At 71.0% G+C, this 56,021-nt stretch carries 54 protein-coding genes (2 of these 54 running past the window's edge); 21 read left to right on the forward strand and 33 right to left on the reverse strand.

The window, feature by feature from the left end:
* Both fdhD and L3Q67_RS28755 read right to left on the reverse strand, forming a co-directional pair.
* Positions 1-509: the 5' portion of a formate dehydrogenase accessory sulfurtransferase FdhD gene (gene fdhD, locus L3Q67_RS28750; RefSeq protein ID WP_499184554.1), read on the reverse strand. Its footprint begins 331 nt before the window's first position; only the first 509 of its 840 coding nucleotides appear in the window; the start codon lies at positions 507-509; its stop codon lies beyond the left edge, outside the window.
* The gene (locus L3Q67_RS28755; RefSeq protein WP_499184555.1) at positions 509-1,483 is read right to left on the reverse strand and encodes a ketopantoate reductase family protein; all 975 of its coding nucleotides are present in this window, start codon (positions 1,481-1,483) and stop codon (positions 509-511) included. The genes fdhD and L3Q67_RS28755 overlap by 1 nt, the downstream gene beginning before the upstream one ends.
* Before the next feature lie 105 nt (positions 1,484-1,588).
* Here L3Q67_RS28755 and L3Q67_RS28760 point away from each other — a divergent pair, with 105 nt between their 5' ends.
* The 7 genes from L3Q67_RS28760 (at position 1,589) to L3Q67_RS28790 (ending at position 10,261) form a co-directional block, all read left to right on the forward strand.
* A complete protein-coding gene (locus tag L3Q67_RS28760) occupies positions 1,589-1,834 on the forward strand; it encodes a DUF6457 domain-containing protein (RefSeq protein ID WP_499184556.1) in 246 nt (81 codons plus the stop codon).
* 136 nt (positions 1,835-1,970) lie between these two features.
* Positions 1,971-3,707, forward strand: coding sequence for a thiamine pyrophosphate-binding protein (locus L3Q67_RS28765; protein ID WP_499184557.1), 1,737 nt, complete (start codon positions 1,971-1,973; stop codon positions 3,705-3,707).
* Between the two features lie 12 nt (positions 3,708-3,719).
* Positions 3,720-4,949 (forward strand): formyl-CoA transferase, encoded by a 1,230-nt coding sequence (frc, locus tag L3Q67_RS28770; RefSeq protein WP_499184558.1) that lies wholly within the window; start codon positions 3,720-3,722, stop codon positions 4,947-4,949.
* 1 nt (position 4,950) lies between these two features.
* Complete coding sequence (locus L3Q67_RS28775) at positions 4,951-7,098, forward strand: acetate--CoA ligase family protein (RefSeq protein ID WP_499184559.1); 2,148 nt, start codon at positions 4,951-4,953, stop codon at positions 7,096-7,098.
* An 83-nt stretch (positions 7,099-7,181) separates the two neighbouring features.
* Positions 7,182-8,696, forward strand: coding sequence for an Nramp family divalent metal transporter (locus L3Q67_RS28780; protein WP_499184560.1), 1,515 nt, complete (start codon positions 7,182-7,184; stop codon positions 8,694-8,696).
* Complete coding sequence (locus L3Q67_RS28785; protein WP_499184561.1) at positions 8,696-9,253, forward strand: hypothetical protein; 558 nt, start codon at positions 8,696-8,698, stop codon at positions 9,251-9,253. Before L3Q67_RS28780 ends, L3Q67_RS28785 begins: the two co-directional genes overlap by 1 nt.
* A gap of 15 nt (positions 9,254-9,268) precedes the next feature.
* Positions 9,269-10,261, forward strand: a complete 993-nt coding sequence (locus tag L3Q67_RS28790) for a TerC family protein (RefSeq protein ID WP_499184562.1) — start codon at positions 9,269-9,271, stop codon at positions 10,259-10,261.
* Positions 10,262-10,268: 7 nt separating this feature from the next.
* On the opposite strand, the gene L3Q67_RS28795 is transcribed toward L3Q67_RS28790, so the two are convergent.
* From L3Q67_RS28795 to L3Q67_RS28805, 3 genes are all read right to left on the reverse strand, one after another.
* Positions 10,269-10,463: a hypothetical protein gene (locus L3Q67_RS28795; protein WP_499184563.1), complete on the reverse strand. Its 195-nt coding sequence runs from the start codon at positions 10,461-10,463 to the stop codon at positions 10,269-10,271.
* Positions 10,464-10,577: 114 nt separating this feature from the next.
* The gene (locus L3Q67_RS28800) at positions 10,578-11,330 is read right to left on the reverse strand and encodes a GntR family transcriptional regulator (protein ID WP_499184564.1); all 753 of its coding nucleotides are present in this window, start codon (positions 11,328-11,330) and stop codon (positions 10,578-10,580) included.
* A 236-nt stretch (positions 11,331-11,566) separates the two neighbouring features.
* Positions 11,567-12,907, reverse strand: coding sequence for an MFS transporter (locus L3Q67_RS28805; protein ID WP_499184565.1), 1,341 nt, complete (start codon positions 12,905-12,907; stop codon positions 11,567-11,569).
* Positions 12,908-13,022: 115 nt separating this feature from the next.
* Between L3Q67_RS28805 and L3Q67_RS28810 the strand changes: the two genes are divergently transcribed.
* Complete coding sequence (locus L3Q67_RS28810) at positions 13,023-14,561, forward strand: aldehyde dehydrogenase family protein (RefSeq protein ID WP_499184566.1); 1,539 nt, start codon at positions 13,023-13,025, stop codon at positions 14,559-14,561.
* On the opposite strand, the gene L3Q67_RS28815 is transcribed toward L3Q67_RS28810, so the two are convergent.
* Positions 14,558-15,274, reverse strand: coding sequence for a VOC family protein (locus tag L3Q67_RS28815; RefSeq protein ID WP_499184567.1), 717 nt, complete (start codon positions 15,272-15,274; stop codon positions 14,558-14,560). The two genes, L3Q67_RS28810 and L3Q67_RS28815, sit on opposite strands and share 4 nt — an antisense overlap.
* A 157-nt stretch (positions 15,275-15,431) precedes the next feature.
* Between L3Q67_RS28815 and L3Q67_RS28820 the strand changes: the two genes are divergently transcribed.
* The gene (locus tag L3Q67_RS28820; protein WP_499184568.1) at positions 15,432-16,307 is read left to right on the forward strand and encodes a DUF4394 domain-containing protein; all 876 of its coding nucleotides are present in this window, start codon (positions 15,432-15,434) and stop codon (positions 16,305-16,307) included.
* An 81-nt stretch (positions 16,308-16,388) separates the two neighbouring features.
* Here L3Q67_RS28820 and L3Q67_RS28825 read toward each other — a convergent pair whose 3' ends face one another.
* The 5 genes from L3Q67_RS28825 to L3Q67_RS28845 form a co-directional block, all read right to left on the reverse strand.
* Complete coding sequence (locus L3Q67_RS28825; RefSeq protein ID WP_499184569.1) at positions 16,389-16,595, reverse strand: formate dehydrogenase subunit delta; 207 nt, start codon at positions 16,593-16,595, stop codon at positions 16,389-16,391.
* Between the two features lie 4 nt (positions 16,596-16,599).
* Complete coding sequence (fdhF, locus tag L3Q67_RS28830) at positions 16,600-19,416, reverse strand: molybdopterin oxidoreductase family protein (protein WP_499184570.1); 2,817 nt, start codon at positions 19,414-19,416, stop codon at positions 16,600-16,602.
* Positions 19,413-20,960, reverse strand: coding sequence for a formate dehydrogenase beta subunit (locus L3Q67_RS28835; protein WP_499184571.1), 1,548 nt, complete (start codon positions 20,958-20,960; stop codon positions 19,413-19,415). The genes fdhF and L3Q67_RS28835 overlap by 4 nt, the downstream gene beginning before the upstream one ends.
* On the reverse strand, positions 20,957-21,427 hold the full coding sequence (locus tag L3Q67_RS28840) for a thioredoxin domain-containing protein (protein WP_499184572.1): 471 nt from the start codon (positions 21,425-21,427) through the stop codon (positions 20,957-20,959). Before L3Q67_RS28840 ends, L3Q67_RS28835 begins: the two co-directional genes overlap by 4 nt.
* Positions 21,428-21,510: 83 nt before the next feature.
* A complete protein-coding gene (locus L3Q67_RS28845) occupies positions 21,511-22,134 on the reverse strand; it encodes a LysE family translocator (RefSeq protein WP_499184573.1) in 624 nt (207 codons plus the stop codon).
* A 278-nt stretch (positions 22,135-22,412) separates the two neighbouring features.
* Between L3Q67_RS28845 and L3Q67_RS28850 the strand changes: the two genes are divergently transcribed.
* From L3Q67_RS28850 to L3Q67_RS28875, 6 genes are all read left to right on the forward strand, one after another.
* Positions 22,413-23,471 carry a WXG100 family type VII secretion target gene (locus tag L3Q67_RS28850; RefSeq protein ID WP_499184574.1) on the forward strand — a complete coding sequence of 353 codons (1,059 nt, stop codon included), beginning with the start codon at positions 22,413-22,415 and terminating at the stop codon, positions 23,469-23,471.
* Positions 23,472-23,499: 28 nt separating this feature from the next.
* Positions 23,500-23,877 carry a hypothetical protein gene (locus L3Q67_RS28855; protein WP_499184575.1) on the forward strand — a complete coding sequence of 126 codons (378 nt, stop codon included), beginning with the start codon at positions 23,500-23,502 and terminating at the stop codon, positions 23,875-23,877.
* Between the two features lie 118 nt (positions 23,878-23,995).
* Positions 23,996-24,238: a DUF485 domain-containing protein gene (locus L3Q67_RS28860; protein ID WP_499184576.1), complete on the forward strand. Its 243-nt coding sequence runs from the start codon at positions 23,996-23,998 to the stop codon at positions 24,236-24,238.
* On the forward strand, positions 24,235-25,758 hold the full coding sequence (locus tag L3Q67_RS28865; RefSeq protein WP_499184577.1) for a solute symporter family protein: 1,524 nt from the start codon (positions 24,235-24,237) through the stop codon (positions 25,756-25,758). Before L3Q67_RS28860 ends, L3Q67_RS28865 begins: the two co-directional genes overlap by 4 nt.
* On the forward strand, positions 25,755-27,464 hold the full coding sequence (locus tag L3Q67_RS28870; RefSeq protein WP_499184578.1) for a thiamine pyrophosphate-requiring protein: 1,710 nt from the start codon (positions 25,755-25,757) through the stop codon (positions 27,462-27,464). Before L3Q67_RS28865 ends, L3Q67_RS28870 begins: the two co-directional genes overlap by 4 nt.
* A gap of 49 nt (positions 27,465-27,513) precedes the next feature.
* Positions 27,514-28,296 carry an IclR family transcriptional regulator gene (locus tag L3Q67_RS28875; RefSeq protein ID WP_499184579.1) on the forward strand — a complete coding sequence of 261 codons (783 nt, stop codon included), beginning with the start codon at positions 27,514-27,516 and terminating at the stop codon, positions 28,294-28,296.
* Here the strand turns inward: L3Q67_RS28875 and L3Q67_RS28880 are convergent.
* Positions 28,259-29,716 carry a benzaldehyde dehydrogenase gene (locus tag L3Q67_RS28880; protein WP_499184580.1) on the reverse strand — a complete coding sequence of 486 codons (1,458 nt, stop codon included), beginning with the start codon at positions 29,714-29,716 and terminating at the stop codon, positions 28,259-28,261. The two genes, L3Q67_RS28875 and L3Q67_RS28880, sit on opposite strands and share 38 nt — an antisense overlap.
* Before the next feature lie 92 nt (positions 29,717-29,808).
* Between L3Q67_RS28880 and L3Q67_RS28885 the strand changes: the two genes are divergently transcribed.
* The gene (locus L3Q67_RS28885; protein WP_499184581.1) at positions 29,809-30,753 is read left to right on the forward strand and encodes a glutathione S-transferase family protein; all 945 of its coding nucleotides are present in this window, start codon (positions 29,809-29,811) and stop codon (positions 30,751-30,753) included.
* Here the strand turns inward: L3Q67_RS28885 and L3Q67_RS28890 are convergent.
* The 5 genes from L3Q67_RS28890 to L3Q67_RS28910 all read right to left on the reverse strand — a co-directional run bounded on the left by L3Q67_RS28890 (position 30,750) and on the right by L3Q67_RS28910 (position 34,488).
* Positions 30,750-31,235 carry a nucleotidyltransferase domain-containing protein gene (locus L3Q67_RS28890; RefSeq protein WP_499184582.1) on the reverse strand — a complete coding sequence of 162 codons (486 nt, stop codon included), beginning with the start codon at positions 31,233-31,235 and terminating at the stop codon, positions 30,750-30,752. The genes L3Q67_RS28885 and L3Q67_RS28890 overlap by 4 nt on opposite strands.
* A gap of 55 nt (positions 31,236-31,290) precedes the next feature.
* Positions 31,291-31,806, reverse strand: a complete 516-nt coding sequence (locus tag L3Q67_RS28895; RefSeq protein WP_499184583.1) for a lytic polysaccharide monooxygenase auxiliary activity family 9 protein — start codon at positions 31,804-31,806, stop codon at positions 31,291-31,293.
* Between the two features lie 231 nt (positions 31,807-32,037).
* Positions 32,038-32,601: a GNAT family N-acetyltransferase gene (locus L3Q67_RS28900; protein WP_499184584.1), complete on the reverse strand. Its 564-nt coding sequence runs from the start codon at positions 32,599-32,601 to the stop codon at positions 32,038-32,040.
* Positions 32,574-33,527: a CdaR family protein gene (locus L3Q67_RS28905; RefSeq protein ID WP_499184585.1), complete on the reverse strand. Its 954-nt coding sequence runs from the start codon at positions 33,525-33,527 to the stop codon at positions 32,574-32,576. Before L3Q67_RS28905 ends, L3Q67_RS28900 begins: the two co-directional genes overlap by 28 nt.
* A gap of 7 nt (positions 33,528-33,534) precedes the next feature.
* On the reverse strand, positions 33,535-34,488 hold the full coding sequence (locus tag L3Q67_RS28910) for an alpha/beta hydrolase (RefSeq protein ID WP_499184586.1): 954 nt from the start codon (positions 34,486-34,488) through the stop codon (positions 33,535-33,537).
* Positions 34,489-34,675: 187 nt separating this feature from the next.
* On the opposite strand from L3Q67_RS28910, the gene L3Q67_RS28915 reads away from it, so the two are divergent.
* Complete coding sequence (locus L3Q67_RS28915) at positions 34,676-35,542, forward strand: hypothetical protein (RefSeq protein WP_499184587.1); 867 nt, start codon at positions 34,676-34,678, stop codon at positions 35,540-35,542.
* Between the two features lie 415 nt (positions 35,543-35,957).
* On the opposite strand, the gene L3Q67_RS28920 is transcribed toward L3Q67_RS28915, so the two are convergent.
* The 3 genes from L3Q67_RS28920 to L3Q67_RS28930 are packed head-to-tail and all read right to left on the reverse strand — an operon-like array spanning position 35,958 to position 38,936.
* The gene (locus L3Q67_RS28920) at positions 35,958-36,524 is read right to left on the reverse strand and encodes an ester cyclase (RefSeq protein WP_499184588.1); all 567 of its coding nucleotides are present in this window, start codon (positions 36,522-36,524) and stop codon (positions 35,958-35,960) included.
* Between the two features lie 48 nt (positions 36,525-36,572).
* A complete protein-coding gene (locus tag L3Q67_RS28925) occupies positions 36,573-37,541 on the reverse strand; it encodes an LLM class oxidoreductase (RefSeq protein WP_499184589.1) in 969 nt (322 codons plus the stop codon).
* 39 nt (positions 37,542-37,580) lie between these two features.
* The gene (locus L3Q67_RS28930; RefSeq protein WP_499184590.1) at positions 37,581-38,936 is read right to left on the reverse strand and encodes an FAD-binding oxidoreductase; all 1,356 of its coding nucleotides are present in this window, start codon (positions 38,934-38,936) and stop codon (positions 37,581-37,583) included.
* Between the two features lie 140 nt (positions 38,937-39,076).
* On the opposite strand from L3Q67_RS28930, the gene L3Q67_RS28935 reads away from it, so the two are divergent.
* On the forward strand, positions 39,077-39,772 hold the full coding sequence (locus L3Q67_RS28935; RefSeq protein WP_499184591.1) for a TetR/AcrR family transcriptional regulator: 696 nt from the start codon (positions 39,077-39,079) through the stop codon (positions 39,770-39,772).
* Between the two features lie 31 nt (positions 39,773-39,803).
* Positions 39,804-41,000 (forward strand): cytochrome P450 family protein, encoded by a 1,197-nt coding sequence (locus L3Q67_RS28940; protein WP_499184592.1) that lies wholly within the window; start codon positions 39,804-39,806, stop codon positions 40,998-41,000.
* On the opposite strand, the gene L3Q67_RS28945 is transcribed toward L3Q67_RS28940, so the two are convergent.
* Entirely contained in the window at positions 40,993-41,355 is a 363-nt protein-coding gene (locus L3Q67_RS28945; RefSeq protein ID WP_499184593.1) for a hypothetical protein, read from the reverse strand. The two genes, L3Q67_RS28940 and L3Q67_RS28945, sit on opposite strands and share 8 nt — an antisense overlap.
* 69 nt (positions 41,356-41,424) lie before the next feature.
* Positions 41,425-41,772 carry a DoxX family protein gene (locus L3Q67_RS28950; RefSeq protein ID WP_423576147.1) on the reverse strand — a complete coding sequence of 116 codons (348 nt, stop codon included), beginning with the start codon at positions 41,770-41,772 and terminating at the stop codon, positions 41,425-41,427.
* Positions 41,773-41,913: 141 nt separating this feature from the next.
* On the opposite strand from L3Q67_RS28950, the gene L3Q67_RS28955 reads away from it, so the two are divergent.
* Complete coding sequence (locus L3Q67_RS28955) at positions 41,914-43,308, forward strand: neutral zinc metallopeptidase (protein ID WP_499184594.1); 1,395 nt, start codon at positions 41,914-41,916, stop codon at positions 43,306-43,308.
* Here the strand turns inward: L3Q67_RS28955 and L3Q67_RS28960 are convergent.
* From L3Q67_RS28960 to pucL, 10 genes are all read right to left on the reverse strand, one after another.
* A complete protein-coding gene (locus L3Q67_RS28960) occupies positions 43,299-44,450 on the reverse strand; it encodes a glycerate kinase (protein ID WP_499184595.1) in 1,152 nt (383 codons plus the stop codon). The two genes, L3Q67_RS28955 and L3Q67_RS28960, sit on opposite strands and share 10 nt — an antisense overlap.
* Positions 44,447-46,126 carry a glyoxylate carboligase gene (gcl, locus tag L3Q67_RS28965; RefSeq protein ID WP_499191671.1) on the reverse strand — a complete coding sequence of 560 codons (1,680 nt, stop codon included), beginning with the start codon at positions 46,124-46,126 and terminating at the stop codon, positions 44,447-44,449. The genes L3Q67_RS28960 and gcl overlap by 4 nt, the downstream gene beginning before the upstream one ends.
* A gap of 19 nt (positions 46,127-46,145) precedes the next feature.
* Positions 46,146-47,030, reverse strand: a complete 885-nt coding sequence (locus L3Q67_RS28970; protein WP_499184596.1) for an NAD(P)-dependent oxidoreductase — start codon at positions 47,028-47,030, stop codon at positions 46,146-46,148.
* Complete coding sequence (locus L3Q67_RS28975) at positions 47,027-47,443, reverse strand: allophanate hydrolase-related protein (protein ID WP_499184597.1); 417 nt, start codon at positions 47,441-47,443, stop codon at positions 47,027-47,029. Before L3Q67_RS28975 ends, L3Q67_RS28970 begins: the two co-directional genes overlap by 4 nt.
* Before the next feature lie 11 nt (positions 47,444-47,454).
* Positions 47,455-48,900, reverse strand: coding sequence for an NCS2 family permease (locus L3Q67_RS28980; RefSeq protein WP_499184598.1), 1,446 nt, complete (start codon positions 48,898-48,900; stop codon positions 47,455-47,457).
* A gap of 76 nt (positions 48,901-48,976) precedes the next feature.
* Complete coding sequence (locus L3Q67_RS28985) at positions 48,977-49,459, reverse strand: nucleoside deaminase (protein WP_499184599.1); 483 nt, start codon at positions 49,457-49,459, stop codon at positions 48,977-48,979.
* A gap of 13 nt (positions 49,460-49,472) precedes the next feature.
* Positions 49,473-51,785, reverse strand: coding sequence for a xanthine dehydrogenase family protein molybdopterin-binding subunit (pucD, locus tag L3Q67_RS28990; protein ID WP_499184600.1), 2,313 nt, complete (start codon positions 51,783-51,785; stop codon positions 49,473-49,475).
* A complete protein-coding gene (locus L3Q67_RS28995; RefSeq protein WP_499184601.1) occupies positions 51,782-52,258 on the reverse strand; it encodes a (2Fe-2S)-binding protein in 477 nt (158 codons plus the stop codon). Before L3Q67_RS28995 ends, pucD begins: the two co-directional genes overlap by 4 nt.
* Positions 52,249-53,133, reverse strand: a complete 885-nt coding sequence (locus L3Q67_RS29000; RefSeq protein ID WP_499184602.1) for an FAD binding domain-containing protein — start codon at positions 53,131-53,133, stop codon at positions 52,249-52,251. The genes L3Q67_RS28995 and L3Q67_RS29000 overlap by 10 nt, the downstream gene beginning before the upstream one ends.
* 13 nt (positions 53,134-53,146) lie before the next feature.
* Positions 53,147-53,998 (reverse strand): urate oxidase, encoded by an 852-nt coding sequence (gene pucL / locus L3Q67_RS29005; RefSeq protein WP_499184603.1) that lies wholly within the window; start codon positions 53,996-53,998, stop codon positions 53,147-53,149.
* Between the two features lie 187 nt (positions 53,999-54,185).
* On the opposite strand from pucL, the gene L3Q67_RS29010 reads away from it, so the two are divergent.
* Positions 54,186-55,730 (forward strand): PucR family transcriptional regulator, encoded by a 1,545-nt coding sequence (locus L3Q67_RS29010; protein WP_499184604.1) that lies wholly within the window; start codon positions 54,186-54,188, stop codon positions 55,728-55,730.
* On the opposite strand, the gene L3Q67_RS29015 is transcribed toward L3Q67_RS29010, so the two are convergent.
* On the reverse strand, positions 55,711-56,021 hold the 3' end of the coding sequence (locus L3Q67_RS29015; RefSeq protein ID WP_499184605.1) for a serine hydrolase domain-containing protein. It continues 1,084 nt past the right edge of the window; only the last 311 of its 1,395 coding nucleotides appear in the window; the start codon falls outside the window, past its right edge; the stop codon is at positions 55,711-55,713. The genes L3Q67_RS29010 and L3Q67_RS29015 overlap by 20 nt on opposite strands.

Consider the following 56,021-nt stretch of genomic DNA (forward strand, 5'->3'; position numbering starts at 1 on the left):
CCGGCGGCGTGCAAGCCGCCGGTGCGGTCGAAGACGCGTTGCGCGGCGCGCAGGGTGTCCGGCAGGACGGACAGGACGGCCGGGTCCAGTTCGAGCGGGTCGTCCCGGACCGACCAGCGTGCTTCGGTGCGGACCGTGTCCAGGCTCGCCTTGCCGCACACGCCGCACGACGACGACATGTACACGTTGCGGTCCAGCGAGAATTCCGGCAACCGGACCGAAGGCGCCAGCCGGACGTCCAGCACGTTGTAGGTGTTCGACCCGTCCGAAGTCGCGCCCGCGCAGTAGGCGATGCCGGTGATCTCACCCGCCGCGCCCACCACACCCTCGCTCACCAGGAAACCGGCCGCGAGGTCGAAGTCGTGGCCCGGGGTGCGCATGGTCACCGACAGCGGACGGCCGCCGACCCGCACTTCGAGCGGTTCCTCGGCGGCCAGGGTGTCCGCGCGGTGCGCGTGCCCGGCGGGGGAAACCCGCAGGACCCGGCGCCGCGCGGTCACCCGGCCCATCAGGCCGACACCAGCTGGTGGTTGAGCAGGTCCGCCAGGGCGCACACCGCGCGCACCGTCGGCACCTCGACCCCGGTCAGCTCGGCCAGTTCCACCACCGCCTGCAACAGCACGTCCAGCTCCAGCGGCTTCCCCTTCTCCAGGTCCTGGAGGGTGGAGGTCTTGTGCTCACCGGCGCGTTCGGCACCGGCCAGCCGTCGTTCGATGGAGATGTCCGGGTTCGCCCCGAGCGCGGTGGCCACCGCGAGGGTCTCCCGCATCATCTGCACCACCAGCTCACGCGTGCCGAGGTGGCGGCAGATGCCCGCCATGGTCGCCCGCGCCAGCGCGCTGATCGGGTTGAAGGCGATGTTGCCCATCAGCTTGAGCCAGATGTCGCGACGCAGATCCGCCTCCACCGGGCACTTCAGCCCGCCGGCGATCATCGCCGCGGAGAACTCCGAGCACCGGTCCGAGATCGAGCCGTCGGGTTCGCCGATGGAGAACCGGGTGCCTTCGAGGTGGGTGATCACCCCGGGCGCGGTGATCTCGGTGGCCGCGTAGACCACGCAGCCGATGGCGCGCTCGACCGGCAGCGCGGCGGTGACCGCGCCGTCCGGGTCGACGCTGCGGATGCGGTAACCCTCGTACGCGCCGGGCAGTTTGTGGAAGTACCACCACGGGATGCCGTTCTGCGCGGCGATCAGGGTCGTCTCCGGGTGCAGCAGGGGCTTCACCATCGGCCCAGCCGCGGCGTAACCGTTGGCCTTGAGGCCGAGGAACACGTGGTCGACCGGGCCGATGCTGCCCGGATCGTCGGTGACCCGTGGCCGCGCCACGAAGTCTCCGCGTGCGCTGAGCACGCGGACGCCTGCGTTCTTCATTGCTTCGAGGTGGGGGCCCCGGGCCACGAGGTGGACCTCGGCCCCCGCCCGGCTGAGATGGGCACCGACATACGCGCCGATGGCGCCGGCGCCGAGAACTGCGACTTTCACGGCGTCACTCCTTGTGTGAGGATTGTATGCAGTATACGGTATGGGTACATCTCGTCAATGTGTTCGCCGCCGATGGAGCAGGTCCGGAAAACGGGGTGCGCGCGAATGAACATGCTCAGCGAATGGACCGCGGCGGTGTGCGCCGAACTCGGCCTGGATGCCCGGGACTGCGAACGCGCGGTGGTGCTGAAGGTGGCCAGGGAGTCCGCCGCGGCGGTCGCCCGGCCCGCGGCACCGATCACCGCTTTCCTGCTCGGCGTGGCGGTCGGGCGGGGCGTTCCGGCGGGCGAGGCGGTGGCGCGCGTGCACCGCCTGGCCGATCACTGGCCACGGATCGATTGGCGCGACTGAAGATCAGCGTCCGCCCGGCGATTGGGGGTGGACACGATCAACGCCGGGGTCCACGATATGGATTCATACGGTATGCAGTATGCGGAACACCGCGAGCGGGTAAGGCAGTACGACCGAGTGAGGAGTGACGAGGCAGATGGCGCAGACGGTCCAGACAGTGCCGGAGAGCGCCGCAGGGGTCAGTGAGCCGGCGCGCACGGAAACGCCCGAGCTGATCTCCGGCGGCCACCTCGTGGCGAAGGCACTCAAGGCCGAGGGCGTGGACGTGGTCTTCACCCTCTGCGGCGGGCACATCATCGACATCTACGACGGGTGCGTGGACGAGGGCATCGACGTGGTCGACGTCCGGCACGAGCAGGTCGCGGCCCACGCGGCCGACGGGTACGCCCGGATCACCGGCAAGCCGGGCTGCGCGGTGGTCACCGCCGGGCCGGGCACCACCGACGCGGTCACCGGCGTGGCGAACGCGCTGCGCGCGGAGAGCCCGATGCTGCTGATCGGCGGCCAGGGTGCGTTGTCCCAGCACAAGATGGGGTCCCTGCAGGACCTCCCGCACGTGGACATGATGACGCCGATCACCAAGTTCGCCGCCACGGTACCGGCGACCGAACGCGTGGCGGACATCGTCTCGATGGCCTTCCGCGAATGCTTCCACGGCGCGCCGGGGCCCGCCTTCCTGGAGATCCCGCGCGACGTGCTCGACGCGAAGGTCCCGGTGGAGAAGGCCCGTGTGCCCGAAGCCGGGCACTACCGCGCCTCCACCCGGTCCGCCGGTGACCCGGTGGCCATCGAGAAACTCGCGGACCTGCTGGCGCACGCCGAAAAACCGTGTGTGCTGCTGGGCAGCCAGGTGTGGACCTGCCGGGCCACCGAGGCGGCCACCGAGTTCGCGCGGCGGCTCAACGTGCCCGCCTACATGAACGGCTCCGGGCGCGGCACGCTACCGCCCGGCGACCCCCACCACTTCCAGCTCTCGCGGCGCTACGCGTTCAACAACGCCGACCTGATCATCATCGTCGGCACCCCGTTCGACTTCCGGATGGGTTACGGGCGCAGGCTTTCCCACGAGGCGACCGTGGTGCAGGTCGACCTGGACTACCGCACCGTCGGCAAGAACCGCGACGTGGACCTCGGCATCGTCGGTGACGCCGGGCTGGTGCTGACCGCGGTCACCGCGGCCTCCTCGGGACGGATCAGCAACGGCGCGGTCAAGCGCAAGGCGTGGCTGGAGGAACTGCGCGCGGTGGAGAACGAGGCGTACCAGAAGCGCCTGCCGCGCCAGCTCTCCGAGCGCGACCCGATCGACCCGTACCGCCTGGTGCACGAGATCAACGAGTTCCTCACCGAGGACTCCATCTACATCGGTGACGGCGGCGACATCGTCACCTTCTCCGGGCAGGTGGTGCAGCCCAAGTCGCCGGGCCACTGGATGGACCCCGGTCCACTAGGGACACTCGGGGTCGGTGTGCCGTTCGCGATGGCGGCGAAGTACGCCCGACCGGAGTCCGAAGTGGTCTGCCTCTTCGGCGACGGCGCGTTCAGCCTGACCGGCTGGGACTTCGAGACGATGGTCCGGTTCGACCTGCCGTTCGTCGGCATCGTCGGCAACAACTCGTCGATGAACCAGATCCGCTACGGCCAGATCCAGAAGTACGGCGAACCACGCGGGCGCATCGGCAACACCCTCGGCGACGTCCGCTACGACGAGTTCGCCCGGATGCTCGGCGGCTACGGCGAAGAGGTCCGCGACCCCGCGGACATCCGGCCGGCGCTCGAGCGCGCCAGGGAGTCCGGCAAGCCGTCGCTGATCAACGTCTGGGTCGACCCCGACGTCTACGCGCCGGGAACGATGAACCAGACCATGTACAAGTAGGGGAGTGCGGAGATGACCAAGGCGTTGGCGGGCATTCGCGTGCTCGACATGACCCACGTGCAGTCCGGGCCGTCGTGCACCCAGATCCTGGCGTGGCTCGGCGCGGACGTGGTGAAGCTGGAGGCGCCCTCCGGTGACATCACCCGCAAGCAGCTGCGTGATCTGCCCGATGTGGACAGTCTCTACTTCACCATGCTGAACAGCAACAAGCGCAGCATCACGCTCAACATGAAGAGCGAACGGGGCAAGGAACTGTTCACCGAGATGGTGCCCCGCTTCGACATCCTGGTGGAGAACTTCGGCCCGGGCACCATCGAGCGGATGGGCTACGGCTGGGACCGGCTGCAGGAACTGAACCCGCGGCTGGTCTACGCCTCGATCAAGGGTTTCGGGGAAGGACCGTACAAGCACTTCAAGGCCTACGAAGTGGTCGCGCAGGCGATGGGCGGCTCGATGAGCACCACCGGTTTCGAGGACGGCTCGCCGCTGGCGACCGGCGCGCAGATCGGCGACTCGGGCACCGGCATCCACACCGTGGCCGGCATCCTCGCCGCGCTCTACCAGCGTGAGCACACCGGGCGCGGGCAGCGGGTCACCGTGGCCATGCAGCACGCCGTGCTGAACCTGTGCCGCGTCAAGCTGCGCGACCAGCAGCGCCTGAGCCACGGGCCGCTGGCGGAGTACCCGAACGAGAACTTCGGCGACGAGGTGCCGCGGTCGGGCAACGCCTCCGGCGGCGGGCAGCCGGGCTGGGCGGTGCGGTGCGCGCCCGGCGGGCCGAACGACTACGTCTACGTGATCGTGCAGCCGGTCGGCTGGGAGCCCATCGCGAAGCTGATCGGCCGCCCGGAACTGGCCGAGGACCCCGAATGGGCCACCCCGGAGGCCCGGCTGCCGAAGCTGGACAAGATGTTCCAGCTGATCGAGGAGTGGACGATCAACCACAGCAAGTGGGAGGTGCTCGCGAAGCTCAACGCGCACAACGTCCCCTGTGGACCGATCATGTCCACCAAGGAGCTGATCGAGGACACCTCGCTGGCCGACAACGACATGGTGGTGCGCGTCGAGCACCCGCAGCGCGGGGAGTTCACCACGGTCGGCTGCCCGATCAAGCTGTCCGACTCCCCGGTCGACGTCGAGCGCTCACCGCTGCTCGGTGAGCACAACCAGGAAATCTTCAGCGACGAGCTCGGCGTGGACGCGGCCGAACTCGCGGAGCTTCAGTCGAACGGAGTGATCTGAGGTGCCGGAGACCAACGCGGACACCGCCGTGGTGCGGGAAGTACTCGACAAGGTCCGCGCGGAAGGGCGGGCCGCGCTGACCGCCCCGGAGGGCAGGCGGATCTGCGAGGCCTACGGCATCCCGACGCCCGGCGAAGGGCTGGCCACCACCGAAGAGGAAGCGGCGAAACTGGCCGCGGACCTCGGATTCCCGGTGGCGCTGAAGATCGTCTCGCCGGACATCCTGCACAAGACCGACGCCGGCGGGGTGCTGGTCGGGGTCGACAGCGCCGACGAGGTGCGCGAGGGGTACCGGAAGATCCTGGCCAACGCCAAGGCCTACGACGCCTCCGCGGAGATCGCCGGTATCCAGGTGCAGCAGATGCTCGCCGGTGGCCAGGAGGTGATCGTCGGCGCGACCACCGACCCGACCTTCGGCAAGGTGGTCGCGTTCGGCCTCGGCGGCGTGCTGGTCGAGGTGCTCAAGGACATCACCTTCCGGCTCGCGCCGATCGACGCGGCCGAAGCCAGGTCCATGTTGGACGGTATCGAGGCGGCCGAGGTGCTGCGCGGGGTGCGTGGCGCGGACCCGGTGGACGCCGACGCGCTGTCCGCGGTGGTCGAGCGGGTTTCCGCGCTGGTCACCGACTTCCCGGAGATCGCCGAAGTGGACCTGAACCCGGTGTTCGCCACCAAGGACGGGGCCACCGCGGCCGACGTCCGCATCCTGGTGGCGACCGAGGAGGTCGCCGCGCCGGTCCGGCACGAGCCGGAAGAGATCCTGCGCGTGATGACCAAGCTGATGAACCCGGCCGGGATCGCGGTGATCGGCGCGTCGAACGAGGCCGGCAAGATCGGCAACTCGGTGATGCGCAACCTGATCGGCGGCGGGTACGCCGGCGAGATCTACCCGGTCAACCCGAAGTCCGACGAGGTCGAAGGGCGTAAGGCCTACCAGGCGATCGGCGACGTGCCCGGCGAGATCGACGTCGCGGTGTTCGCCATCCCGGCGAAGTTCGTGCCGGGCGCGCTGGAGGAGTGCGGTGCCAAGGGCGTCTCGGCCGCGGTGCTGATCCCGTCCGGCTTCGCCGAGACCGGCAACGTCGAACTGCAGGACCAGGTGGTCGAAGTGGCCCGGCGGCACGGCATCCGCCTGCTCGGGCCGAACATCTACGGCTACTACTACACGCCGAGCAACCTCTGCGCCACCTTCTGCACGCCGTACGACGTGCGCGGCGGGGTCGCGCTGACCTCGCAGAGCGGCGGGATCGGCATGGCCATCCTCGGTTTCAGCCGGACCACGAAGATGGGCGTCTCGGCGATCGTCGGCCTGGGCAACAAGTCCGATGTGGACGAAGACGACCTGCTGACCTTTTTCGAGCACGACGACAACACCACGTGCGTGGCGATGCACCTCGAAGACCTCAAGGACGGCAGGGCGTTCGTCGACGCCGCGCGCCGGATCACCAAGAAGAAGCCGGTGGTGGTGCTCAAGGCCGGGCGGACCGCGCTCGGCGCGCGGGCGGCCAGTTCGCACACCGGCGCGCTGGCCGGTGACGACAAGGTCTACGACGACATCCTCCGCCAGGCCGGGGTGGTGCGCGCGCCGGGGCTGAACGAGATGCTCGAATACGCCCGCGGCCTGCCGTTGCTGCCCACGCCCCAGGGCGAGAACGTGGTGATCATCACCGGGGCGGGCGGGTCCGGCGTGCTGCTCTCCGACGCCTGTGTCGAAGCCGGACTGTCCTTGATGGACATTCCTCCCGATCTGGACGAGTCCTTCCGCAAGTTCATCCCGCCCTTCGGCGCGGCGGGCAACCCGATCGACATCACCGGCGGCGAGCCACCGTCGACCTATGAGGCCACGGTCCGCCTCGGCCTGACCGACGAGCGCATCCACGCGCTGATCCTCGGTTACTGGCACACCATCGTCACCCCGCCGATGGTCTTCGCCGAACTGATCGCCAAGGTCGTGCAGGAAGCCAGGGACCAGGGCATCGACAAGCCGGTGGTCGCCTCGCTGGCGGGGGACACCGAAGTCGAGCAAGCCTGCGAATACCTGTTCGACCACGGCATCGTCGCCTACCCCTACACCACCGAGCGCCCGGTCGAGGTGCTCGGCGCGAAGTACCGGTGGGCGCGGTCGGCGGGGCTGCTCCGCCCGGCCTGATCCGCGGGCGCGGCCGGGAGGGGGTTTTCCACTCGAGCGAAAAGAAGTGCGGCTGACTACAACGCGGTGAAACGGAGAGGCCAATGGTGGATTCTTCGAAAGTCCCGATCCCGGGATCGGCGAGCGGTGAGGCCGGGGCTCCACCCGCGGCCGGGGAGGAACGGGTCTGGAAGGCGGGCGGCCTCGAGCCGATGCCGATCCGCCCGCTGCCCGAGGCACCACCTTCGATCCACATCCTCGGACCGACGGTGTTCCTGGTGGCGCTGGGTGTCGGCATGGGCGAGTCCTACATGTGGCCCAGGCTGGTGCTGGTGTTCGGGCCGGACATCCGGTGGCTGTTCCTGATCGGCGTGACGCTGCAGGCCATCGTGATGCTGGAGATGGCGCGGTACGCGATGGCGACCGGGGAGAGCATCTTCACCGGCGCCGCGCGCATCTTCAAACCGCTGATGTGGTTTTTCTTCGTCACGGCGATCCTGGTCTACATCTGGCCAGGGCACGTGTCGGCGGGAGCGGCGGCACTGGAGGAGATCACCGGCATACCCTGGGTCGTGGCCGCCTGCGTGGGCCTGATCCTGGTCGGGATCATCTTCAGCCTGGCCAAGGTGATCTACAACCTGCTCGAGAACCTGCTGTCGGTGATGATCGGGCTGCTGGTGGTCGGCACCGCGGTGGTGGCCTCGATGGTCGGCAACTGGAGCGACGTGACCAGCACGCTGTCGGGCATGTTCGCCTTCGGCTACTTCCCGCAGGAGGCGATGTCCTCGACCTGGTTCCCGATCGTGGTGGGCTCGATCGCCTTCGCCGGGCCGTCGGGCATGCAGCAGATGTGGTACACGCTGCACCTGCGCGACAGCGGAGCCGGCATGGGCAGCCACATCCCCAAGATCCGCGGCCTGCGCCACGCCGGCAACGAGGAGCAGATGCCCTCGCGCGGCTACATGTTCGACACCTCCGACCCGGAGGAGATGCGCAAGTGGAAGGGCTGGCGACGGTGGGTCACCTTCGACGCGCTGCTGTTGTTCTGGGGCGTGACGATGCTGGTGACGATCTCGTTCACCGTGCTCGCCAGGGCCGCGGACCGCAACAGCCCGGACGTCAAGGCACTGATCGAGTCCGGTGAGCGCGAGGCGGCGCTGAGCGCGATGTCGAACACCTTCTCCACGGTCGGCGGCCCGGTGCTCGGCACGGTGTTCCTCAGCTTCATCGCGCTGATCGGGATGAACGCCACGCTGGGCCTGTTCGACTCGTTCTCCCGCGGTCAGGCGGACATGACCTACTTCTTCGTGCCCGGCGCGAAGAAACTGAAGATGTCGCACCTCTACGCGGGGTTCCTGTGGGGCCTGATCCTGTTCGGCATCGGCATCCTGCTCTTCGGCCCGGCCGACGGACCGAGCCAGATCCTGGACGTGCTGGCGTTCCTGTCGGCGTTCTCGATGGGCGCCTACTGCGTCGTGCTGCTGCTGGTGAACAACAAGCTGCTGCCGAAACCGATCCGCCCGAAGCTGTGGACGAACCTGGTGATCGGCTTCGGCGCGGTGTTCTACCTCGGCATGCTGTTCTACAGCCTCATCCGCTTCGGCGTGGTGCTGGACTGATGGGCGCGGTGGACACCGGGCGGATCCGCCGTACCGGTGAGCTGGCCCTGCCCGGGTTCGCCGTGGGCGCGCTGGCCGGCGTGGTGGCGGGGGGACTGACCGCGATCGCCGGTCAGCCCCTCGGCTGGGCGATGACCTCCGCGGTGGGGCTCGCGCTGCCGCTGGGGCTCGTCGGCGGGCTGTACAGCCTGCTGATGGTCCACGGGGTGGTCCGGCCGGGCACCTTCGCCCCGGCCGCGCTCCTCTGGCTGGTGGGGTTCCCGCTGGGCAGGCTGGTGCAGGAGGTGGCCGCGCGCTACGTGATCCTCGGCGAGCCGGGCGTACCCGAAGACCTGCTCGGCTTCCTGGCCTTCCAGGCGATCATCAGCGCCGGGTTCGCCATCGGGTTCCTCTGGATGCACGAGCGCATCGCACCGCAGTGGCTGGCCAAGATCGCGGTGCGCAACCCCGACGCCGCGGTGGCCTATGACCGGTACGCGGCCCATTCGCGGCTGCTGCACAGCGCCAAGCAAGCACGGCGGGAGGCGAAAGCCAAAGCACGCGCCGACCGCCGGTGACGACGAAAGGTGACCATGGACTTCCCCGCCTGGGTGTGGATCGTGACCGTGGCCGTGCTGGCCGCCGTCATCCTGCTCGACTTCTGGCTGGTGGCCCGCAATCCCCGTGATCCCTCGCTGCGCGAGTGCACCGGGTGGGTCGCGCTCTACGTCGGCCTGGCGTGCGCGTTCGGCCTCGGCCTGGTGGCGTTCGCCGGGCCGAAGGCCGGGGGCGAGTTCTTCGCCGGCTGGCTCACCGAGTACTCGCTCTCGGTGGACAACCTCTTCGTTTTCGTGATCATCATGGGCACCTTCGCGGTGCCGAAGCTCTACCGGCAGAAGGTGCTGCTCGTCGGCATCGTGCTGGCGCTGCTGATGCGCGCGGTGTTCATCGCGGTCGGCGCGCAGGCGCTGGAGAACTTCGCCTGGCTGTTCTACGTCTTCGGCGCGTTCCTGGTGTTCACCGCCTGGAAGCTGATGCGCCACAACGGGGAAGAGGAGGACTTCAAGGAGAACGCCGTGCTGCGGCTGACCAAGCGGGTGCTGCCCACGGCCGAGGACTACGACGGCGCGCGGCTGGTGACCAAAGTGGACGGACGGCGGCTGGTGACGCCGATGCTGATCGTGATGGTCGCGATCGGCACCACCGACCTGCTGTTCGCCCTCGACTCCATCCCGGCCATCTTCGGCCTGACCAAGGAGCCGTACCTGGTGTTCACCGCGAACGCCTTCGCGCTGATGGGCCTGCGCCAGCTGTTCTTCCTGATCGGCGGACTGCTGGACAAGCTCGTCTACCTCAGCTACGGCCTCGCGGTGATCCTCGGGTTCATCGGGGTCAAGCTGGTGCTCGAAGCGTTGCACCACGACGGGGTCGCCTGGGCCCCGGCCATCCCCATCGTGGTGTCGTTGTCGGTGATCATGGGCACGCTGGCCCTGACCACGGTGGTGAGCCTGCTCAAGACCCGGTCGGACCGGATCAGGGCAGCCAAGGCGGCCGAGCAGGCCGCACCGGTCACCACCTCATCGTGAGCGGTGCTCAGGAGACGGGTGCACGCCGCTCGCCGCTGGTGCCCTTCGCCTCGCGGCGGAGGTACTGTTCGACCTCGGTGCCGGGGTCGCGGCGGGCGGCCTCCATCGCGGTCGCCAGGCCGAGGCCCATCGCGCGGCCGTCGGCGTTGAAGCCGCGGGGAGCGCCGAGCACACCCTTGAGCAGTTCCTTCATCGTGCGCATGACTGTTCCACCTTCTTTCCGGAGGTACCCAGGTTTCTTCCCGCCGGGGCGGGCCGTCATCGGCCCGTCCCGGTGCTGGGTGTGGCTTGTTGTTCGCTGGTGCGCCGGGCGGGGTTACCGCCGCGCGGACGCGGTGCCGGGACGGCGCCGGGTGCGGACCAGTGCCGGCGGCTGCTCGGGCTTCGCGTCGGACTTTCGCTGGTCCAAATAGGACTTGCGGGTGCGCTCGGTGTGCTCGCGCATGATCCGCGCGGCGGCGTCGGCATCGCCCTTTTCGATGGCGTCGACCATCTTGGCGTGCTCCTGCCAGGACCGCTTGCCGCGTTGCCGGGCGATCGGCGTGTAGTACCAGCGCACCCGGCGGTCGACCTGGGTGGCGAAGTCGAGCAGTACGCGGTTCCCGGACAGCTCGGTCACGCAGCGGTGCAGGGCGGCGTTGGCCTCCACCATGCCTTCGATGTCGTCGACGGCGACCGCGGCTTCACCCTGGCGGCACAGCTCGCGCAGCCGGGCCACCCCGGCCGCGTCCGCGTGCATCGCCGCCAGGCGGGCGGATTCGGTCTCCAGCAGGGCGCGGACCACCAGCAGCTCGTCGGCCTCGGCCTCGGTGGGCACGTGGACGAAGGCGCCGTAGCCGGGGCGCAGATCCACCCAGCCCTCGGAGTTCAGCAGCTGCAGTGCTTCGCGGACCGGCTGGCGGGACACGCCCAGCATCTCCGCCAGCTCGCTTTCGACCAGGTGCTGGCCTGCGGCGAGGTGCCCGGAGATGATCAGCTCCTGCATCGACTGGTACACCCGCTCGCGCAGGGGCACCGGCCGGTCGATCCGGCGAGCCGCCACGCTTGTCGGCAACTCCGTCGGCTGCATGATGTTTCTCCCAGGCTCGGTCGGCGGGGCCGCACCGGTGGCTCCGGCGACTCCCCGTAGTTTTTCGTCGACTGCCTACAGCATACAATGCGAATCTTTGTCCGGTTTGGTGAAGGCAGTCACACATCGGGTGTTTCCAGTGTGACATGGCTTTCACCCGCCCGCTTCACCGCCGGACGCAGGGGGTGAGGCCTTCCGCCGCATGACCGCCGGAGTGTGGTCATCCCCTTCGATTGTCAAACTCCGGGTAATGGGGAACGGGTAGCCGGAATCGTGCTGAGCAAACCCGGCTGCCGCAGGCGGCGGCACAACGCGGCCGCGCCGAGCGCGAGCGCGCCGGCGATGAGGAAGATCGAGGTATAGCCCCAACTGGTGGCCACCAGCGCCACCGCGCCGACACCCGCCACGCCACCGAGCGCCTTCGCGCTGTAGATGACGGCGTTCGTTTCGAGTTGGGAGCGCTCCCCGAAGTACTCCCGCGCCAGGCTGGCGAACAGCGGGTAGAAGGCGCCACCGCCCGCGCCCGCCACGATCGCCGCGATGAGCAGCAGGGCCACCGAACCGGAGGCCGCGGCTCCGGCGAGCACGATCTGCCCGGCGCCCAGCAACGCCACCACCGCGCGGATGGTGCGCACCCGCCCGGCTTCCGCGGAGATCCGGATGGCCAGCGAGCGGCCGACGCCGTTCACGCCGACCAGCAGGCAGGTGCCGATCGCGGCCGCGGTGAGCCCGAGGTCGTGGCCGATCGCCATCACCGCGAGGAAGGCCACGTCGAGCAGGGAAACCGCGCTGGCGAGGAAAACGATCACGTACATCAGCGGTAGCGCGCCGGTGCGCAGCGCTTCGCGGGAGGAGTACTGGCGGGCGGCGCGGCGCGGGTTGAGGCGGCGGTCCAGCGCCCATTCGCGCGGGTCGAGGTGCGGGGGCCACCAGTTCTCCGGCGGGTCGCGGAACAACAGCGCGGACGCGGCGATGACTCCGCCGAGCACCACCGCGGTGGCGATCAGCACGGGGGAGAGGGAGCCAGTGCTGCTGCCTACGGCGAAAGCGATCACGAACGGCACGCAGCCACAGGCGAAGGCGCCGGTGGCGAGGCTGGTCGCCGCCGCCGACCGTTCCGGGAACCACTTCGCCACCGTGGAGGAGCAGGTGGCGTAGACCAGCCCGGCGCCCGTCCCGCTGAGCACGGAATAGCCGAGCAGGCCCAGGATCCCGGAGTCGAAGGCGAGCGAGAGCGGGCCGAGCGGCACCAGCACCGCGCCGGTCAGCATGGCCGCGCGCGGGCCGATGCGGCCGCGTTCGCGCAGATAGGCCGCCGGGAAACCGGCACCGGCCTGGAAGACCGTCCAGAGCGCGAGCAGCCCGAAGGCCTGGCCCATGGTCCAGCCGCGCTCGAGCAGGCCCGGCACGAGCAGGCCGAAGGCGTACTGGGGCACGCCGATGGCGGCCATCGCGGCCAGCGCGGGGCCGAGGACCCAGGCGCGCGAACGCCCGGTGAGCTGCTCGGCGGCGGGCCCGACCTGATAGGTGCGGCCCAGGTAACCGACTACTTGCTGGGGTGCGCCAGACGGGCTCATCTTCGCCTCCGACCAGGTACGGGCGTTGCCAACATGTTCCATACTGCATACAGTCTACACGTAATGAGACGCAGCACACACCTGCTTCGCGGCAACATCCCAACCAGGAGGACTGATGGGAAGTTTGTCCCTCAAGCCGGGCACCAGCTGGGCAGCCGCCTACGGCCGGTGCGCTGACCTGGCCCCGGAGGCGTTTTCCCCCGAACGGGTCGCGAACCACTGGGGTGGGCGGTGGACCTGGGACGGCAGGCCCGGTGACGCCACCTCGCCGGTCGACGGCAGCGCCATCCACGGCCCGCCGCGCTTGGACGCCGGCACCGCGGCGGGCGCGGTGGACGCCGCGCTCGACGCCCACGTCCGCTGGCGCGAAGTGCCGCTGGCCGAACGCAAGGCGCGGGTCTCGGCCGCGCTCGACTCCCTGACCGAGCACCGCGAACTGCTCGGCCTGCTGCTGGTCTGGGAGATCGGCAAACCGTGGCGCCTGGCGATGGCCGATGTGGACCGGTGCATCGACGGGGTCCGCTGGTACGTCGAGGAGATCGGCCCGATGCTGGAGGACCGGGTGCCGCTGGACGGCCCGGTGAGCAACATCGCCAGCTGGAACTACCCGATGAGCGTGCTGATGCACGCGATGCTGGTGCAGGCGCTCTCGGGCAACGCGGTGATCGCCAAGACGCCGACCGACGGCGGCCTGTGCTGCCTGACCATGGCGGTCGCGCTGGCCGTGCGCGAAGGCCTGCCGCTGACCCTGCTCAGCGGCAGCGGCGCGGAACTGTCCGGCCCGCTGGTCGGCGGCCCGCGCCTGGGCTGCGTGTCCTTTGTGGGCGGTCGCGACGCGGGGGGCCGGATCGCCGCGTCACTGGCCGATCCCGGCAAGCGGCACGTGCTGGAACAGGAAGGGCTGAACTGCTGGGGCGTGTGGGAGTACGGCGACTGGGACACCCTCGCCGGGCAGATCCGCAAGACCTTCGACTACGCCAAGCAGCGGTGCACCGCCTATCCGCGGTTCGTGGTGCAGCGCGAGCTGTTCGACCGCTTCCTCGCGGTCTACCTGCCCGCGGTGCGCTCGGTGCGGTTCGGGCACCCGCTGGCCGTCGAGTCGCCGGAGGACCCGTTGCCGGAGCTGGACTTCGGGCCGCTGATCAACGCGGGCAAGGCGAAGGAACTGGCCGACCAGGTGGAGGAGGCCGTGCGCAACGGCGGGGTACCCCTGCACCGCGGTGAAGTCACCGAAGGGCGGTTCCTGCCGGGGCAGGACACTTCGGCCTACCTGGCGCCGGTGTCCATTCTGGACCCGCCGCGGTCTTCACCGCTGTTCCACGCCGAACCGTTCGGGCCGGTGGACACGATCGAAGTGGTGGACACCGAGGCGCAACTGCTGGCGGCGATGAACGTCAGCAACGGCGCGCTGGTGGCCACGCTGTCCTGCGACGAGGAAAGCACCGCGCAACGGCTCTCGGCGCAGGTGCGCGCGTTCAAGGTCGGGATCAACCGGCCGCGTTCGCGTGGTGACCGGGAGGAGTTGTTCGGCGGGCTGGGCGCTTCGTGGCGCGGGGCGTTCGTCGGTGGCGAACTGCTGGTGCGCTCGGTCACCCGCGGGCCGGAAGGGGAGCGGCCGCCGGGCAACTTCCCGCACTACACGCTGCATTCCTAGACGGGCTCGGGCGGGGTCAGCACGCAGAACTCGTGGCCGTCCGGATCGGCCATGACCACCCAGCTGACCTCGCCCTGGCTGATGTCGGCCCGCTTCGCGCCGAGGGCGAGGAGCCGGTCGACCTCCGCCCGCTGCCCGCCGCCGGGTACGAGATCGAAGTGCAGGCGGTTCTTGCCGTTCTTCGGCGGCAGCGGCGGGCCACCCCAGGTGATCTTCGGGCCGCCGTGGGGTGAGCGGATCGCGGTCTCCTCGTCCTGGTCCCAGACCAGCGGCCAGCCCAGCGCTTCGCTCCAGAAGTAACCGGTCTCCCGCGAGCCCTCACCCGCGACCGCGCCGACGAACCCGCAGTCGGCGAGGAAGTCATTGCCCGGCCCGATGACGCAGAACTCGTTGCCTTCGGGGTCGGCGAGCACCACGTGACCCTCTTCCGGGCGCTGGCCGACGTCGATGTGCCGGGCGCCGAGTCCGAGCGCTTTCGCCACGGTCCGCCGCTGGTCTTCGTGGGACGTGCTGGTCAAGTCGAAGTGCAGGTGGTTCTGGCCGGTCTTCCGCTGGGAGGACGGGGAGAACCGGAGCCGGAAACCGGTGTCGTCGACCGGCAGGAGCGTGTGGCCGTCTCCGGTTCGTTCCCAGTCCAGGAGCCCGCCCCAGAAGCGCGCGAGCGCACGCGGGTCGTTCGCGTCGAAGCAGAGCGCGCCGAGTCGGCAGGTCATCGCCTGGTACCCCCGTACCGGTTGTCCGAAGTGACAATTCGATCTTCCCACGCGTGCCGTGGTTTTCACCGCCTCTCACGAAGACACCGCCCGGCGCGCTCGGGAAGGGTGTGGGCAGGCGGCAGGCAGCGTGGCGCCGAGAGCGAAGGGGAAACCGATGCAGGCACGGATCAAGCGCGGTGTCGCGGTGATGACCGCGGTGGTCGCGGCGGCGGCGGTCGCGGTCGGACTGGCCGGACCCGGTTCGGCGGCGGGCAGCGGGACGATGTCCCCGTCGCTGCGGGCGTACGGGATCACCAGTGACGGCAAGTTGATGGCCACGTTCACCACGGACAGACCCGACGAGCTCAACTGGGTGCGCCGGGTGAGCGGCCTGATCACCGACACCTCGGTGATCGGCATCGACTTCCGCGTGCAGGACGGCAAGTTCTACGCGGTGGGCAACTACGGCGGCATCTACACGATCTCCCTGCCGACCGGGAACTCCGACGTGGTGGTGACGAAGGTTTCGCAGCTGAGCGCCGGGCTGCACGGCACCACCTTCGGCGTCGACTTCAACCCGGCCGCCGACCGGCTGCGGGTGATCAGCGACGTCGGGCAGAACCTGCGGCACAATCTGCACGACGGCACCACGATCTCGGACTCGACGCTGAGCGCCACCCCCGGCGGCTCGGCGATCGCCGGGGTGACCGCGGCCGCGTACACGAACAACGACCTGAACACCACCACCGCCACGACGCTGTTCGACATCAACACCCTGAGCGCGCAGGTGGTCGTGCAGTCACCGGCCAACAACGGCCTGCTGGCCCCGACCGGCTCGCTCGGCACCACCGCCGCCACGAACGCCGGCGCGGACATCTACAGCGACGTGGTGGGCGGCAAGACCGTGTCGAACTCGGGGTTCGCCACGCTGATCGGCTCGACCGGTGACGCGATGCTCTACGACTTCGACCCGCTCACCGGCGCGGCCCAGTCGCTCGGCATCTTCCCCTTGCTGATCACGGACATCGCCGTAGCACTGGACACCAACTAGCTCCCCGGGGGCGGGTGACACAAATGTGGCTTTCGGGGCGTTTTCCGCTCCGAAAGCCACATTTGTGTCCTGTGCGGGGTGTCAGCGCAGCAGGCGGACGGCGGCCTGGATGATCGGGTCCACGAGGGACGGATCGGCGGCGACCTGGGCCAGCAGGTCCGTCCGCATCCGCGGGTCCCAGAACTGCCGGATGTGCTGCGCGATGGTGGCCGCGGCCCGGTCCTCCGGCTGGCCGCGGAACTGCAGGGCGATCTCGTTGGCCAGGCGGACCTGGGGGTTGCCGCTCACGCGCCTACTCCGCCATCGCCGGGACGACGGGGCCGGACTGGCTGGATTGGCCGGATTGGCCGGATTGGCGCAGTGCCACCTGCACCGCGGTCACCTTGTACTCCGGGCAGTTCGTGGCCCAGTCGGAGTTCTCCGTGGTCACCACGTTCGCCCCGGTCACCGGGTGGTGGAAGGTGGTGTAGACCACGCCGACCGGCATCCGGTCCGAAAGCACCGCCCGCAGCTTCGTCTCGCCGACCCGGCTGGCCAGCGAAACCTCGTCGCCGTCGGTGATGCCGCGGACCTCGGCGTCGTGCGGGTGGATCTCCAGCAGGTCCTCCGGGTGCCAGGCCACGTTCTTCGTGCGCCGCGTCTGCGCGCCCACGTTGTACTGGCTCAGGATCCGCCCGGTGGTCAGGATCAGCGGGAACTTGCGCGTGCTGCGTTCCTCGGTCGGCACGAACGTGGTCGGCACGAACCGGCCCTTGCCGCGCACGAACCCGTCCACGTGCATGATCGGCGTGCCTTCGGGGGCCTTGTCGTTGCACGGCCACTGCACGCTGCCGAGCTTGTCCAGCTTCTCGAACGACACCCCGGCGAAGGTCGGGGTCACCGCGGCGATCTCGTCCATGATCTCGCTGGTCCGCGCGTACGACATCGGGTAGTCCATCGCCTCGGCGATCTCGCAGACGATTTCCCACTCCTGCTTGCCGGTCTTCGGCGCCATCACCGGGCGCACCCGGTTGATCCGGCGCTCGGCGTTGGTGAACGTGCCGTCCTTCTCCAGGAACGAGGTGCCCGGCAGGAACACGTGCGCGAACTTCGCCGTCTCGTTGAGGAACAGGTCCTGCACCACCAGCAGGTCCAGCGCTTCGAGCGCGGCCGTGACGTGCTTGGTGTTCGGGTCGGACTGCGCGATGTCCTCGCCCTGCACGAACAGGGCGCGGAAGGTGCCGTCGATCGCCGCGTCGAACATGTTCGGGATGCGCAGGCCGGGCTGGGCCATCAGCGGGCGGTCCCACAGCGTCTCGAACACCTCGCGCACCGCGTCGTCGGACACGTGACGGTAGCCGGAAAGCTCGTGCGGGAACGAACCCATGTCGCACGAACCCTGCACGTTGTTCTGCCCGCGCAACGGGTTGACCCCGACGCCCTCGCGGCCGATGTTGCCGGTCGCCATGGCCAGGTTCGCCATGCCCATCACCATGGTCGAGCCCTGGCTGTGCTCGGTGACGCCCAGTCCGTAGTAGATCGCGGCGTTGCCACCGGTGGCGTAGAGCCGTGCCGCGGCCCGCAGTTCGCCCGCCGGGACACCGGTGATCTCTTCGACGGCCTCCGGGCTGTTCTCCGGGCGCGCGATGAACTCCGCCCAGTCGTCGAAGTCCTCGCACCGCTCGTCCACAAAAGACTGATCGACCAGTCCCTCGGTGACCACCACGTGCGCCATCGCGTTGACCACCGCGACGTTCGTGCCCGGCGCCAGCTGCAGGTGGTGCGCGGCTTCGACGTGCGGCGAGCGCACCAGATCGATCCGGCGCGGGTCGATCACCACGAGCTTCGCGCCTTCACGCAGCCGCCGCTTCATCCGCGAGGCGAACACCGGATGCCCGTCGGTCGGGTTCGCGCCGATCACCACGATCACGTCGGACCGCGCCACCGAACGGAAGTCCTGCGTACCGGCCGAGGTGCCGAAGGTCTGCTTCAGCCCGTAACCGGTGGGGGAGTGGCAGACCCGCGCACAGGTGTCCACGTTGTTGTTGCCGAACGCGGCACGCACCATCTTCTGCACCACGTACACCTCTTCGTTGGTGCAGCGGGAAGAAGTGATGCCACCGATGGCGCCGACGCCGTGGCGGGCCTGCACCTCGCGCATCTTCTCGGCCACGTAGGTGATCGCGGTGTCCCATTCGACTTCACGCCACTCGTCGGTGATCTTCTCCCGGACCATCGGCTTGTACACCCGGTCCGGGTGGGTGGCGTAGCCGAAGGCGAACCGGCCCTTGACGCACGAGTGGCCCTCGTTGGCGCCGCCGTCCTTGTGCGGCACCATGCGCACCAGTTCGTCACCACGCAGTTCGGCCTTGAACGAGCAGCCGACCCCGCAGTAGGCGCAGGTGGTGAGCACGCTGCGGGTCGGCATGCCCAGCTCGACCACCGACTTCTCCTCCAGCGTGGCCGTCGGGCAGGCCTGCACGCAGGCACCGCAGGACACGCACTCGGAGTCCATGAACAGCTCGCCCGCGCTCGCGGCGACCTTCGAATCGAAGCCGCGGCCTTCGATGGTCAGCGCGAAGGTGCCCTGGACCTCGCCGCAGGCCCGCACGCAGCGCGAGCAGGCGATGCACTTGGACGGGGTGAAGTCGAAGTAGGGGTTGCTGTGGTCGGTCTCCAGGTCGAGGTGGTTCTCGCCCTCGTAGCCGTAGCGGACCTGGCGCAGGCCCACCACACCGGACATGTCCTGCAGTTCGCAGTCGCCGTTGGCCGAGCAGGTCAGGCAGTCGAGCGGGTGGTCGGAGATGTAGAGCTCCATCACGCCCTGCCGCAGCTTCTCCACCCGCGGGGTCTGCGTGCGGACCTTCATGCCCTCGGCGACCGGCGTGGTGCACGAAGCGGGGGTGCCGCGGCGGCCGTCGATCTCCACCAGGCACAGCCGGCACGAGCCGAAGGCGTCCAGGCTGTCGGTGGCGCACAGCTTCGGGATGTCGATGCCGGACAGCGCCGCCGCGCGCATCACCGAGGTGCCTTCGGGCACCGCCACGGGATGGCCGTCGACCTCGAGTGAGACGGTGGCCGGGCCCGGCATCGCCGGGGTGCCGAGATCGTGTTCCTTGTACAGCGTCATGACTGGCTCTCCTGCCGCGCCGTGAAGTCGTCCGGGAAGTGGCGGAGGGCGCTGAGCACCGGGTTCGGCGTGAGCCCGCCCATCGCGCACAGCGATCCGTCGGTCATCAGGTCACAGAGATCGCCCAGCAGGGCCAGGTTCGCGTCGGGGTCCTCACCGGCGACGATGCGGTCGATGGTCTCCACCCCGCGCACCGAGCCGACCCGGCAGGGCGTGCACTTGCCGCACGACTCCTCCGCGCAGAACTCCATCGCGAACCGGGCCATCGACGCCATGTCGACGGTGTCGTCGAAGACCACGATGCCGCCGTGGCCGAGCATCGCGTTCACCGCGGCGAACGCCTCGTAGTCCAAGGGGACGTCCAACTGGTCGGCCGGGAGGTAGGCGCCGAGCGGGCCGCCGACCTGCACCGCGCGCACCGGCCTGCCCGAGCGGGTGCCCCCGCCGTAGTCGTTGATCAGTTCGCCGAGCGACATGCCGAAGGCCGTCTCGAACACCCCGCCGCGGGCGATGTTGCCCGCCAGCTGGAACACCTGCGTACCGCGCGAGCGTTCGCGGCCCAGCGCGGCGTAGGCCTCGGCGCCGTCGGACAGGATCACCGGCACCGACGCGAGGGTGAGCACGTTGTTCACCACCGTCGGCTTGCCGAACAGCCCGGTGATCGCCGGGATCGGCGGTTTGGCGCGCACCATGCCGCGCTTGCCCTCCAGGCTTTCCAGCATGGAGGTCTCTTCACCGCAGATGTAGGCGCCCGCGCCGACGCGCACGAACAGGTCGAACCGCCTGCCGGAGCCGAGGATGTCCTCGCCGAGCCACCCGTGGGCGTAGGCGATTTCGATGGCCTGGCGCAGGGTCTGCACCGCGTCCGGGTACTCGGACCGCAGGTAGACGTAGCCTTCGGTGGCGCCGGTCGCGCAGGCGGCGATGGTCATGCCTTCGATCAGGCAGAACGGGTCGCCCTCGATCAGCATGCGATCGGCGAAGGTACCGCTGTCGCCTTCGTCGGCGTTGCAGCAGATGAACTTCGGCTCCGCCGGGGCGTCGAGCACCGTCTTCCACTTGATGCCCGCGGGGAACCCGGCGCCGCCGCGGCCGCGAAGGCCGGATTCGGTCACCGCGGCGACCACCGCGGCAGGCTCCTGTTCGAGCGCCCGGCGCAGCCCGGCGATCCCGCCGTGGGTGAGGTAGTCCTCGGCGGACAGCGGATCGGTGACGCCCACCCGCGCGAAGCAGAGCCGCGTCTGGCCGCTCATCCACGGCAGGTCCTCGACGCGGCCGAGGTTCAGCTCGTGCTCGCCGTCGTCCAGGATCGCCGCGAGCACTTCGCCCGCGCGGCCCGGGGTGACCGGCCCGTAGCCGACGCGGCCCCGGTCGGTGATCACCTCGACCAGCGGTTCCAGCCACAGCATGCCGCGGGAACCGTTGCGCACCAGGCGGATGTCCTCACCCGCCGCTGCGGCCTGGCGCGCGATCGCGTCGGCGACGGCGTCCGCGCCGACCGAGACGGCCGCGGAATCGCGGGGGACGTAGATCGTGGTGGTCATGCTTTGCCCGCCTCCGCTTCGGCGATGATGCTGTCCAGTGCGGCCTCGTCGAGCCTGCCGTGCAGGCGCCCGTCGACCTGGGCGGCCGGGCCGAGCGCGCAGTTGCCCAGGCAGAAGACCTGCTCGAGGGTCACCGAGCCGTCGGCCGTGGTCTGGCCGAGCTTGCTGCCCAGCACCTGTTCGGCGTGGGCGAGAAGGCGTTCCGCGCCGACCGACCGGCAGGCCTCCGCGCGGCACAGCTTCACCACGGTGCGGCCAGGCGGTTCGGTGCGGAAGTCGGTGTAGAAGCTGATCACCCCGTGCACGTCGGCGCGGGAGAGGTTCAGCTCCTTGGCCACCAGGGGCAGCAGTGCCTGGTCGAGGTAGCCGAATTCGGCCTGCAGCGCGTGCAGGATCGGCAGCAGCGCGCCCCGGTCACCGCGGTGTGCGTCGACCACGGCACGTGCGCGGTCGGCCATGTCGCTCATCGGTCCGCTCCCCTCCGGCTTGGCTGCATACGGTATACACTACGGTACCGAGTTCGGCCGTGCCGGGAAAGGGGTGGAGTGGTTCAGCGGGATTCGGTGGCGAGCTTGACGCCCAGCCCGATCAGCACGGTGGCGGTCAGCCGGTCGAGCACGCGGCGCACGCGGTCGCGGAGCAGGAGGCGGCGGGCCCGGGCGGCGGTCCAGACGAGCAGCGGGTACCAGGCGAAGGTGACGGCCAGGTGGATGGTCACCAGGAGCGCGCCCCAGGCGGTCGAACCGGGGCCCACGGGCAGGAACTGGGGGAGCAGGCTGACGTAGAAGACGCCGACCTTGGGGTTGAGCAGGTTGGTGAGCAGACCCGCGCGCAGCGCACTGGTGGCGGACCCGTCCTCCAGCGGCACGACCGGCCCGCGGTGGCGGGGGAGCGACTTCCAGAGGGCCGAGGCGCCGAGCCAGATGAGGTAGGCCGCGCCCGCGATGCGCACCACCTGGTAGGCGACCTCGGAGGCGGCGAGCAGCGCGGTGAGCCCGGCGAGGCTCGCCGTGGCCCAGACCAGGCAGCCGAGCGCGATGCCGGTGACCGCCCGCAACCCGGCGCGCCGCCCGCCGAGCAGCGTGTGGCGCAGCACGAGGAGCGTGTCGATGCCGGGCGTGGCCACCCCGAGGAACGCGACGAGGGTCCAGGTGAGCAACGCCGTCTCGGACACGGGGCCTCCTCAGGCTTGCGGGGGTGTTCCCCACGTCATCCTGGCCGCGGCGGCGCCCGCCTTCAAGGGATCCCGGCGATCTTGAGCGTCGAGTCCCTTCGCCAATGCTATGAGTGGGGCATTACTTGCATTCAACGCTAGTAATGCCCCACTCATAGCATTCAGCGTGGGGGGTATGGCCGGAATGCCCGCTTGTCAGTGGGTAATTCGGCCGTCTGGCGAAGGCGGGGCGCCGGGCAGGCTCGGCCGTGGGGAGTTCCGGGGAACGAGGAGGCGTGATGACAGGTGCGTTCCGGGTGGAGCCGGACGCCGCGAGATCGGTGGTCCGGTCGATGGAGGACCTCAACGCCACGGCGGCTTCCTCGGCCCGCGACATCGGGTCGCTGGCCATCGACATCGCCTCGTTCGCCGCGATCGGCAGTTCCGTCGGCAGCGCCAACGCCTCCCTCCAGCAGCAGCTCACCGGCGCGCTCAGCCGGTTCGTGGAGCTGATCGGCCAGATCAGCGAGTACGTCCGGCTCTCGGCCGACGGCTACACCGCCGCTGACCAGGCCACCGCGCGCGGCTTCGGCGGCGGACCGGACACCGGCGGCACCCAGGGCGGCGGCGGCGGCGGTCAGCTGCCCGGCCCGCCCCCACAGCCCGCCTCCGATCCGGGCGCCGGGCCGCACGCCTCACAGCAGCCCTCGCTGGCCGACCAGGCGACCTGGCAGGCGGCCGACGCGGGCGCCGACGTGGCCGACGGCATCGGCTGGACCAACGCCAGCAGTCACCTCAAGCACTTCCTGGACAACAGCGGCGCGCCGATCACCGTGGACGCCGACCAGATCGGCCGCGACGTGCCCTCCTTCCGCGGGGTGGTGGACCGGACGGTCGCCGAGCAGATGCGCCAGCTCGCCGCCGAAGCCGCGCGCACCGGGACCTACGGCACCCCGGTCACCTTCGACTCCGGCTGGCACGGCCACTACCTCGGCCCGGCCGAGAGCAAGAACTGGTACTACGCGATGGGCGGCGTCCAGTACTCGGTCACCGGCGTGGCCACCGTGCACCCGCCCGCGCTCCCCGGCGGCGACCCGACCATCGAGATGGACTACCGCGCGCACGTGTTCGACCGCTACAACTGGGACGGCGGCAAGGCCACCCAGATCGGCCCGCTGACGGTCACCGACGCCTCGCTGGCCGAACTGCACCGCTCGGGACTGGCGCAGGAGTACGACATCTCCGGCTCCACCGACCCGCGGCACTACTCCGGCGCGGTACCCGGGGCCGGCACGCAGGTGAGCCTGCCGCAGAGCCCGGACAACCGCGACGGCACCCGCCTGGACATCCGGCGCTAGCATGCCCTTCAGCCAGGAGGAGGACCGGATGAGCACCCCGGCCGCGGAAGCACTGGAGTCCGCTTTGGACTTCGGCGGCATCGTGCTGCCACCGGGCGCCGAGGTGCTCGGCGTGCTCGACCAGCGTGGTATCGACCAGCTCTACGCGCTCGCGGTCGCCGTCGGACCGGACACAGTGGACGGTCTGCTGCGCGCTTCCGGCTTCGGTGGCGAACTGGCGCCGGGACGGCAGGTGTTCCTGCCGCCGGTGCCCGGCTTCGACCCCGACCGCGGCACCGACATCGCTTCGGCGCAGGACGCGCTGCCCGCGGGCCGCTCGCGCCCGGCACGGGTCACCAGGGAGGTGCTCGTCGACCGCAGCGAACCGGCGCGGCCGGTGGCGCACCTCTGGTTCTACACCACCTGAAACCCGCCATCCCGGAAACTCACGCGGATCCCGGTGATTCCGGGGAACGGAACGCCGTGGTTGCCGCGCCCGTGCCCGGGCGTGAAGATCGGCCGGTCTTCGGAAGAAGGGTGGCCCCGTGCGCACTACCGAATTGACCGTGCGGAAAAGAATCGCACTCGGCGGCGGGCTCAGCGCGCTCGCGGTATTCCTCGCGGTGCCGGTGCTGACCGCGTTCACCCCGCTTTTCGACGGCTGGGTCGGGCCGCTGGGTGCCGGGTACGTCGCCGGTGCCTTCGCCATCGTCTTCCCGCTCGGTGCCGCTTTCGCCTACGGCCGCTGGGCTGATCGCTGGGAAAGCCGGAACGGGGACCGCTCGTGAACGTGCTCGCGGTGCTCGTGGTGACCGGGATCGTCGCGGTCACCCTCGGCTTGACCAGTTACGCGGCCCGCCGCAACAAGAACACCGACGACCACTACATCGCCGGTGGCCGGGTCAGCGGCTGGCAGAACGGCCTCGCGCTGGCCGGTGACCAGCTCTCGGCGGCCTCCTTCCTCGGCATCACCGGCGCGGTCGCGCTGACCGGGTTCAACGGCTTCTACCTCGCGCTCGGCATCCCGATCGCGTACCTGCTGGTGCTGCTGGTGATCGCCGAACCGCTGCGCAACCTCGGCCGGTTCACCCTGGCCGACGCCGTCGCCGCGCGGTTCGACGGGCGGCTGCTGCGCGCGGTGCTCGCGGTGGCGTCGCTGATCCTGAGCATCGTCTACATGGTCATCCAGTTCGTCGGCGCCGGGGTGCTGGCGCAACTGCTGCTCGGCGTGGAGTTCCCGCTGGCGGTGGTGGTGATCGGGCTGCTGATGACGCTGTACACCATGCTCGGCGGCATGGTCGGCACCACCTACATCCAGGTGTTCAAGGCGATCCTGCTGATCGTGACGGTGCTGGGCCTGCTGGTGCTGATCGCGGTCCGCGTCGGCGGCAACCCGCTCGGCGCGTTGTTCGAGGCGCGGGAAACGCACGGGGACGACATCATCCTGCCTCAGCACGACAGCACGGCGACCGCGTTCAACAACGTTTCCCTGAGCCTGGGCATGGCATTGGGCATCATGGGCCTGCCGCACGTGATGGTGCGATTCCTGACCGTGCGCGACGCGAAAGCCGCGCGCGATTCCGCGCAGGTGGCGATGTGGATTTTCGCGTTGTTCTTCCTGGCGTTGCCGGTATTCGGTTATGCCGCGCTGAACGAGGTCGGCCGGGACCGGATCATCGCCGACAACAAGGCGGGCAACCTGGCCGCGCCGCGGCTGGCGGAAATGGTCGGCGGCAATCTCATGTTCGCGATCGTGGTGGGCGTGGTGATGGCGACCATCCTCGCGGTGCTCGCCGGACTGGCCATCGCCTCCTCCGGCGCGGTCGCCCACGACCTCTACAGCACGGTGCTCAAACGCGGGAACGTCACGCAGCGACAGCAGTTTCTGGTCGGCAGGCTCGCCGGGGTGGCGGTCTCGGCGGTGGCGATCGTGCTGGCGCTGGGCGCGCGCACGCTGAACGTGGCCTTCCTCGGCACCGTGGCGTTCGCGATCGCGGCGAGCACCACCATGCCGGTGCTGCTGCTGACCATCTACTGGCGCGGGTTCAACCGCGTCGGCGCCACCTGCGGCCTGCTCGGCGGGCTCGTCGTGTCGGTCGGGCTGGTGCTGGTGGGCCCGGACGTGATGGGGGAGGCGCACCTGTTCCCGCTGTCCGTCCCGGCGCTGGTCTCGGTGCCCGCCGGGTTCCTCGCCGCCTGGCTGGGCAGTCTGGCCGGGCGGAACAACGCGGCGGCCAGGGGCACGCCGTACGACGAACTCGCCGCGCGGGCGTTCCCCGGCCGCGGGCGGGCGGAGGTGACCACATGAACTGCACCACCAGCCAGGCTTTCCTCGAAGCCCTGCGTGAAGGCGGCGTCGAATACGTCTTCGCCAACCTGGGCAGCGACCACCCCGGCATCGTGGAGGCCTACGCGCGGGCCAGGGCCGAGGACCGGGCGGAGGCGCTGCCCGAGCTGATCATCTGCCCGCACGAAAGCGTCGCGTTCTCCGCCGCGCAGGGCTACGCGCAGGTCACCGGCCGGGCGCAGGCGGTGCTGGTGCACGTGGACTGCGGCACCCAGAACATCGGCGGCATGCTGCACAACGCCGCCAAGGGCCGGGTGCCGGTGCTGGTCTTCGCCGGCGCCTCGCCGTTCACCCAGGACGGCGAGCTGACCGGCAGCCGCAACGAGTTCATCCAGTGGATCCAGGACGTGCACGACCAGCGCGGGATCGTCCGCGGGTACACCAAGTACGACAACGAGATCCGCACCGGGCACAACGTCAAGACGATCGTCGGCCGCGCGCTGCAGATCGCGCACAGCGAACCCGCCGGGCCGGTGTACCTGGTCGGCGCGCGGGAGGTGATGGAGTCCGAGGTGCCGTGCCAGGACCCCGTCCGCCCCATCCCGATCGCCCCGGCCGCGCTGGCGCCGCAGGTCGCCGACCGGCTCGCCGAAGCCCTGCGGGAGGCGGAAAACCCGCTCGTGGTCACCTCCTACCTCGGCCGCGACCCGGAGGCCGTGCCGGTGCTGGTCCAGCTGTGCGAGCGGCTGGCGATGCCGGTGCTCGAATCGGTGCCGATGCGGGTGAACTTCCCCGCCGACCACCCGCTGCACCTCGGGTTCCAGTGGAACACCACCGAACCCGATCCGGTGCTCGCCACCGCGGACGTGGTGCTGGTGCTCGGCAGCGACGTGCCGTGGATCCCGCTGAGCAACCGGCCGCGGGACGGCGCGCGCATCTTCGTGGTCGACGTCGACCCGCTCAAGGAACAGATGCCGCTGTGGCACGTCCCGGCGGAATGCTTCGCGCGCGCCGATCCGCGGACCGCGCTCCACCAGCTCGTCGAGCGGATCGGCGAGCAGCCGGACGCCGGGCGCCTGGCCCGCGTCACCGCCGAGCACCGGCGCCGCACCGGGGAGCACGCGGCGCTGGAACACCCGGACGGCGACACGATCACCCCCGAATACCTGCTCGCCTGCCTGCGCGACGCGATCGACGACGACACCCTCGTGCTGACCGAGGCGATCTCCAGCTACCAGGCCGTCGGCAGGCACCTGCGGCGCAACCGGCCCGGGTCGCTGATCGGCTCGGGCGGTGGTTCGCTCGGCTGGCACGCGGGCGCGGCGATCGGCGCGAAGCTGGCCGACCCGGGCCGCACGGTCGTTTCGGTCGTCGGGGACGGCAGCTATCTGTTCGGTGTGCCGTCGTCGGCGCACTGGGTGGCCCGGCGGTACGGCACGCCGACGCTGACCGTCGTGCTGGACAACCGCGGCTGGAAGTCGCCGAAGCTGTCCACCCTGGGCGTGCACCCGGACGGCACCGCGGCCGAGCGCGACGACTTCAACGTCAGCTTCGAACCGGAGGCCGACCTGCCCGGTATCGCCACGGCCGCCGGTGGCGCCTGGGGCCAGACCGTGCGGCACCCCGGCGAGCTGAAGGAGGCACTGGCCGAGGCGCTGGCCGCGGTCGGCGGCGGCCGGTCGGCGGTGCTCAGCGTGCACCTGCCGCCCGCCCAGGCGTCCCGGTGAGTGGAACGCTCGCTTGCCCAGCGGGGACGCACCGAGCAACATCACCCCGATGAGCGGCGAATCCGCACCGGCACCGAAGTCGGTGCTGGCGCGAGGGCTGTCCCTGCTCGACGCGTTCACCCCGGGTGAACCCGAGCTGAGCCTCGGTGAGCTCGCTGCCCGCAGCGGGCTGCCCAAACCGACCGCCCACCGCCTGCTCGGCGAGCTGGTCGACTGGGGCGCGCTCGAACGCACCGGGCACGGCGGCTACCGGCTCGCGGCGAAGCTGTTCCGCCTCGGCCAGATGGTGCCGCGCTACCGGATGCTGCGTGAAGCCGCGATGCCCTACCTCGAAGGACTGCAGCGCGCCAGCCGGGAGAACGTGCACCTCGCCGTGCCGGACGACCTGTGCACGCTGTTCGTGGAGAAGCTCAGCGGCGGCGAGTCGATGGTGATCCGGTCCAGGGTGGGCGGCCGGATGCCCGCGCACTGCACCGCCACCGGCAAGGTGTTCCTCGCCTGGGGCGGGCACGACCGGCTGCGCCGCGCGGTCGACGCCGGGCTGGCGCGGCTGACCCCGCGCACCATCGTGCTGCCCGGCCTGCTGCACCGCGATCTGGAGCGCACCAGGGAACGCGGGCTCGGGATCAACCTGGAGGAGGCCGAGCCGGGCGTCACCGCGGTGGCCGCCCCGGTGCTCGGCGCGCACGGCGAGGTGGTCGCCGCGCTGTCCATCACCGGGCACACCCGGCGGCTCGACCTGGACCGCTGCGGGACCGCGGTCCGGGCGGCCGCCGGGGCGCTGTCGGCAGCCCTCAGAAGGGATACCCCGCCACGTCCCCGCGAAGGGTGACCCAGCGGGTTTCGGTGAACGCCTCGATGTTCGCCGCCGCGCCGCCGAAGCGCGAGCCGGTGCCGGAGGCGAGCACGCCGCCGAACGGGGCGTGGGCCTCGTCGTTGACCGTCTGGTCGTTGATGTGCGCGATCCCGGTCGGGATGCGGTCGGCCAGCGACAGTCCTCTTGAGACGTCCGGGGTGACGATGCCGAGCGAAAGGCCGTACTCGCTGGCGGAGGCGAGCGCCACGGCTTCGTCGTCGCTGCCGAAGCGGGCGACCGGGGCGACCGGCCCGAAGACCTCCTGCGCGTAGGCGGGCACCTCCGGCCCGGCGTCGGCGAGCACCGTCGGCCGGTAGAACAGGTCCTCGTAGGTGCCGCCCGCGGCCAGCCGCGCCCCGCTGTCCACACTGGACTCCACCAGCCGGTGGATCTTGTCGCGCTGCCCGCCGTCGATGATCGGGCCCAGCGCGACCGGCTCGGTGGCCGGGTTCCCGACCGGCAGGCGGTCCGCCTTCTCGGCCAGGCGTGCCACGTACTCGTCGTAGAGCGATTCGTGCACCAGGTGACGGCCGGTGGTCATGCAGATCTGCCCCTGGTGGAAGAAGGAACCCCAGGCGGCGGCGCTGATGCAGTGGTCGAGGTCGGCGTCGGCGAGCACGAGCAACGCGGAGTTGCCGCCGAGTTCGAGGTGGGCGCGCTTGAGGTGGCGGCCGGCGAGTTCGCCGACCGCGCGACCGGCGGCGGTCGAGCCGGTGAACGAGATGACCCGCACGTGCGGGTCCTCGACGAGGGCGGCCCCGGCCGCGGCGTCACCGGGCAGCACGTGCAGCACGCCCTCGGGCAGCCCGGCCTCGGCGAAGACCGCCGCGAGCGCGAACCCGCCGCACACCGCGGTCCGCGGGTCGGGTTTGAGCACGACCGCGTTGCCCAGCGCCAGCGCGGGCGCGACCGAGCGGATGGACAGGATCAGCGGCGCGTTGAACGGCGCGATCACGCCGACGACGCCCGCGGGCACGCGGCGCACCATGCTCGTGCGCGGCGCCTCGCTGGGCAGCAGCTCGCCGAGGGGACGCGAGGGGAGCGTCGCCGCTTCGTAGCACTCCTGCGCCGCGACGTGGAGTTCGAAGTCGGCCTTGCCGGGGACGCTGCCCGCCTCACGGACGAGCCAGCCGCGCAGTTCGTCGGCGTGTTCCTCCCACAACCGCCCGGCGCGCCGCAGCACCGCCGCCCGCTCCTGGAACGGCCGGGCCGCCCAGTCGCGCTGCGCCTGCGCGGCGCGCTCGGCGGACCGGGCGATCGCCGCCGGATCCGCCAGCCCGTGCCTGCCGAGTTCGGCGCCCGTCGCCGGTTCGGTCACCGGGCCGTCGGCGCCGGTGGACTCCCAGCCGCCGGTGAAGACCTTGCCCTGCCACTGTGCTTCGTCGAGTAGTGCCACGGCGACATGATCCGCCTGTCAGGCGCCGGTGGGGAACCGTCCCTTCCGGCCACCGGAACGCGGGTGGCCTTCTCCCGGGCTAGGGTGAGGGCATGGCTGAGGAGTTCAAGCGGGCCCCGAACCACTTCCGGGGGAGGCCGCTGGCCGACGGGTCGTCGCCGTGGCCGGTGGAGGCGGGACGCTACCGGCTGGTGGTCAGCCGCGCGTGCCCGTGGGCGAGCCGCGCGATCATCGTGCGGCGGCTGCTCGGGCTCGAGGATGCGATCTCGATGGCCGTGGTGGACCCCATCCAGGACGAACGCAGCTGGCGCTTCACCCTCGACCCCGGCGACCGCGACCCGGTGCTGGGCATCCGCTTCCTCGCCGAGGCCTACCAGGCCGCCGAGCCCGGCTACGACGGTGGCGTGAGCGTGCCCGCGCTGGTCGACGTGCCCAGCGGCAAGCTCGTGTCGAACGACTACCCGCAGCTCACCCTCGACTTCTCCACGGAATGGACCGCCCACCACCGCGAAGGCGCGCCCGAGCTGTACCCCGAGCACCTGCGTGCCGAGATCGACGCGGTCAACGAGGTGGTCTTCCGCGACATCAACAACGGTGTCTACGCCATCGGCTTCACCCGCGACCAGGCCGCCTACGACCGCCGCTTCAACCGGCTGTTCGACCGGCTCGACGAGCTGTCCCAGCGGCTGGAAGCCAGCCGCTACCTGGTCGGCGACACGATCACCGAGGCCGACATCCGGCTGTTCGTCACCCTGGTCCGCTTCGACGCGGTCTACCACGGCCACTTCAAGTGCAACCTGCTCAAGCTCACCGAGATGCCGGTGCTGTGGGCCTACACCCGCGATCTGTTCCAGACCCCCGGATTCGGCGACACCGTCGACTTCGACCACATCAAGCGCCACTACTACGTGGTGCACGACAACATCAATCCCAGTGGGATCGTCCCGGCCGGACCGGACCTGTCGGGGTGGGTGACGCCGCACGGGCGCGAAGAACTGGGCGGGCGCCCGTTCGGGGACGGGACGCCGCCGGCCTAGAACGCCGGGTCCACCCCGAATTCGGCACGCAGGAGAGCCATGTCGTGCCGGTCGCGATCGCGCGGGACGTAACCCTGGTGGAAATGCAGCTGCTGGGCCACGGAAAGACACGGCACCTCGACGCCGTCGATCCGGCCGGTGACGAAGCAGTCGGCGGGGTATCGGAAGGTCGCGCCGTGGTCGTCGGCCGCTTGGGTGGCCGAGCCGTCCGCGGCGAACTTGACCGGGTGCAGGTCCACTTCGGCGGGACCGCCCCAGACGAACCGCACCGGCCGCCGGTCCAGCGTTTCGGCGAAACCCGCGTCGGCCAGCACCGCCAGCGCGGCGGGTTCGCCGGTTTCGTCGTGGATCAGGTCCAGATCGGAGTGTGGTCGCGTCTGCCTGCCGACCAGGGCGTCGATGCCCCAGCCGCCGCCGATCCACACCCGTGCGCCCGCCGCGTCGAACCGGCGCAGCAGTTCCAGTACCAGCGCGGCTTCCACGATCGAAGAGTCTAACCGGAGGGCGGCCGTTCTCCGGCCGCCCTCCGCGGGTGGATCAGCTGACCTGCAGGTCGATGCAGGCGTAGAAGGCGTTCGTGGTGTCCGCGACGTTCCAGATGGCCAGCACGGTCTGGCGGCCGCTGGAGGGCAGGTTCACCTGGTGGGTGACCGTGGCGGGCGGCTGCTGGCCGCCGCCGTCGATGTCGGCGACCTTCTGCCCGCCCACGTAGTACTCGTAGTTCGAGGTCTTGTGGCGCGCGGTGAAGGTCCAGGTGAAGTTCACCGTCCGGCCGACCGGAGCCGCCTGCCACGGCTTGCTGTTGTCGTTCAGTTCGGCGAACTGCGGCACACCGCCGTTGCACTCGCGCAGCCCCTTGGGGCCTTCCACGCTCTGCGGTTCGTAGGAGATCGCACCGCACTCGACCACGCCCTGCGCGCACTGCGCCTGGCGGCTGGCGGGGGCGTTGACGTAGCCGTGGGCGCTGGCCGTACCGGCCGGAATGGCCACCAGCGCGACCGGGGCGACAGCTGCACCCAGTGCGGCGGCGAGCAGTTTCCTCTTGGCGGTCATGTCAGCTCCTTCAGTGAAGCCATGGGGGAAGGGAGAATTGCGTCCGTCTGCGGGGTTCCCGCTTGATGTGGTCTAGACCATACGCCCGGTGGTGGGCATGGTCAAGAGATGGCGGGACCTTGTCCGGGTTGGTGACTTGCCGACGCAAGTAGGTTGTGCCGACGGCGGCTTGCCGCTACCAGGGCCGGATGCGGCCCGTGTCGTTCCGTCGGCGGTCCACTGTGGACGCGACTACCAGACGTCCCCGTTGCGCCACTCGCAACTCAGTGCCCCGGTGCGGTCCAGCGGCGCGGTTCCGGGCAGCACGAAGACCGAGTCGTCCTCTTCTTCGGTCCGCCGCAAGCCTTCCGGGGTGAACACCGACGTCGGGCCCTGCCAGCGCAACCAGCCGCGTGCGGTGTAGAAGGCGATGCCGTCCTCGCTGGCGCTCAGCGCGCCCAGGTCGTAGGCGTTCCGGGCGATGCGCTCCAGTTCCGCCATGATCCGGCCCGCGTGACCGCGCCGCCTGCGGTCGGCACGGACGGCGACGGCCTCGACGTAACCGGCACGCAGGGCGCGGCCGTCGTGCGCGAGCTGCCGTCGCACGATCGAGCCGTGGCCGATCAGGTCGCCGCCCTCGTGCACCAGGACGTGCATACCGCCGAGCGAGTGATCCCAGTCGTCGTCGGAGAAGTCGCCCTCGAAGACCTCGTCGAGCAGTCCGCGCACGGCGGTGAGCGTGGCCGAGCCGAGGTCGGCGGTGTGGGCGGTGGACAGGTCGGTCACGGTCACTCCGGATTCCGGTGCAGGCGCCACAGCGCGATCGCCAGGTGCAGGCGCAGCCGTCCCGGCGGTTCCCGGACCGGCCAGCCGAGCAGGTGCTCACCCTGGGTGAGCCGTTCCTGCAAGGTGGAATGGTGCACCACCAGCGTGCTCGCCGCGGTGCGCAGGCTCGGGCTGGCCGCCACGGCGACCAGCGTCGGCAGCACCCACGGCGCGCTCGACCGGGCGCGGTCCAGCGCCAGCACGTCCGGCGCCGGTTCGGTGTCCGGCCCGACCGCGGTGGCCAGCACGGCGAGTCCGCCCAGCTCGTCGGCATGCACCACGCGCGGGCCGGGGTCGGGCTCGGTGGCGGCGAAGCGGAGCGCGGTCCGGGCCGCCGCCCACGACGAGGGCAGCTCCAGCATGGGCACCACCGGCCCGATGCCCTGCCGCTGCTCACCGCGGATCGCGGTACCGGCGGACTCGACCCGGAACCGGCCGGCGTCGAGCGCGACGACCCTGGCCGTCTCACCGAGGCCGAGCCGCCGGGCCGCGCGCAGCCGCGACTCCGCCGGGGCGGCCGCGTCCAGCACGACCTCGCGCGGCTCCCGCACGGCGGTCCGGTCGAGCACGCCGTGCACGGCCGAGACGGCCCGTTCGACCACCATCGCGCCGACCGGACCGGCGGGACCGGGCCGCTCCAGCCAGAAACCGCCGCCGGGCCGCAACTCCGCGTGCGGCCAGTCCTGCGCCGGCGGGGTGCCGTCGCCGAGGCGCTGCCCGTCCGGGTCGACGCGGATCCGCAGGCGGCGCTCCGGCACGCTCAGCCGCGCCACGCACCCGGCGAGCACCGCGGCGCCCCGGACGATCGCCTCCGGCCCGGCACGCGACTCGACCAGCCGGTCGAAGTAGGCGATCACCTTGACCGCCGCGCCGGCGTCCGGGTCGAGGGCGGACAACCGGCCGACGAGATCCTTCATCCCCCCATCATGCGCCGAGCACGCGCCGGAGCCACGGCAGTCGCGGGGTCCGCGCCGCCGCGGAGACCGCGGCCTGCGGCGCCAGGCCGTCGAACCCGTGGAACCCACCGGGCCAGACGTGCAGCTCGGCCTGCCCGCCCGCCTGCCACAACCGGCTCGCGTACTCGACGGCCTCGTCGCGGAAGGTCTCCGCCGAGCCGACGTCGATGAACGCCGGAGGCAGGCCGGACAGGTCCTCGGCACGCGCGGGCGCCGCGTACGGGGACACATCCGGAGTGCCTCGCCGGTCACCGAGCAGGGCGGTCCAGCCGACTTCGTTCGCGGCGCTGTCCCAGATGCCGAGCCCGGTCATCTGCCGTGCCGACGGGCTGTCGTTGCGATCGTCGAGCATCGGGCACAACAGCATCTGCGCGGTGAGTTCCGGGCCGCCGCGATCACGCGCGAGCAGCGCGGTCGCCGCGGCGAGGCCACCGCCCGCGCTGACCCCGGCGAGCACGATCGGACCGGAGCCGAACTGCCCGGCGGTCCACTCCAGCCCGGCGTAGCAGTCCTCGACCGGCGCCGGGTGCGGGTGCTCCGGAGCGAGCCGGTAGCCGACCGAGATCACGGCGAGCCCGAGTTCGGCGGCCCAGTCGAGGGCGTAGGCCAGGTCGGGGGAGCGCTCGCTGCCGAGGATCATGCCGCCGCCGTGCACGTAGTAGATAGCGCCGACCGTGCCCCGCACGGGACGGCAGACGAGCAACCGGACCGCCGGTCCGTCCGCCGGTCCGGGCACGGTGATCTCCTCGAACTCGAAGTCGCCGCCGTGCCGCAGGTCTTCGTCGGTCAGCCGGCGGTCGGCGTACTCGGCCCGCCGGGCGGGGATGTCCACTTCGGCGAACCGGGTGGGCATCTCCTCGCGGAGCACCTCCAGCGCGGCGGCCAGTTCGGCGTCGAACGGCGGCGGGGTGGTCGTGGTCATCGGCTCTCCCTCGGCTCGGGTCCTGCCGTCATCTTCGGCCGCGCCCGGCCAGCCACGCGGCGGGAATCCCCCGCCAGGTGGCGGTCCGCGCGTGCAGGGCTCTGTGCCACCCGTGCAGTTTCCCCGATCCGGCTCGCCGCGGGGTGGTTCGCTGCGGTCCGGGTAGTCGGTGAAGGGAGGAAACAGGGTGAACAGGAAGAGCCGTCGCGGCGTCGCGGCGCTCGTCGCACTGCTCGCGGCGGGGGCGTTCACGACGCCCGCGGCGGGCAGCACGACCGCGGTCGCCGACACGATCTCCGGGGATCGCGCCACCGTGCGCGAGTACCCGGGCAGGCTCGTGCTGGCGAACGCCCGCGACCGCGATCCGGTGCGGGTCACCGCGTACTGCGGCGAGTGGGCGCGCGTCCAGGTGAACGCGCCGCACGCGATGGCCACCCCGGTCGGCTGGGTGCTGCGCGCGAACCTGACCAAGGCGAGCAAGCCGGGCGGACTGGACGGGGTGCCGGAGCGCTGCGGCATCGACGCCGATCGCTGGCGCGACTGGGTCGGGGCGATCAACGCGCCGTTCCACTCGGTCCGCAAGGTCACCGTCGACGGCAGCACCGGCTGGCGGCGGATCACCTTCGGCACCGGGGTGAACCTGACCGCGTCGGCCGAGTGCACGCCGTCGCTGAACTACACCAGGGTCGGCGACGGCCCCGATGTGGTGGACGCGGGCCAGCGGGTGCGGCTCGACCTGGCGAAGGTGAGCTACCGGTACGTCACGGTGGACGGGTCCGTGGCGCTGATCAGCGCGCCGCGGGCGGGTCAGAGCTACGGTGTCTGGTCGTTCGTGCCGTCGAAGTGCTTGAAGCCCAAGGGACGTGCGCACGTCTACTTCGACGAACCGGTGGCACAACTGGAAAACATCGGCGGGCTCGAGCTGGGCAAGAGCTACTCCGACGCCACCATCCGCGCGCGGGGCTGCTCGGCCGGGCTCCTCAGCCCGGTGCGGCCGTCGTTCGGCTACTGGCCGGACCCGGAGCCGGGCAACCGCCCGGCCTGCCCGGTGTAATGGTGCCGTGAATGTGGCTTTCACGGCCGAATACGCCGTGAAAGCCACATTCACGGCACATGTTTCCACCTTGGCGCGGGTCTCGCGCCTGGGCGTGCCTCCTCGGGCCGAGCCCCTGCCGGGGACACGAATGTGGCTTTCGGGGCGGATTCGGCCCCCAAAGCCACATTCGTGTCCCCGGTGGCTTCGGGGGCGGATGCGGCGAGTGTGGGGGTCGGCTGTATGAACGTGGGACTCGGTTGCCTGAACGTGGGACTCGGCTGTTGAACGTGGGGTTCGGCTACGCGAGTGTGGGGTTCGGGTGTCTGAACGTGGGGTTCGGCTGCGCGAGTGTGGGGGTCGGCTGTTTGAACGTGGGGTTCGGGTGTTTGGACGTGGGGGTCGGGTGCGCGAGCGTGGGGGTGGGGCGTCTGGGTTAGGGGAGGGGGCGGAGGGTGGGTTCGGTGGTGTCGGTGAGGCGCGGGTCGGCGGGTTCGCCTGCCATGGTGAGCAGGCCGCGCACGAGTTTGAACAGGAGCGGCCAGTTCTTCGGCTTCTTCTTGTCGACGCCGCCGATGAGCTGCTTCAGCATGGACAGCGAGTCGAAGTAGATGCGTTCGCACACCAGCTTTTCTTCGGCGTCGAAGACGAAGTACGCGGTCATGCGCACGCGGAACGGCGAGCCGGTGGCCGGTAGTTCGCCGAACGGGCCGAGGTGTGTGCCCAGCAGCCAGAACTCCACGATCACCGCGTCCGCGCTGTGGCGCAGCGCGATCAGTTCGTGCCGCTGGTCGGGGAACGCGGCACGGGTGGCCTGGTAGTAGTCGCGCACGGCGTGGTCGCCGTCGTGCACGGTCATCGTCGCGATCAGCTCGTAGTGCGGGTGCGGGAAGGTCGACAGGGTGGCGTCCCAGTCCTGGGCGACCTCGTCGTGGAAGTGGTCGAGGACCAGCTTCTGCCGCGCTTCGAGCACCTCGGTCCCGGGAATGTCGAATTCGCTCATGCCGCGATCATTCCCGGGACCGGCATCCCGGTGGCGCCGCCCCCGGGTTCAGCTCCTGGCCGCCGCCGCGACCTCCCCCGCCGCGGCCACGGCTTGCTCCTCGTCCCCGACCGGAATCAGCACCACGGACTCCGCGCCCGCCCCGTGCAGGGCGCGGACCTGCTCCACGCACCGCTCCAGGTTGCCGGAGATGCTGAGCCGGTCCACCCACTCCGGCGGCAACTCGGCAGCCAGGTCCGCCTTCTGCTCGATCAGCGACAGCAGGTCCCCGGCGAAGGGCAGCGGCCGGATGTGCGGCGCGGTCGACTCACGCAGGCAGCCGACCACCGACGGCCGCACCCGAGCACGTGCCCGCGCCGGATCTTCGTCCACGGCGAACCAGTTGTAGGCGACGATCGAGTGGTGCTCCGGCGCACCCGGCTCGCCCGCGCCCTCGGCGATGCTGGCCAGCGCCGCCCGCACGTACTCCGGGCTGGACGGCTCGGCGAGGATGGTGCCGTCCGCCGCGGCCCCCGACACCGCCAGCGAGCGCGGCCCCCGCACCCCGCTCAGCACCCGCGGCACCACCTCCGGCGGGAACTCCAGCTGCACGTCGTCGAGCTGGACGTGCTTGCCCCGCAAGGAGATCCGCTCGCCGTTGAGCAGCCCCCGCACCACGGTCAGCGTTTCACGCAGCGCGGCCAGCGGCGACGGGGGATAGGCGCCGATCTGCCGCATCCACGAGGGCACCCCGTGGCCGAACCCGGCGATCAGCCGCCCCGGGTGCAGCCCGGCAAGGGTGGCCAGTTCCATCGCCGCGATGGCCGGGTTGCGCGCCACCGTCGGCAGCACGCCGATGCCGACGGTGATGCGCTCGGTCGCGGCCAGCGCGGTGGCCGCGGTGGCCACCCCGCCGGTGTAGAAACAGTCCTCGACCACCCACACCTCGTCGAGACCGGCTTCCTCGGCCTGCCGGACCAGGCCGACCAGCCGCGCCGGCGGCAGCCGGCACGGGATCATCACGCCCACACGATTCATGCCGGGGACCCTAGCGGTGCGCACCGACAATCCGGTGGCTCAGGCGAAAACCCGTCCTGGATTGAGGATCCCGCGCGGGTCGAGGCTCGCCTTGAGCCGCCGGTGCGTCCACAGTGCCGCGTCGTCCAGTTCGCGCGCGAGCCAGTCGCGCTTGAGCACACCGACGCCGTGCTCGCCGGTGATCGTGCCGCCCAGCCGCAGCCCGAGGTCCATCACCGCGGCGAACGCGGCCTGCGCGGCGGCGACCTGCCGCGGGTCGGTGTCGTCGAAGATGACCGAGGGGTGCATGTTCCCGTCGCCCGCGTGCCCCGCGCAGGTGATCCGCACGCCGTGCTCGGCGGCGATCCCGTCGAGCCCGTCGACGAGGTCGGCGAGCCTGCCGCGCGGCACGCACACGTCGTCGACGAGGCTGGTGCCGAGCGCTTCGTGTGCCGGGCCGACCAGGCGCCGCGCCTGCATCAGCAGCTCGCCCTCGGCCGGGTCGTCGGCCACCACCACTTCGTCGGCCTTGCAGTCGAGCGCGGCACGTTCGAAGGCGGCCAGTTCGTCCGCGGCGGCGTCCCCGGCGTCGGACTGGGCGATCAGCACCCCGCCGACGTCCGGCGGGAAACCCAGGTCCACCAAGGCGGACACGGCCCGCACGGTCTCCGCGTCCATGAACTCCAGCACCGAGGGCCGGTGCCCGTCACCGAGGTAGACGGCCACCGCACGGCAGGCGTCGGCCGGGCTGGGGAAGAACGCGACGGCGGTGAGCGGGCGCCGCGCGGCGGGCCGCAGCGCGAGGGTGATCTCGGTGATCACGCCCAGCGTGCCCTCCGAACCGACGAACAGGCTGGTCAGGTCGTACCCGGCGACCCCCTTCGCGGTGCGGCGGCCGGTGCGCATCACCCGCCCGTCGGCCAGCACGACCTGAAGCCCGCGCACGAAATCCCCGGTGACGCCGTACTTCACGCAGCACATGCCCCCGGCGTTGGTGGCCACGTTCCCGCCGATCGTGGAGATCTCCATCGACCCCGGATCGGGCGGGTAGTACAGGCCGCGCCCGGCCACCGCCGCGGCCAGCCTGCCGTTGAGCACCCCCGGCCGGACCACGGCGAGCTGCTCGGGCACGTCGATCTCGACGATCTCGTCCATCTTCTCCAGGCACAGCAGCACGCAGCCGTCGAGCGCGTTCGCCGCGCCGGACAGCCCGGTCCGCGCGCCCTGCGGCACCACCGGGACCTCGTGCTCGTGAGCCCAGCGCAGCGCCACCGACACCTCCTCGGTGCTCCGCGCGCGCACCAGGACCGCCGGTTCCCCGCTGGGGCAGAAGGAAGCCCGGTCGTGGCGGTAGGCGGCGAGCACGTCCGGGTCGTCGACCGCGGACTCGGGCAGGAGCCGGACGAGCGGGTGCACGGTGCCTCCAGAGGGGTGAGGGTCTTTCCATTCTGCGGCAGCGCCCGCCAACCACTTGCCGCGCGGCAGCCGACAGGCCTACATTGCTCTCATGACCGGATGACCAGATTTGAGTTTCTGGTCAAAACAGAGGGGTTGACGTGCGAGGACGGGCAGATCGCATTCTGGACGCGGCGGGTGCGCTGCTGCTGAGGCACGGGTACTCGAAGCTGACCATCGGCGACATCGCCGAGAAGGCCGGTGTCGGCAAGGGCACCGTCTACCTGCACTGGCGCGCCAAGCAGGACCTGTTCGAAGCGCTGTTCATGCGCGAGTCGATCATCGTGATCGACGAACTGCTGGACGGGCTGCGGGCCGACCCCGGTCTCATCACCCCGCACCGCTTCTACGCGCGGGTGTTCGAGGTGACCACCGAGCGGCCGCTGGTCGCCGCGGTGGTCCTGCGGGACACCGAACTGCTCGGCAAACTCGCCGAAAGCTCGCTGCGCAGCCACAAACTGCTCGCCGGCGAACGCGGGTTCGAGCTGATGGTGCGCTACGGGCTGCTGCGCGGCGACCTGCCCGGCATCCAGTTCGCGCTGCAGGCCACGCTCAGCGGGTACTTCCTCTACGACTCGCTGGACCTGGCGACCGGCGCCGGGCTCGACCTGGCGGCCAGGTCGCGGCTGCTGGCCCACACCATCCGGACCGCGTTCGAGCCCCCGGAAGCAGACCACGCCGGAGCAGACCACGCCGAAGCCGGCCGTGTCGAACCGGCCGCGGCCGAGTTCGTCGCGTTGTACGGCGAGCTCGCCGACACCTACCGGAAGTCGATCTACTCGAGCGACCCCGGTTGAGCGGACCACCACAGGAGAAGGGGATTTCGTCATGACCCGAACAGCAGGCACCCAGCTCGCGGACCGGTGGGGGATCAACCCCGAGCAGTTCTGGTTGCGGGACCGGCTGCCCGAGCGGCCGGTGACCTACGACGAGCAGAAGGGCATGTGGAACGTCTACGGCTACTCCGAGGTCGTGCGGGTGCTGAGCGATCCGGCGACGTACTCCTCGGACACCGCGCGCCTGCTGCCGGAGCGTTCGGAGTTCACCGAGGGCAGCATCATCTCGATGGACCCGCCGCAGCACCAGAAACTGCGGAAGCTGGTCAGCCACGCGTTCACGCCGAAGGTGATCGCCGACCTGGAACCGCGGATCGCGGCGCTGACCCACGAACTGCTGGACGAGGCGGGCGAGCGGATCGACCTGGTCTCCCAGCTGGCCTATCCGCTGCCGGTGATCGTGATCGCCGAACTGCTCGGGGTGCCCGCCGAGGACCGCAACCTGTTCAAGGAATGGGTGGACAAGCTGCTCGAGCGCTCCGGCCAGTTCTCGCTGGTGGAACAGAGCGAAGAGCAGGACAAGCAGATGGAGGCCGCGCTGGAACAGCTCGGCCACCTGTCCGACTACCTGGGCGAGCACGCCGCCGAACGACGGCGGCAGCCGCGTGAGGACCTGCTCAGCAAGCTGGTCCAGGCCGAGGTGGACGGGAGCAAGCTGACCGACCGCGAGGTGGTCAACTTCGCCAACGTGCTGCTGATCGCCGGGCACATCACCACCACCATGCTGCTCGGCAACACCGTGCTCTGCCTGGACGAGTACCCGGAGCAGAAGGCGAAGGTGCTCGCCGACCGCGGCCTGGTGCCCGGCGCGATCGAGGAGTCGCTGCGCTTCCTCAGCCCGTTCGCCACCACCGCACGGGTCACCAACACCGAGGTGGAACTGGGCGGCACCACCATCGGCGCGGATCAGATGGTGCTGGTGTGGCTGGCCGCGGCGAACCGGGACCCGGCGCACTTCACCGAGCCGGGCGTGTTCGACGTGACGCGGGAGCCCAACACGCAGATCGCCTTCGGCCGCGGCATCCACTTCTGCCTCGGCGCGCCACTGGCCCGGCTGGAAGGCCGGGTCGCGCTGAACATCCTGCTCGACCGGTTCCCCGGGCTGCGCACGGATCCGGCGCACGCCCCGGAGTTCATCCCGGCGCCGACGATGACCGGCGTGCGCCGGCTTCCCTTGGTGCTCAAGTAATTCCGAATTCCCGGCGGACGCTCCACCGGAACTCGCCGGTGCACACCACGGTGCCGCTCTCGTCGGTGATCTCGCTCGTGGTGCTCAGGCGGACCTTCGCCGTGGTGCCGTCGAACAATCCTCGCGCCGGCTCGGTGGCCGGTCCGGTCAAGGTGCCGCCGGCCACCAGCTTTCCCTTGGCGGGGGCCAGGAATCGCAGGTCCGCGGCGAACCCGAGCGGCACCACGCCGTCGAACTCGGCTTCGTCGCGGGCCGCCGCGATCAGCGCGGCGAGCCCGGCGGCGTCGAGCAGCCCGAGCGTCCGGTTGGCCGGGATCGGTTCGAGCAGGCGGCGCGCCAGTTCCGTGAGCTCCACGCCGCTCTTCCTGCGCGCACGCCCTTTCCGCGCGGCGAACGCGGGGTGAACACCCCCCGCCCGCGAACCTCAGAGCGCGATCAGCACCGCTGTCGCGGCCGAGGTCAGCGTGAGCAGGGCCGGGGGCAGGATGTGCGAAGGCGCGTCCTTCGCGCGGACGTGGTAGTACACCGCCCCGAGCATCAGGACGGTGAGGCCGATCGCCGCGGCCAGGCCGATCGGGGTCCAGAACAGGCCGATGATCAGGCCCGCCGCCGCGGCGACTTCCAGCGCGCCGATGAGCCGGCTCAGGTTCTGCGAGTACCCGAGCTGCTCGGCGGATTTCTTCATCGCGTCCACGTTGGCCAGCTTCGCCAGGCCGGAGCCGAGGAACACCGCGGCGAGCAGGATGGACAGCACAACGACGACGGTCGACACGGCACGCTCCACACCTGGGGTTGCTCGGGCGTGCCCACCGTAGCGCGGGCGCACTGGCAGGGCTACCAGTGATCCGGATCACAAGGCGGCCCTCGAACCGCGTCCGGCCGGGTTCCGTGTGCCCTGGCAGGAGGTGGAGCCATGCGGCGCACCGGAATCGCCTTCGCGCTCCTGGCCGTGCTGCTGGCCGGGTGCACGGTGCCGATCGAGGGCAGGGCACGGCGGGAGGACCCGGCCGCGGTCGTCGGACTCGGCGTCACGGACGGCCCGAGCGGGCCCAAGCCGGGCGCCCCGCCCACGGATCTGAAGGTCGACGGCAGCGACGGCGGGGAGATCGACGCCCTCGCCACCGCCGCGGTGGCCGATGTGGAGCGGTACTGGGCCGCGCGGCTGCCGGAGACCTTCGGGCAGGAGTACGTGCCGGTCATCCGGCTCGTGTCCTACGACTCCGGCGAGCCGGGGCCGGAGGTGTGCGGGGCCACCACCGAGGGCCTGGTGAACGCCTTCTACTGCGGTGCCGTACCGGACGTGGTCGCCTGGGACCGCGGCGAACTGCTGCCGGAACTGCGGGATTCCTTCGGCCCGGTGGCGGTGATGACCGTGCTGGCGCACGAACTCGGCCACGCGGTGCAGTTCCGGCTCGGGGTGGCGGAGCGGACGCCGACCATCGTCAAGGAGCAGCAGGCCGACTGCTACACCGGCGCGTACTTCCGCTGGGTCGCCGAAGGGGAGTCACCGGCGTTCCGGATCACCACCGGCGAAGGGCTCAACCAGGCGCTGTCCACCCTGTTCCTGATCCGCGATTCGGCCGAGGTCACCTTCGACGCCGAAGGGGCGCACGGCAACGCCTTCGACCGCGTGTCCGCCTTCCAGATCGGCTTCACCGACGGACCGGCCCGCTGCGCCCGGATCGACACGGCCGAGATCGAAGCACGCAGCACCCAGCGCGAGTCCGGTTCCGCCGCTTCCGGCGAGCCGAACCTGCGCCTGGACAGCCGCGAGGCGCAGGAGGACCTGGCCGCGAGCCTGCGCCAGGCGTTCGACCAGACCCGCTCGGCCCCGGCGCTGACCACCGGCCCGACGCTGTGCGAGCCGACCGGCAGTCCCGCGGCCTTCTGCTCGGCGTCCAACCAGGTCGGGCTGAACCTGCCCGAACTGGTGCGGATCGGCACGCCGTCGCGGCGCGGCCGTCCCGGCGGGCTCGGCGACTTCGCCGCCTTCGCCGAGGTCGCCTCCCGGTACACGCTGTCGGTCCAGCAGGAGGCCGGGCACCTGCTCGAAGGCCCGGTGGCGGCGCAGCGGACCGCCTGCCTGACCGGATTCTGGGCGGCCACCCTGAGTTCCGGGGCGGACGTGCCGCTGCGCCTGTCACCCGGCGACCTGGACGAGGCGGTCGCCGAAATGCTCGCCCCGGCCAGCCTGATCGCCGCCGACGCGCGCGGGGAGGCGCTGCCCGCCGGATTCGCCAGGGTGGCCGCCTTCCGCGACGGTTTCGCCGCCGCGGAAGCCCGGGTCTGCTCGGTGACCTATCCCTGAAGGTGGTCCCGCGCCAGGCGCGCGGCCTGCCGCCGGAGCAACTCGGCGGCGTTCGACATCGACCGGCCCGGGTCCGGTTCGAGGTCGGTGAGGGCGTAGGCGGCCCGGAACCCGGCGTCCGCGAGTTGCGCGGGGGAGAGCAGGCACCGTCCGGCGACCGCGACCACCGGAACGTCCCCGGCGGCCCGGGCGACCCCCGAGGGCGCCTTGCCGTGCAAGGTCTGCTCGTCCAGCGAGCCTTCACCGGTGACCACCAGCCGGGCGCCGCGGACCGCGTCGGCGAACCCGAGCAGGTCCAGCACCACCTCGATACCCGGTCGCATTTTGGCGCCCAGCAGGGAAAGCGCGGCGAATCCGACCCCGCCCGCGGCACCGGCGCCGGGTGCGTCCACGTGTCCGGTGCCGACGAAGGACGCCCATCGGCCCAGCGCCCGATCCAGCAGTTCGACCTGCTCCGGGGTGGCTCCCTTCTGTGGCCCATAGACCGTGGCCGCACCCCGTGGGCCCAGCAGCGGGTTGTCCACGTCGCCAGCCAGCTCGAACTCCACTTCGGACAGGCGGGGGTCCAAACCGGACAGGTCGAGCCGGTCGAGGTCCAGCAGGGCCGCCCCGCCGGGTGGCAGCTCCGCGCCCCGGGCGTCGAGCAGGCGGGCGCCCAGCGCGGACAGCATGCCCGCGCCGCCGTCGGTGCACGCGCTGCCGCCCACGCCGAGCACCACCCGGCGGCGTCCCGCCCGCAAGGCCGCCGCGATCAGCTCGCCGGTCCCGGCGCTGGTCGCAGTCATCGGCAGCAGGGGACCGGGAAGCCGATGCAGCCCGGAGGCCTCGGCCAGTTCCACGACCGCGGTGTCGTCCCGCAACGCCAGCGAAGCGCGGACCGGCTGCCCGGCCGGGCCGGTCACCACCGTGCGCACCCGGCGGAAACCGGCCGACCCCACCGCGTCCACCGTGCCCTCACCGCCGTCGGCTACCGGCAGCGACCGGACCGGGATTTCCGGGCACACTTCGGAAATCCCGGCGGCCACGGCCTCGGCTACTTCTGCGGCGGTCAACGACCCCTTGAATTTGTCCGGCGCGATCAGCACCGTTGAGGGTGGTGGTGGGCGACGGGAGGGCTTGTCCGGCGCGATCAGCACCGTCATGGCAGCGGCTCGAACTCCCTGACCGCGTCGATCGCCGGGCCGTGCGGGGTGTTCGCCTCCCGTTCGATCATGATCTCCACCAGCACGGGCCGCGAGGTGGCCACGGCCTCCTTGCGCGCCCATTCGATGGTGTCGCGGATGTCGCCCGGCTCGACCACGCGGCGCCCGGCGCAGCCGTAGGCCTCCATCACCTTGACGTTGTCCGTGCCGTACTCGTCGTAGTGGATGTCCACCTGGTAGTTCATCTCGTACGGGATGGACGCCTGCCGAATCAGCCCGAGGTACTCGTTGTTGATCATGATCAGCACGAACGGCACGTGGTACTGCGCGGCCACCGCCAGTTCCTCGACGAGGTACTGGAACCCGTAGTCGCCGACGATGCCGACCACCTCGGCGTCCGGGGCCGCCTTCTTGACCCCGATCGCCGCCGGGATCTCCCAGCCGAGCGGCCCGGCCTGCCCGCAGATCTGGTACCGGCGCGGCCGGTAGGCCTTCTGGTGCTGCCCGCCCCAGATCTGGTAGAGCCCGATCGCGGTGACGAAGTAGGTGTCTTCGTCGAAGACCTCGTTGATCTCCTTGTACACCCGCGGTGCCTTGATCGGCGTGGTCTCGAAGTCCTCACGACGGCCCAGCGTCGCCTTCAGTTCGGCGACGCGGGAGACCCAGCCACCCGCCGGGCGAGCCGCGTCCCGGGCTTTGGCCGTGCGCACCAACGCCCGCAGGAACAGCTTCGCGTCGGACACCACGCCGAGGTCCGGCGGGAACACCTTGCCCAGCTGCGTCGGCTCGATGTCCACGTGGATGAACTTGCGCTCGCCGCGGTAGACCTCGAGCGTGCCGGTGTGGCGGTCGCCGAAGCGCGCGCCCACCGCGAGCACCGTGTCGGACTCCAGGAACGACGCGTTGCCGTAGCGCTGCGAGGTCTGCACGCCGGTGGTGCCGGCGAACAGCGGGTGGTCCTCGTCGATCGCGCCCTTGCCCATCAGCGTGACCTGCACCGGGATGTTCAGGTACTCGGCCAGCTCCCGCAGTTCGGCCGCGGCCTCGGCGATGATCACCCCGCCACCGGCCAGCAGCAGCGGCTTTTCCGCCGCCAGCAACAGGTCCAGCGCGCGGTCCACCCGCGGCTGGTGCGGGTGCACGGCTTCCACCGGCAGCGGCGCGTCGATCGAGGCGTCGTACTCGATCAGCTGCTGCGCGACGTCCACCGGGATGTCCACCAGCACCGGGCCGGGACGACCCGAGCGCGCGATCCGGAACGCCTCGCGGAAGATCCACGGCGCGGTGGCCGCCTCCTTGATCTGCACCGCCCACTTGGTCACCGGCTTGGCGATCTCGACGATGTCGACCGCCTGGAACGCCTCCTGGTGCAGTTTCGACGACGCCGCCTGCCCGGTCACGCAGAGGATCGGCACGGAGTCCGCCATCGCGGTGTACAGGCCGGTGATCATGTTCGTCCCGGCCGGGCCGGAGGTGCCGATCGCCAGGCCGACCCGGCCGTTGGTACGGGCCCAGCCGTCGGCCATGTGCGTGGCGCCCTCCTCGTGGCGCACGGTCAGGTGCTCGATCCCGCCGCGCACCGCCATCGCCTTGTACAGCGGGAGGATCGCGGCGCCGGGGCAGCCGAACGCGGTGTCCACGCCCTCGGACTTGAGGACCTCGACCACCGCTTCCATCGCGGGCATTCTCGCCATGTCAGTTCCCCTCTCGCCCGGACAGCCGCTCGACGACGCGCAGCAGCGCGGAATGATCGGAATCGCCCAGCCCCTGCGCGCGGGCGGCCTGCACCAGCGCGGCGACCTGGTTGCCGAACGGCAGCGACACCTCGGCCTGGCGGGCGGCGTCGAGCACGATGCCCATGTCCTTGTGGTGCAGGTCGATCCGGAAGCCCGGCCGGAAGTCGCGTGCCAGCATGGATTCCCGCTTCAGTTCGAGGATCCGGCTCGCCGCGAGCCCGCCCGCCAGCACGTCGAGCCCGGCGCGGGCGTCCACACCGGACGCTTCCAGCAGCACGATCGCCTCGGCCACCAGCGCGTAGGTGCCGCCGACCACGAGCTGGTTGGCCGCCTTGACCACCTGGCCCGCGCCGTGCGGCCCGACCAGCGCGGCCACCTTGCCGACCGCGTCGAACACCGGCTTCGCGGCGTCGAAGTCGGCCAGGGTGCCACCGGCCATGATGGACAGCACGGCGTTGATCGCGCCGGCCTCACCACCGGAGACCGGCGCGTCGAGCACGCGGATGTCTTTGCGGGCCCCGGCTTCGGCCACCTTCTGCGAGGTTTCCGGTTTGATCGTGCTGAAGTCGATGAACAGGGTGCCCGGCTTGATCGTCTCGAACACGCCGCCTTCGCCGAGCACCACCGCTTCCACGTGCGGGTCGGCCGGGAGCATGGTGATGACGATCTCGGCGCCGTTGATCGCGTCGGCGATCGAGCCCGCCGCCTTGCCGCCGTCCTCGGCGAGCCCGGCCACCGCGGCGGCGTCGAGGTCATAACCGGTCACGGTGAACCCGGCGCGCATCAGGTTGCGGGCCATCGGCGCGCCCATGATGCCGAGGCCGATGAACGCGAGGTCAGTCATGGAGTTCCTTCGTCGTCGGGGGACGCCGGCCGAAGCCGCCGGCGCGCGCGGTAGGCCCGCCAGTCACCGATCTCGGTGATGTCGCGGAGCTGGACGTGGGAGGTGTACGGGCGGCGCAGGAACATCGCGAACGCCGAACTGCCGTCGGCCAGTTCGGCGACCCCGAGTTCCAGTTCGTGCGGTTCGGACGGCAGCACGTGGTCGCGCAGCGCGTCCAGGCCGATGTCGTAGACCTCGCCGGCCACCGCCGCGCCGCCGTGCGACACCGGGAACAACGCCGGGCACTGGTCGCCGACCGAGTAGAACCGGTACTTCGGCGCGGTGGTGGTCGCGGTGAGAAGTGGTGCGCCGCCGAGCAGGTGGTGCAGCGGTTCGCCGCGCATGGCGCCGCCGTTGAGGAACATCAGAGCCACAGTTCGCCTCCCTAGAAGAGTGCTTTGACGCCGTCGATGCCGAAGTAGACCGCGAAGACCACGGCCAGCACGGTGAGCAGCCAGCCGGCCTCGCGCCAGCGGCCCTTGCCGGTCTTGATCACCACGAAGGCGATCAGCCCGGCGCCGACGCCGTTGGTGATCGAGTAGGTGAACGGGATCAGCGCCGCGGTGAGGAACACCGGGATCGTGTAGTCCGGTTCGTGCCAGGGGATGGTGCGGACCTGGGCCATCATCATGCCGCCGATGACCACCAGCGCCGGGGCCGCCGCCTGCGCCGGGACCACCCCGGCCAGCGGGGTGAACAGCAGGGTCAGGGCGAACAGGGCCCCGGTGACCACGCTGGCCAAGCCGGTCCGCGCGCCTTCGCCCACGCCCGCCGCCGACTCCATGAACACCGTGTTCGGCGAGGAGCCGGTGACCCCGCCCGCGATCGCTCCCGCGCCGTCCACCAGCAGGATGCGGCCCATGCCGGGCACCTTCCCGTTCTTCGACAGCCCGGCTTCGCCGGACACGCTGGTGATGGTGCCCATCGCGTCGAAGAAACCGGACAGCACCAGGGTGAACAGGAAGATCGTCGCGGTCAGCGCGCCCGCCGAGACGAATCCGCCGAACAGGTCCACCTCGCCGAGCAGGCCGAAATCGGGCGCGGCGAACAGGTCGCTGGGCAGTGTCGGCTCGGTGCGGCCCCATTCGCCGAGGCCGAACCCGTCGTGCAGCACGACCGCGGCCACGGTGGCCGCGGCGATGCTGATCAGCACCGCCCCTGGCACCTTCCGCGTCACCAGCACCGCCATCAGCAGCAGGCCGAAGCAGAACACCGCGATCGGCCAGCCGTCGAGGTGCCCGTCCACGCCCAGTTGCAGCGGGACCGTGGTGCCCGCCGCGTCCGGGACGCGGGTGACGAACCCGGCGCTGACCAGGCCGACCAGCGCGATGTAGAGCCCGATGCCCACGGTGATCGCGGTTTTCAGCGGCATCGGGATGGCGTCGAGGATCCGTTCGCGGATCCCGCTGGCGGCCATCAGCACGATGCACAGGCCCTCCAGCACCACCAGCCCGAACGCCTGCGCCCAGGTCATCGCCGGCGCCATCTGGAAGGCGACGATGCCGTTGATGCCGAGCCCGGCGGCCAGCGCCAGCGGCGCGTTGCCGATCAGGCCCATCAGCACGGTCATCACCGCGGCCGAGAGCGCGGTGGCCGTGGTCAGCTGGGCGGTGCTCAGCCTGGTGCCGGTGATGTCCGCCGAAGCACCGAGGATGAGCGGGTTGAGCAGCACGATGTAGGCCATCGCGACGAAGGTGGTCAGGCCGCCGCGGACCTCGCGGCCGACGGTGCTCTGCCTGCCGGAGATCTGGAAGTACCGGTCGAGCAGCGACCTGCGGGGTGGTTCGGGTTCGCCTTCGTGAACCCGGTCGCCGGGACGTGCCAGCGTCATTGGAGGCGTCCTCTCCCTTGCCGGTGGGTTTCGGGGACGTGCTTGTCCGCGGGTGCTCCGGTCAGCGTTCGCGCGCTCAGTAGCCGACGCGGTCCGGCTGGTCGAGCCAGGTCGCGAACGGGGTGAAACCGTCCTCTGTGGACACCTGGGTCACGGGTACGGACCAGGCGTCGCGAGGGGTGGAGAACAGTTCGTAGAAGGCGAGGTCGTCGAAACCGGCCTTCGCCGCGTCGTGCCGGTCGGCGGCGTAGACGATCCGGTCGACCCGCGCCCACAGCGCCGAGCTCAGGCACATCGGGCACGGCTCGCAGGACGAGACCAGCACGCAGCCGTCGAGCTTGAAGGTGCCGAGTGCCTGACACGCCGCGCGGATCGCGACGACCTCGGCGTGCGCGGTCGGATCGAGCTCGGGGGTGACCCGGTTGACCCCGGTGGCGATGATTCCGCCGTCGCGCACGATCAGCGCGCCGAACGGCCCGCCGCCCTCGGTGACGTTCTTCGCGGCCAGCCGCACGCATTCGGTCAGCCAGGCGGCTTCGCGGCTTTCGGTGGTGGTCATGACTTCTCCTGGTTCAGGTTCCGGTGAGGTGTTCGGGCCGGATCGGCACGCGGGGCAGTTCCAGCCCGGTGGCCGCGCGGATGGCGTTCGCGATGGCCGGGGTGGCCGAGATGGTCGGCGGCTCGCCGACCCCGCGGACGCCGTAGGGCGCGTGCGGGTCGGCGCGTTCGAGCACGTCGATCCGCATCGGCGGCGTGTCGAGCACGGTCGGGATGAGGTAGTCGGTGAACGAGGGGTTGCGTACTTTCCCGTCGCGTACCTGGATTTCCTCCATCACGGCCAGGCCGAGACCCTGCGCCGAGCCGCCCTGGATCTGCGCGACGACGGCGTCGGGGTTCATCGCCTTGCCGACGTCCTGCGCGCAGTCCAGTTGCACGACCTTGACCAGGCCCAGTTCGGTGTCCACGTCGACCACCGCCCGGTGGGCGGAGAAGCCGTACTGGACGTGCGCGTCGCCCTGGCCGGTCTCCGGATCAAGTGGATAGGTCGGGCGGTGGTGGTACTCGCGCGTCTCCTCGATGGCGTCTTCACCGAGGATATCGGCCAGTGCGGCCAGGACTTCACCGTCGGAAGCCACGATCTTCCCGCCGGACAGGGCCATTCCTTCGGGTGATCGTCCGAGACGGCCTGCCGCGCGGGCGAAAACGCGCTCGGCCACCGCCCGGCACGCGTTGCGCACCGCGCCGCCGGTGACGTAGGTCTGCCGGGACGCCGAACTGGAGCCGGCGTCGCCCACGCTGGTGTCCGCGGGGTGCACGGTCACCCGCGGCACGCCGAGTTCGGTGCGCGCGATCTGCTGTTGCAACGTGACCAGACCCTGGCCGACCTCCGCCGCCGCGGTGTGCACCATCGCCACCGCTTCGCCGCCGAGCACCTCCAGGCGCACCCTCGCGGTCGAGTAGTCGTCGAGTCCTTCGGCGTAGGAGATGTTCTTGATGGTCACGCCGTACCCGATGCCGCGGACCACGCCTTCGCCGTGCGTGGTGTTCGACGTGCCGCCGGGCAGGTCCCGGATGTCCACCGGCGCGGTGCGGTTCTCCGGCGGCAACGGCATGTCCCTGACCCGCCGCACGAGTTCGGCCACCGGCGCCGGGAAGTCGATGACCTGCCCGGTCACGTTCGCCGAGCCCTCGCTCATCGCGTTGCGGATGCGCAGTTCCGCCGGGTCCATGCCGAGCGCCGCCGCCAGTTTGTCCATTTGGGACTCGTAGGCGTATGTCGGCTGCACCGCGCCGAGACCGCGCATCGCGCCGCAGGTCGGGTTGTTGCTGTAGACGCCCCAGCCCTCGATCTTCGCGTTGGGCACGTCGTACGGGCCGACGCCCAGCGTGGTCCCGTTGCCCACCACCACCGGGGTCTTCGAGGCGTAGGCACCACCGTCGAAGTACAGCCGGGCGCGGACGTAGACCAGGTCGCCGTCCTTCGTGGCCCCGTGCTCGTAGTACATCTTCGCCGGGTGCCGGTGCACGTGCCCGAAGAAGGATTCCTCACGGTTGTAGACCATCTTCACCGGCCTGCCGGTGCGCAGGGCGAGCAGGCACGAGTGGATCTGCATCGACAGGTCCTCGCGCCCGCCGAACGCGCCACCGACCCCGGACAGGGTCAGGCGCACCTTCTCCAGTGGCAGGCCCAGCGCCTTCGCGGTCTGCCGCTGGTCCACGTGCAGCCACTGGGTGGCCAGGTAGAGGTCGACGCCGCCGTCCTCGGCGGGGACGGCCAGCCCGGATTCCGGCCCGAGGAAGGCCTGGTCCTGCATGCCGATCTCGTAGACCCCGGACACCACCACCTCGGCTTCGGCGTCGGGGTCTCCACGCACGATCCGCTGGTAGCGCACCAGGTTCCCGTCCGGGTGCAGGTGCGGCAGCGTGTGGTCGTGCGCGGCCCGCTCGGGGTCGGTGATCGGCTCGAGCACCTCGTAGCCGACCTCGATCTTCTTCAGCGCCTGCCGCGCGATCTCCGGGTGGTCGGCCGCCAGGATGGCGACCGGCTCGCCCTGGTAGCGCACGCGGTCGACGGCCAGCGCCGGCGTGTCCTGGTACTTGAGGCCGTAGACGTTCTCGCCGGGCACGTCCTCGTGCGTCAGCACCGCGTGCACGCCGGGCACGGCCAGCGCCGCGCTGGTGTCGATGCCGGTGATCAGGGCGTGCGGGTGAGGGCTGCGCAGGGTCGCACCCCACAGCATGTCCTCGTGCCACAGGTCCGAGGAATAGGCGAACTCGCCGCGGACCTTGAGCACGCCGTCGGGCCGCAGCGGGCTTTCGCCGATGCCGCCGGTGATCGTGTCGTCGAGCGTCTGCGGGGAACGGGCAGGGTTCGTCGTGCTCATCGCGCCACCTGGGCTTTCCGCGCGGCGGCGAGCCGGACGGCGTCCAGGATCTTCTCGTAACCGGTGCAGCGGCACAGGTTCCCGGCCAGCGCCTCCCGGATCTCCGCGTCACTGGGCTCGCTGGTGCGCTCGATCAGGTCGTGTGCGGCGACCAGCAGCCCAGGCGTGCAGAACCCGCACTGCACCGCCCCACATTCCACAAAGGACTCCTGTACCGGATCTAGTGCGTCGCCCTCAGCGAGACCTTCCACCGTGCGCACCTCACGGCCTTCGGCCTGCCCGGCCGCGACCAGGCAGGCACACGCCGGAACCCCGTCGAGGTAGACCGTGCACGAGCCGCATTCGCCCTGCTCGCAAGCGTTCTTGGAACCGGGCAGGCCGAGCCGCTCGCGCAGCAGGTAGAGCAGGCTTTCGCCCTCCCAGACGTGGTCGGCCCGCCGGTCCTCGCCGTTGACCGTGACGTTCACGCGCATGCCTGCCAGCTCCCTTCGAGGTAGTCCTGCCACGCCCAGCCCAGGGTCCGCCGGGCCATCACGGCCAGTGCGTGCTTGCGGTACGCGGCACTGCCGCGCACGTCGTCGATCGGGGACGCGGCCCGCGCGACCAGTTCGCCGAACCGGCGTTTCACCGAGTCTTCGAGCGCGCGCGGGGCGTGCCACAGGTTCCGGTCGGTCAGTGCACCGGCCAGGAAGTCCTCCGCCTCGGTCGCCCGGCGCGGGGTCGGGGCCGCCGAGCCGATACCGGTGCCGACCCGCTCGCGTTCCGGGTGCAGCGCGAGGCCGAAGGCGCAGACCGCGATCACCATCGCGTTGCGGCTGCCGATCTTGCTGAACTGCTGCGGGCCGGTGGCCGGGGCCAGGTGCACCGCGGTGATCAGCTCGTCCTCGGCGAGCAGGTTGCGCTTGACCCCGAGGTAGAAGTCCCTCACCGGCACCAGGCGCACGCCGTGCACCGAGGCGATCTCCACTTCGGCGTCCGCGGCGAGGAGCGCGGGGTGCGAGTCACCGGCGGGGGAGGCCGCGCCGAGGTTGCCGCCCACGCTGCCGCGGTTGCGGATCTGCGGGGAGCCGACCGTGCGCGCCGCCATCGCCAGGCCGGGCAGCTCGCGGCCCAGTTCGGCGATGATCCGGGTGTACGGCACGCCCGCGCCGATCCGGACGCGTCCGTCCACGCGGGAGTGTTCGTGCAGGTCGGGTATCCGGGTCAGGTCCAGCAGCGCGGCCGGGCGCCGGTGGTCGAAGTTCAGCTCGACCATCACGTCGGTGCCGCCGGCGATGGGCACCGCGTCCGGGTGTTCGGCCTTCGCCGCCAGTGCGTCGGCGAGCGTCAGCGGGCGCAGGAAGTCCATGGTGCTCGTCCTCTCAGGAATCGTCCCGCCGCACGGTGCCCTCGATCAGGCCGTACGGGCGGTCGGCGGCGTGGAACACCTCGCCGGGGTTGTCCAGGCCGAACGCCGACAGATCGGTGAGGAAGTGGTGCTTGTTCGGCAGGGACAGGCTGACCTCGGCGATCTCCGGCACGTTTTCCAGCACCCGGCTGCCCATCGCGTAGAGCGTCTGCTGCAGGGAGTAGCTGTAGGTCCCGCCGAACGCGTCGAGCAGGCTCGCGCGGGCGGTGTCGAAGGCCTTGCCCCAGTCCACCCCGTCGGCCGAGGCGAACCGCCAGGTCGCGGACACCGCGGTGGCCAGGATGCGGTCCCGGGTCTCGGGCAGGGTGGTGTACTCGTCACGCGGGAAGCCCCAGAACTCCGAGTCGGTCGAGTTGAGCACGGTGAGGTCGGTCAGCCCGCCGGTGACCTCGGCCCGCTCGCCGTCGTAGGTGATCAGCGCGGTGCGCGTGCCCCCGCCGGAGCGCGCGAACGAGTGGTGCGCGGGCTTGCCGCCCACCTCCAGCCTGGCCCACGGGAAGCTCTCGATGCGCACCCGTGCCCGGTGGATCGACGGCTGGGAGCCGACGAACCGCCTGGCCAGGCGCAGGCCGTAGTCCTCGATCTCGCCGATGCCCTCCCTGGCGAAGGCGAACACCGTGTTCTTCTGCGTGTCGGTGGCCAGCACCTTGTCGTTCGCGCCGGTGGAGTGGGTGTCGGTCATGTCGCCGGACAGCGAGACGCTCACGTTCAGATCGGTGATCCCGTGCCGCTCGCCGTCGCGGTCGATCCGCACCACGCGATTCTCCGCCTTGCCGTACTGGTTCTCGCCGAGCACGATCGCCATGCCTGCTTCCTCCCGACTGCCGCCCGCCTGCTGGATGTGAAGCAGTACACAGTCCGGCCCGGCGACCGGGCCACGGTCGATCCGCCGAAACCCGCGGTGCCCCCCGGCGTCGTTTTTGTGGTTACCTCCAAAGGCCGTCCCCGCGCCGGTATGCGGTACTGGGGGCCGGAGGAAAAGGGAGGTGCGGGTGCGACTCGGAGCCCTGCTGGACACGCCTGAGCTGGGGCTGACCCTGCTCTACGGCCCCGGCGCGCGCGAGCGCGAGTTCGCCCGCGTGTTCACCTCGACCCTGAGCGACCCCACCCGGTACCTGACCGGGGGCGAACTGGTGCTCTGCGGCATGCGGTGGCTGCCCGGCCCCGAGGACGCCGACGCGTTCGTCACCACGCTGATCGAGGCCGGGGTGGTCGCGCTCGGCGCCGGTACGGCCGAAGTGGACGGACCGGTGCCGGAGCACATGATCGACTCGTGCCGCCGCGCCGGCCTGCCGTTGTTCGAGGTGCCGGTGTCCGTCTCGTTCGCGACGGTGAGCGAGCGCGTCATCCTCGGCCTGGCCGCCGAACGGGCCGGGGCGGACGGCGGCGGGGATCTCGACCGCCACCGGCGCCTGCTCGCCGCGGTGACCGCCGGTGGCGGCCTGCCCGCGCTCGTCGAGGCGGGCGCGGCCGAGCTGGGCGCGGACTGCTGGGTGCTCAGCGCCACCGGCCGGGTGATCGCCGGAACGGGGGATTCGCTCGGCGCGGAGCAGCGCGCGCAGCTCGCCCGGCGCTACCTGCTGGGGGAGCGGCTGCCGCAGGCGGCAGGCGGGTTCACCATGCTGGCTTCGGCCAACAAGGCGGGGCACCGCATGGGCAGCTGGTTCGTGGTGGTGGCCGACGACCACGCGCGCTGGGAACCGGCGCAGCGGGAGGTCGCCGCCGAGTTCGCCGCGCTGGCCGGGCTCGAACGGTCCCGTTTGGACGATGCGAAGCGCATCGAGAACCGCGCGGCGGAACCGTTGCTGCGCCTGGTGTTTTCGGCCGAAGCCACCCAGGCGGACCTGAACTCGCGACTCGCGGCCGCCGGTTTTTCCGCCGAGGACCAGGTTCTCGTGCTTTCGGCGGGCGTGCAGGGCGGTGGCCCTGGCCTGGCACCGGTGATCCTCGATGAGGTGCTCGCCCCGTTCGGCGGCCCGGCGCTGGTCGGCTCGCTCGACGCGGAGACGTTCGGCCTGCTGGCGGTCCGGGAGCCGGTGGACGGCCTGGTCGAGCGGATCCGCGAAGCCGTGCTCGTGGTGGAGCCCGCCCTCGGCTCGGCCCGGCTGGCGGTCGGGATCGGCCGCGCGCCGGACGCGCAGGCCCTGCGCCCCACCGTCCAGGAAGCACGGCACGCCAGGAAACTCGCCGAACTGGCCCCCGGCCGCGCTTCGGTGGTCGCCGGGGACGAGGTCGCGTCACACCTGTTGTTGCTGGCCGCCGTCCCCGAGGAACTACGCCGGTCTTTTGGTGCGAAGGTGCTCGGCCCGCTGGTGTCCTACGACGACGCGCACGGCTCGGATCTGGTGCACACGGTGAAGGTGTTCCTGGAGAACTCCGGGTCCTGGACGCAGACCGCGGCCGAACTGCACCTGCACGTCAACACCCTGCGGTACCGGGTCAGCCGGATCTCCGAGCTGACCGGCCGGGACCTGAGCCGCTTCTCCGACCGCGTGGACCTCTACCTGGCGGGCTGCTTCACCCGGGAATGGGGTTGACCGGGCCGGCCTTCGGCGCCGCTCGCATGCCGAAGTAGACGTAGGGCGTGTCGTCGGGGAAGGTGCCGAAGACCAGCGGGAGCCACGGCGCGCTGACCGGGCCCATCCCCGGCATGGCCAGTACGTTCGCGGACACCGGCACCAGCGCGGCTTCGATCGGCGGTGAGTAGCCCGCCATGCCGCCCAGCAGTTCGAACCGCAGGTGCGGGCCGCCATCGCGCTCGCCGATCGTCAGGCGCACGCCCTCGCGTTCGTACGTCCCCGCCAGCGGGGCCACCTCGATCGGCCGCG

This window comes from Saccharothrix sp. AJ9571 (assembly GCF_021725495.1).
GTDB classification, from domain to species: domain Bacteria; phylum Actinomycetota; class Actinomycetes; order Mycobacteriales; family Pseudonocardiaceae; genus Amycolatopsis; species Amycolatopsis magusensis.

Coding starts and splice junctions, on each gene's coding strand:
- L3Q67_RS28895 (WP_499184583.1), bottom strand. CDS start 31,806: ATGACCGCCAAGAGGAAACTGCTCGCCGCCGCACTGGGTGCAGCTGTC.
- L3Q67_RS28910 (WP_499184586.1), bottom strand. CDS start 34,488: ATGACCACGACCACCCCGCCGCCGTTCGACGCCGAACTGGCCGCCGCG.
- frc (WP_499184558.1), top strand. CDS start 3,720: ATGACCAAGGCGTTGGCGGGCATTCGCGTGCTCGACATGACCCACGTG.
- pucL (WP_499184603.1), bottom strand. CDS start 53,998: ATGGCGATCGTGCTCGGCGAGAACCAGTACGGCAAGGCGGAGAATCGC.
- L3Q67_RS28985 (WP_499184599.1), bottom strand. CDS start 49,459: ATGACCACCACCGAAAGCCGCGAAGCCGCCTGGCTGACCGAATGCGTG.
- L3Q67_RS28960 (WP_499184595.1), bottom strand. CDS start 44,450: ATGACGGTGCTGATCGCGCCGGACAAGCCCTCCCGTCGCCCACCACCA.
- L3Q67_RS28980 (WP_499184598.1), bottom strand. CDS start 48,900: ATGACGCTGGCACGTCCCGGCGACCGGGTTCACGAAGGCGAACCCGAA.
- L3Q67_RS28785 (WP_499184561.1), top strand. CDS start 8,696: ATGGGCGCGGTGGACACCGGGCGGATCCGCCGTACCGGTGAGCTGGCC.
- L3Q67_RS28870 (WP_499184578.1), top strand. CDS start 25,755: ATGAACTGCACCACCAGCCAGGCTTTCCTCGAAGCCCTGCGTGAAGGC.
- fdhF (WP_499184570.1), bottom strand. CDS start 19,416: ATGACGCTGTACAAGGAACACGATCTCGGCACCCCGGCGATGCCGGGC.
- L3Q67_RS28810 (WP_499184566.1), top strand. CDS start 13,023: ATGGGAAGTTTGTCCCTCAAGCCGGGCACCAGCTGGGCAGCCGCCTAC.
- L3Q67_RS28790 (WP_499184562.1), top strand. CDS start 9,269: ATGGACTTCCCCGCCTGGGTGTGGATCGTGACCGTGGCCGTGCTGGCC.
- L3Q67_RS28800 (WP_499184564.1), bottom strand. CDS start 11,330: ATGCAGCCGACGGAGTTGCCGACAAGCGTGGCGGCTCGCCGGATCGAC.
- L3Q67_RS28760 (WP_499184556.1), top strand. CDS start 1,589: ATGAACATGCTCAGCGAATGGACCGCGGCGGTGTGCGCCGAACTCGGC.
- L3Q67_RS28905 (WP_499184585.1), bottom strand. CDS start 33,527: ATGAAGGATCTCGTCGGCCGGTTGTCCGCCCTCGACCCGGACGCCGGC.
- L3Q67_RS28805 (WP_499184565.1), bottom strand. CDS start 12,907: ATGAGCCCGTCTGGCGCACCCCAGCAAGTAGTCGGTTACCTGGGCCGC.
- L3Q67_RS28840 (WP_499184572.1), bottom strand. CDS start 21,427: ATGAGCGACATGGCCGACCGCGCACGTGCCGTGGTCGACGCACACCGC.
- L3Q67_RS28940 (WP_499184592.1), top strand. CDS start 39,804: ATGACCCGAACAGCAGGCACCCAGCTCGCGGACCGGTGGGGGATCAAC.
- L3Q67_RS28875 (WP_499184579.1), top strand. CDS start 27,514: ATGAGCGGCGAATCCGCACCGGCACCGAAGTCGGTGCTGGCGCGAGGG.
- L3Q67_RS28820 (WP_499184568.1), top strand. CDS start 15,432: ATGCAGGCACGGATCAAGCGCGGTGTCGCGGTGATGACCGCGGTGGTC.
- L3Q67_RS28955 (WP_499184594.1), top strand. CDS start 41,914: ATGCGGCGCACCGGAATCGCCTTCGCGCTCCTGGCCGTGCTGCTGGCC.
- L3Q67_RS28850 (WP_499184574.1), top strand. CDS start 22,413: ATGACAGGTGCGTTCCGGGTGGAGCCGGACGCCGCGAGATCGGTGGTC.
- L3Q67_RS28995 (WP_499184601.1), bottom strand. CDS start 52,258: ATGCGCGTGAACGTCACGGTCAACGGCGAGGACCGGCGGGCCGACCAC.
- pucD (WP_499184600.1), bottom strand. CDS start 51,785: ATGAGCACGACGAACCCTGCCCGTTCCCCGCAGACGCTCGACGACACG.
- L3Q67_RS28855 (WP_499184575.1), top strand. CDS start 23,500: ATGAGCACCCCGGCCGCGGAAGCACTGGAGTCCGCTTTGGACTTCGGC.
- L3Q67_RS28815 (WP_499184567.1), bottom strand. CDS start 15,274: ATGACCTGCCGACTCGGCGCGCTCTGCTTCGACGCGAACGACCCGCGT.
- L3Q67_RS28765 (WP_499184557.1), top strand. CDS start 1,971: ATGGCGCAGACGGTCCAGACAGTGCCGGAGAGCGCCGCAGGGGTCAGT.
- L3Q67_RS28835 (WP_499184571.1), bottom strand. CDS start 20,960: ATGACCACCACGATCTACGTCCCCCGCGATTCCGCGGCCGTCTCGGTC.
- L3Q67_RS28920 (WP_499184588.1), bottom strand. CDS start 36,524: ATGAGCGAATTCGACATTCCCGGGACCGAGGTGCTCGAAGCGCGGCAG.
- gcl (WP_499191671.1), bottom strand. CDS start 46,126: ATGGAAGCGGTGGTCGAGGTCCTCAAGTCCGAGGGCGTGGACACCGCG.
- L3Q67_RS29000 (WP_499184602.1), bottom strand. CDS start 53,133: ATGGACTTCCTGCGCCCGCTGACGCTCGCCGACGCACTGGCGGCGAAG.
- L3Q67_RS28780 (WP_499184560.1), top strand. CDS start 7,182: ATGGTGGATTCTTCGAAAGTCCCGATCCCGGGATCGGCGAGCGGTGAG.
- L3Q67_RS28925 (WP_499184589.1), bottom strand. CDS start 37,541: ATGAATCGTGTGGGCGTGATGATCCCGTGCCGGCTGCCGCCGGCGCGG.
- L3Q67_RS28970 (WP_499184596.1), bottom strand. CDS start 47,030: ATGACTGACCTCGCGTTCATCGGCCTCGGCATCATGGGCGCGCCGATG.
- L3Q67_RS28885 (WP_499184581.1), top strand. CDS start 29,809: ATGGCTGAGGAGTTCAAGCGGGCCCCGAACCACTTCCGGGGGAGGCCG.
- L3Q67_RS28795 (WP_499184563.1), bottom strand. CDS start 10,463: ATGCGCACGATGAAGGAACTGCTCAAGGGTGTGCTCGGCGCTCCCCGC.